53 protein-coding genes, 2 rRNA genes and 1 pseudogene (1 of these 56 cut by a window edge) are annotated in these 55,402 nt (G+C 66.1%); 21 read left to right on the top strand and 35 right to left on the bottom strand.

The genetic code is table 11. The features are described from left to right. Positions 1–424, bottom strand: the start of a protein-coding gene (gene glf, locus MHY23_RS01620; RefSeq protein ID WP_239306134.1) for a UDP-galactopyranose mutase. Its footprint begins 767 nt before the window's first position; 424 of the gene's 1,191 nt are visible here — the first part of the coding sequence; its start codon is at positions 422–424; its stop codon lies off the left edge, out of view. 159 nt (positions 425–583) lie between these two features. Here glf and MHY23_RS01615 point away from each other — a divergent pair, with 159 nt between their 5' ends. Beyond that, on the top strand, positions 584–2,512 hold the full coding sequence (locus MHY23_RS01615; protein WP_239306133.1) for an N-acetylmuramoyl-L-alanine amidase: 1,929 nt from the start codon (positions 584–586) through the stop codon (positions 2,510–2,512). 18 nt (positions 2,513–2,530) lie between these two features. On the opposite strand, the gene glpK is transcribed toward MHY23_RS01615, so the two are convergent. Further along, entirely contained in the window at positions 2,531–3,991 is a 1,461-nt protein-coding gene (gene glpK, locus MHY23_RS01610; RefSeq protein ID WP_239306132.1) for a glycerol kinase GlpK, read from the bottom strand. A 313-nt stretch (positions 3,992–4,304) separates the two neighbouring features. Between glpK and MHY23_RS01605 the strand changes: the two genes are divergently transcribed. Next, positions 4,305–5,186: a hypothetical protein gene (locus MHY23_RS01605; RefSeq protein WP_239306131.1), complete on the top strand. Its 882-nt coding sequence runs from the start codon at positions 4,305–4,307 to the stop codon at positions 5,184–5,186. Here MHY23_RS01605 and MHY23_RS01600 read toward each other — a convergent pair. From MHY23_RS01600 to serS, 3 genes are read right to left on the bottom strand one after another with little or no spacing between them, the layout of a single operon-like run. Continuing rightward, positions 5,183–6,022, bottom strand: coding sequence for an HAD family hydrolase (locus MHY23_RS01600; protein WP_239306130.1), 840 nt, complete (start codon positions 6,020–6,022; stop codon positions 5,183–5,185). The two genes, MHY23_RS01605 and MHY23_RS01600, sit on opposite strands and share 4 nt — an antisense overlap. A gap of 6 nt (positions 6,023–6,028) precedes the next feature. Beyond that, complete coding sequence (locus MHY23_RS01595; RefSeq protein WP_239306129.1) at positions 6,029–6,862, bottom strand: 1-acyl-sn-glycerol-3-phosphate acyltransferase; 834 nt, start codon at positions 6,860–6,862, stop codon at positions 6,029–6,031. Beyond that, positions 6,862–8,115, bottom strand: a complete 1,254-nt coding sequence (gene serS, locus MHY23_RS01590) for a serine--tRNA ligase (protein WP_239306128.1) — start codon at positions 8,113–8,115, stop codon at positions 6,862–6,864. The genes MHY23_RS01595 and serS overlap by 1 nt, the downstream gene beginning before the upstream one ends. Positions 8,116–8,219: 104 nt before the next feature. Here serS and MHY23_RS01585 point away from each other — a divergent pair, with 104 nt between their 5' ends. The 3 genes from MHY23_RS01585 to MHY23_RS01575 are packed head-to-tail and all read left to right on the top strand — an operon-like array spanning position 8,220 to position 10,438. Beyond that, positions 8,220–8,948: a GntR family transcriptional regulator gene (locus tag MHY23_RS01585; RefSeq protein ID WP_239306127.1), complete on the top strand. Its 729-nt coding sequence runs from the start codon at positions 8,220–8,222 to the stop codon at positions 8,946–8,948. Between the two features lie 9 nt (positions 8,949–8,957). Beyond that, positions 8,958–10,088 carry a septum formation family protein gene (locus MHY23_RS01580; protein ID WP_239306126.1) on the top strand — a complete coding sequence of 377 codons (1,131 nt, stop codon included), beginning with the start codon at positions 8,958–8,960 and terminating at the stop codon, positions 10,086–10,088. 2 nt (positions 10,089–10,090) lie between these two features. After that, positions 10,091–10,438, top strand: coding sequence for a metallopeptidase family protein (locus MHY23_RS01575; protein WP_239306125.1), 348 nt, complete (start codon positions 10,091–10,093; stop codon positions 10,436–10,438). Here the strand turns inward: MHY23_RS01575 and MHY23_RS01570 are convergent. From MHY23_RS01570 to MHY23_RS01555, 4 genes are read right to left on the bottom strand one after another with little or no spacing between them, the layout of a single operon-like run. Beyond that, positions 10,435–10,851, bottom strand: coding sequence for a hypothetical protein (locus tag MHY23_RS01570; protein ID WP_181889249.1), 417 nt, complete (start codon positions 10,849–10,851; stop codon positions 10,435–10,437). The two genes, MHY23_RS01575 and MHY23_RS01570, sit on opposite strands and share 4 nt — an antisense overlap. Before the next feature lie 2 nt (positions 10,852–10,853). Then, on the bottom strand, positions 10,854–11,681 hold the full coding sequence (pheA, locus tag MHY23_RS01565; RefSeq protein ID WP_181889250.1) for a prephenate dehydratase: 828 nt from the start codon (positions 11,679–11,681) through the stop codon (positions 10,854–10,856). After that, complete coding sequence (locus tag MHY23_RS01560) at positions 11,678–12,568, bottom strand: hypothetical protein (RefSeq protein ID WP_239306124.1); 891 nt, start codon at positions 12,566–12,568, stop codon at positions 11,678–11,680. The genes pheA and MHY23_RS01560 overlap by 4 nt, the downstream gene beginning before the upstream one ends. 21 nt (positions 12,569–12,589) lie before the next feature. Beyond that, complete coding sequence (locus MHY23_RS01555) at positions 12,590–13,492, bottom strand: DUF2891 family protein (protein WP_239306123.1); 903 nt, start codon at positions 13,490–13,492, stop codon at positions 12,590–12,592. Between the two features lie 17 nt (positions 13,493–13,509). Here MHY23_RS01555 and MHY23_RS01550 point away from each other — a divergent pair, with 17 nt between their 5' ends. Beyond that, the gene (locus MHY23_RS01550) at positions 13,510–14,208 is read left to right on the top strand and encodes a CPBP family intramembrane glutamic endopeptidase (RefSeq protein ID WP_239306122.1); all 699 of its coding nucleotides are present in this window, start codon (positions 13,510–13,512) and stop codon (positions 14,206–14,208) included. 31 nt (positions 14,209–14,239) lie between these two features. Next, positions 14,240–15,490, top strand: coding sequence for an LCP family protein (locus tag MHY23_RS01545; protein WP_239306121.1), 1,251 nt, complete (start codon positions 14,240–14,242; stop codon positions 15,488–15,490). Positions 15,491–15,804: 314 nt separating this feature from the next. On the opposite strand, the gene MHY23_RS01540 is transcribed toward MHY23_RS01545, so the two are convergent. From MHY23_RS01540 to MHY23_RS01530, 3 genes are all read right to left on the bottom strand, one after another. Continuing rightward, entirely contained in the window at positions 15,805–16,146 is a 342-nt protein-coding gene (locus tag MHY23_RS01540) for a metal-sensitive transcriptional regulator (protein ID WP_269511641.1), read from the bottom strand. Between the two features lie 290 nt (positions 16,147–16,436). Further along, entirely contained in the window at positions 16,437–18,773 is a 2,337-nt protein-coding gene (locus MHY23_RS01535) for a cation-translocating P-type ATPase (RefSeq protein WP_070471924.1), read from the bottom strand. 170 nt (positions 18,774–18,943) lie between these two features. After that, positions 18,944–19,153, bottom strand: coding sequence for a heavy-metal-associated domain-containing protein (locus MHY23_RS01530; RefSeq protein ID WP_034997583.1), 210 nt, complete (start codon positions 19,151–19,153; stop codon positions 18,944–18,946). A 283-nt stretch (positions 19,154–19,436) separates the two neighbouring features. On the opposite strand from MHY23_RS01530, the gene MHY23_RS01525 reads away from it, so the two are divergent. Next, positions 19,437–19,763: a heavy-metal-associated domain-containing protein gene (locus tag MHY23_RS01525; RefSeq protein ID WP_063936943.1), complete on the top strand. Its 327-nt coding sequence runs from the start codon at positions 19,437–19,439 to the stop codon at positions 19,761–19,763. 145 nt (positions 19,764–19,908) lie between these two features. Here the strand turns inward: MHY23_RS01525 and MHY23_RS01520 are convergent, their stop codons facing one another. Further along, positions 19,909–21,462: an alanine/glycine:cation symporter family protein gene (locus MHY23_RS01520; RefSeq protein ID WP_239306120.1), complete on the bottom strand. Its 1,554-nt coding sequence runs from the start codon at positions 21,460–21,462 to the stop codon at positions 19,909–19,911. A 190-nt stretch (positions 21,463–21,652) separates the two neighbouring features. On the opposite strand from MHY23_RS01520, the gene MHY23_RS01515 reads away from it, so the two are divergent. Continuing rightward, positions 21,653–23,161, top strand: a complete 1,509-nt coding sequence (locus tag MHY23_RS01515) for a YjiH family protein (RefSeq protein ID WP_239306119.1) — start codon at positions 21,653–21,655, stop codon at positions 23,159–23,161. Positions 23,162–23,172: 11 nt separating this feature from the next. Here the strand turns inward: MHY23_RS01515 and hutG are convergent, their stop codons facing one another. Beyond that, positions 23,173–24,123, bottom strand: a complete 951-nt coding sequence (hutG, locus tag MHY23_RS01510; protein WP_239306118.1) for a formimidoylglutamase — start codon at positions 24,121–24,123, stop codon at positions 23,173–23,175. Between the two features lie 37 nt (positions 24,124–24,160). On the opposite strand from hutG, the gene MHY23_RS01505 reads away from it, so the two are divergent. Next, the gene (locus tag MHY23_RS01505; RefSeq protein WP_239306117.1) at positions 24,161–24,895 is read left to right on the top strand and encodes an IclR family transcriptional regulator; all 735 of its coding nucleotides are present in this window, start codon (positions 24,161–24,163) and stop codon (positions 24,893–24,895) included. A gap of 32 nt (positions 24,896–24,927) precedes the next feature. Beyond that, complete coding sequence (gene hutH, locus MHY23_RS01500; RefSeq protein ID WP_239306116.1) at positions 24,928–26,469, top strand: histidine ammonia-lyase; 1,542 nt, start codon at positions 24,928–24,930, stop codon at positions 26,467–26,469. A gap of 218 nt (positions 26,470–26,687) precedes the next feature. On the opposite strand, the gene MHY23_RS01495 is transcribed toward hutH, so the two are convergent. Together MHY23_RS01495 and MHY23_RS01490 are read right to left on the bottom strand one after the other, a co-directional pair. Next, the gene (locus tag MHY23_RS01495; protein ID WP_239306193.1) at positions 26,688–27,800 is read right to left on the bottom strand and encodes an IS30 family transposase; all 1,113 of its coding nucleotides are present in this window, start codon (positions 27,798–27,800) and stop codon (positions 26,688–26,690) included. A 108-nt stretch (positions 27,801–27,908) separates the two neighbouring features. Continuing rightward, a pseudogene (locus MHY23_RS01490) lies at positions 27,909–28,136 on the bottom strand (transposase); the annotation flags it as partial. Positions 28,137–28,595: 459 nt separating this feature from the next. Here MHY23_RS01490 and hutU point away from each other — a divergent pair. The 3 genes from hutU (at position 28,596) to MHY23_RS01475 (ending at position 32,343) form a co-directional block, all read left to right on the top strand. Further along, positions 28,596–30,287 carry a urocanate hydratase gene (gene hutU / locus MHY23_RS01485; protein ID WP_239306115.1) on the top strand — a complete coding sequence of 564 codons (1,692 nt, stop codon included), beginning with the start codon at positions 28,596–28,598 and terminating at the stop codon, positions 30,285–30,287. 91 nt (positions 30,288–30,378) lie between these two features. After that, a complete protein-coding gene (hutI, locus tag MHY23_RS01480; RefSeq protein WP_181889269.1) occupies positions 30,379–31,572 on the top strand; it encodes an imidazolonepropionase in 1,194 nt (397 codons plus the stop codon). Then, on the top strand, positions 31,573–32,343 hold the full coding sequence (locus tag MHY23_RS01475; protein WP_181889270.1) for an amidohydrolase family protein: 771 nt from the start codon (positions 31,573–31,575) through the stop codon (positions 32,341–32,343). A 93-nt stretch (positions 32,344–32,436) separates the two neighbouring features. Here MHY23_RS01475 and MHY23_RS01470 read toward each other — a convergent pair whose 3' ends face one another. The 7 genes from MHY23_RS01470 to MHY23_RS01440 form a co-directional block, all read right to left on the bottom strand. After that, positions 32,437–33,567 carry an ABC transporter ATP-binding protein gene (locus MHY23_RS01470; protein WP_239306114.1) on the bottom strand — a complete coding sequence of 377 codons (1,131 nt, stop codon included), beginning with the start codon at positions 33,565–33,567 and terminating at the stop codon, positions 32,437–32,439. A gap of 34 nt (positions 33,568–33,601) precedes the next feature. Then, the gene (locus MHY23_RS01465; RefSeq protein ID WP_181889272.1) at positions 33,602–34,924 is read right to left on the bottom strand and encodes an ABC transporter substrate-binding protein; all 1,323 of its coding nucleotides are present in this window, start codon (positions 34,922–34,924) and stop codon (positions 33,602–33,604) included. Positions 34,925–34,967: 43 nt separating this feature from the next. Further along, complete coding sequence (locus MHY23_RS01460; RefSeq protein ID WP_239306192.1) at positions 34,968–35,777, bottom strand: carbohydrate ABC transporter permease; 810 nt, start codon at positions 35,775–35,777, stop codon at positions 34,968–34,970. Positions 35,778–35,963: 186 nt separating this feature from the next. After that, positions 35,964–36,917 (bottom strand): carbohydrate ABC transporter permease, encoded by a 954-nt coding sequence (locus tag MHY23_RS01455; protein ID WP_181889274.1) that lies wholly within the window; start codon positions 36,915–36,917, stop codon positions 35,964–35,966. A 202-nt stretch (positions 36,918–37,119) separates the two neighbouring features. Then, the gene (locus MHY23_RS01450; protein WP_239306113.1) at positions 37,120–38,043 is read right to left on the bottom strand and encodes a DUF5926 family protein; all 924 of its coding nucleotides are present in this window, start codon (positions 38,041–38,043) and stop codon (positions 37,120–37,122) included. A gap of 37 nt (positions 38,044–38,080) precedes the next feature. Continuing rightward, the gene (locus tag MHY23_RS01445; RefSeq protein WP_239306112.1) at positions 38,081–38,770 is read right to left on the bottom strand and encodes a glycerophosphodiester phosphodiesterase family protein; all 690 of its coding nucleotides are present in this window, start codon (positions 38,768–38,770) and stop codon (positions 38,081–38,083) included. Positions 38,771–38,779: 9 nt separating this feature from the next. Next, entirely contained in the window at positions 38,780–39,535 is a 756-nt protein-coding gene (locus MHY23_RS01440) for a glycerophosphodiester phosphodiesterase family protein (RefSeq protein ID WP_338025182.1), read from the bottom strand. A gap of 64 nt (positions 39,536–39,599) precedes the next feature. On the opposite strand from MHY23_RS01440, the gene MHY23_RS01435 reads away from it, so the two are divergent. After that, entirely contained in the window at positions 39,600–41,516 is a 1,917-nt protein-coding gene (locus MHY23_RS01435; protein ID WP_239306111.1) for an alpha/beta-hydrolase family protein, read from the top strand. On the opposite strand, the gene msrA is transcribed toward MHY23_RS01435, so the two are convergent. Then, complete coding sequence (msrA, locus tag MHY23_RS01430) at positions 41,517–42,170, bottom strand: peptide-methionine (S)-S-oxide reductase MsrA (RefSeq protein ID WP_239306110.1); 654 nt, start codon at positions 42,168–42,170, stop codon at positions 41,517–41,519. 90 nt (positions 42,171–42,260) lie between these two features. Between msrA and MHY23_RS01425 the strand changes: the two genes are divergently transcribed. Continuing rightward, positions 42,261–42,863, top strand: coding sequence for a superoxide dismutase (locus MHY23_RS01425; protein WP_070475864.1), 603 nt, complete (start codon positions 42,261–42,263; stop codon positions 42,861–42,863). Positions 42,864–43,043: 180 nt separating this feature from the next. Beyond that, positions 43,044–44,216 (top strand): MFS transporter, encoded by a 1,173-nt coding sequence (locus MHY23_RS01420; protein WP_239306109.1) that lies wholly within the window; start codon positions 43,044–43,046, stop codon positions 44,214–44,216. 4 nt (positions 44,217–44,220) lie between these two features. On the opposite strand, the gene MHY23_RS01415 is transcribed toward MHY23_RS01420, so the two are convergent. Next, on the bottom strand, positions 44,221–45,696 hold the full coding sequence (locus MHY23_RS01415; RefSeq protein WP_239306108.1) for a TM0106 family RecB-like putative nuclease: 1,476 nt from the start codon (positions 45,694–45,696) through the stop codon (positions 44,221–44,223). 88 nt (positions 45,697–45,784) lie between these two features. Here MHY23_RS01415 and MHY23_RS01410 point away from each other — a divergent pair, with 88 nt between their 5' ends. Further along, a complete protein-coding gene (locus MHY23_RS01410) occupies positions 45,785–46,420 on the top strand; it encodes a DUF6474 family protein (RefSeq protein ID WP_239306107.1) in 636 nt (211 codons plus the stop codon). Between the two features lie 4 nt (positions 46,421–46,424). On the opposite strand, the gene MHY23_RS01405 is transcribed toward MHY23_RS01410, so the two are convergent. Next, the gene (locus MHY23_RS01405) at positions 46,425–47,063 is read right to left on the bottom strand and encodes a response regulator transcription factor (RefSeq protein WP_181889282.1); all 639 of its coding nucleotides are present in this window, start codon (positions 47,061–47,063) and stop codon (positions 46,425–46,427) included. Next, entirely contained in the window at positions 47,041–48,318 is a 1,278-nt protein-coding gene (locus MHY23_RS01400) for a sensor histidine kinase (protein ID WP_239306106.1), read from the bottom strand. Before MHY23_RS01400 ends, MHY23_RS01405 begins: the two co-directional genes overlap by 23 nt. Here MHY23_RS01400 and MHY23_RS01395 point away from each other — a divergent pair. Next, a complete protein-coding gene (locus MHY23_RS01395) occupies positions 48,317–48,862 on the top strand; it encodes a DUF2020 domain-containing protein (protein ID WP_239306105.1) in 546 nt (181 codons plus the stop codon). The two genes, MHY23_RS01400 and MHY23_RS01395, sit on opposite strands and share 2 nt — an antisense overlap. Further along, complete coding sequence (locus MHY23_RS11955; RefSeq protein ID WP_239306104.1) at positions 48,859–49,812, top strand: TIGR00730 family Rossman fold protein; 954 nt, start codon at positions 48,859–48,861, stop codon at positions 49,810–49,812. Before MHY23_RS01395 ends, MHY23_RS11955 begins: the two co-directional genes overlap by 4 nt. Positions 49,813–49,816: 4 nt before the next feature. On the opposite strand, the gene MHY23_RS01385 is transcribed toward MHY23_RS11955, so the two are convergent. The 6 genes from MHY23_RS01385 to MHY23_RS01360 form a co-directional block, all read right to left on the bottom strand. Next, positions 49,817–49,969: a hypothetical protein gene (locus MHY23_RS01385; protein ID WP_239306103.1), complete on the bottom strand. Its 153-nt coding sequence runs from the start codon at positions 49,967–49,969 to the stop codon at positions 49,817–49,819. 2 nt (positions 49,970–49,971) lie between these two features. Beyond that, a complete protein-coding gene (locus MHY23_RS01380) occupies positions 49,972–50,793 on the bottom strand; it encodes a class E sortase (RefSeq protein WP_239306102.1) in 822 nt (273 codons plus the stop codon). Positions 50,794–50,817: 24 nt separating this feature from the next. Further along, the gene (locus tag MHY23_RS01375; protein ID WP_239306101.1) at positions 50,818–51,444 is read right to left on the bottom strand and encodes a TetR/AcrR family transcriptional regulator; all 627 of its coding nucleotides are present in this window, start codon (positions 51,442–51,444) and stop codon (positions 50,818–50,820) included. A gap of 112 nt (positions 51,445–51,556) precedes the next feature. Then, entirely contained in the window at positions 51,557–51,826 is a 270-nt protein-coding gene (locus MHY23_RS01370; protein WP_239306100.1) for a GlsB/YeaQ/YmgE family stress response membrane protein, read from the bottom strand. Between the two features lie 104 nt (positions 51,827–51,930). Beyond that, complete coding sequence (locus MHY23_RS01365; protein WP_239306099.1) at positions 51,931–52,827, bottom strand: universal stress protein; 897 nt, start codon at positions 52,825–52,827, stop codon at positions 51,931–51,933. Positions 52,828–52,885: 58 nt separating this feature from the next. Further along, positions 52,886–53,032 (bottom strand): hypothetical protein, encoded by a 147-nt coding sequence (locus tag MHY23_RS01360; protein ID WP_239306098.1) that lies wholly within the window; start codon positions 53,030–53,032, stop codon positions 52,886–52,888. Between the two features lie 21 nt (positions 53,033–53,053). Here MHY23_RS01360 and MHY23_RS01355 point away from each other — a divergent pair, with 21 nt between their 5' ends. Beyond that, positions 53,054–54,034: a pseudouridine synthase gene (locus MHY23_RS01355; protein ID WP_239306097.1), complete on the top strand. Its 981-nt coding sequence runs from the start codon at positions 53,054–53,056 to the stop codon at positions 54,032–54,034. A gap of 956 nt (positions 54,035–54,990) precedes the next feature. Here MHY23_RS01355 and rrf read toward each other — a convergent pair. Together rrf and MHY23_RS01345 are read right to left on the bottom strand one after the other, a co-directional pair. Further along, positions 54,991–55,108: ribosomal RNA gene (rrf, locus tag MHY23_RS01350) — 5S ribosomal RNA — on the bottom strand. Between the two features lie 169 nt (positions 55,109–55,277). Next, positions 55,278–55,402 (bottom strand): 23S ribosomal RNA (locus tag MHY23_RS01345); the annotation flags it as partial.

Genomic DNA, 55,402 nt, shown 5'->3' with positions numbered 1-55,402 from the left:
CGATGCCGCGCTCCTCCAAGTTCGTCGCGGCCGCGGGGTCGAGGCCTTCACGCTGCTCCTCGATGAGCTTCTTCGCCTCTTCCGGCGAGTAGTAGCGGCCGAAGAACTGGTTGATCAGGCCGAGCCCCATCGGGAACTGGTAGGCGGTGCCGTCGTGCATCGCGAAGACGCGGTGCTGGTAGTCCGTGAAGTCCGTGAAGCGGTTGACGTACTCCCACACCCGCTCGTTGGAGGTGTGGAACAGGTGCGCACCGTATTTGTGCACCTCAATGCCGGTTTCCGGCTCGTTTTCGCTGTACGCGTTGCCGCCGATGTGGCTGCGCTTTTCCACCACCAGCACGCGTTTGCCCAGCTCGCTCGCCGCCTGCTCGGCCACGGTGAGGCCGAAGAAACCCGATCCAACAACAATGAGGTCGTATGCCATGAGGCCTATTTTCGCACAGTTGCCTATCGACGGAGCTCCGCCACGACACGCCACAGAAGTCTCAAGTCTTTCTTGAGACTTGAACTTGCACTACACTTCGTTTCTGTCACATTTGCCACTGCTCTCGCAGCGAACCTCAAAAACCCCAGGAGTATTACTGTGCAGCAACGTCGCAGCATTCAGGGCGGCGCGGCCCACCCCGCCCGGGCCGCGATCATGCCCGTGATCGTGTCCGTCCTCCTCGTCACGGCACTTGTTGCCGCCAACGCGTTCAGCGGCAACCGCATCCTGCAGGTGCAGTCCCTCGGCGCAGGTGCCCCGGAGGTCTACACCACCACCTCGTCGTTCGCGGCCGGCGACAACATCACCGTCGACGACGCCGCCATCCGCACCCAGGGCGGCGAAGAAGAGCAGGTGCGCCGCGTGGTCAAGGAATTTTCCAACGACCGCGAGTTCTCCATCGTGGGCCTGACCTGGACCGGCGAGCGCGACATCGCCGCGTACGTGCGCTCCCAGAAGGCCGACGGCGCCTGGTCCGAGTGGTTCGAGATGGACCCGGTAGACCCGCAGGCGGGCTCCGACAAGTTCGGCACCGAGCCGATCTACGTCGGCCGCACCACACGCATCCAGGTCTCCACCGGCAACGTGGACCTGCTTGAAGGCGGCCGGGCCGTCTCCGACGCCCCCACCACCGCCAACGACATCGAAGCCGTGTTCCTGGACGGCGGCACCGGCACCGCCGAAGGCGGCATCCAGCCGGTTGCCGACTCCTACACCCAGGGCATGCCCAAGGTTGTCACCCGCGCGCAGTGGGGCGCCGGCCGCAGCAGCGCCCCCTACTACAGCGAGCCCACCACCGCCGCCACCGTGCACCACACGGCCGGCTCCAACAACTACTCCGAGGCCGAGGCACCGGGAATCGTGCGCGGCATCTGGAACTACCACACCAACAACCTGGGTTGGGGCGATATCGGCTACCACGCGCTCGTGGACAAGTACGGCAACATCTACGAAGGCCGCGCCGGCGGCATGGACCGCGGCCCGCAAGGCGCCCACGTCGGCTCCTTCAACCAGAACACCTGGGGCGTGTCCATGCTGGGCGACTACCAGCAGGCCGAGCCCACCCCGGCCGCGCTGCGCGCCATGGGCGAAATCATCGGCTGGAAGGCCGCCGTCGCGGGCTTCGACCCAACCGGCTCCAGCTACCACTACGCCGAGGGCAACTTCCGCGGCTCGAAGTACGCAGCCGGCCAGGGCGCGATGTTTAACAACATCAACGCCCACCGCGACTTCCACTACAACACCTGCCCGGGCGACAACCTGTACTCCAAGCTGCCCGTGATCCGCGCAACCGCAGCCACGAAATACCGCTCCCTGGGCGGCGGCCGCTCCGGCATCGGCTCCGTCTTGGACCGCTTGGGCAGCAACAACAACACGACTACCCCGGCGACCACCACAGATGCTGCCCCGGCAAACCCGAACCCCCGCGGCACCGAGACAGCGCCAACACCGAAGCACGAGGGCAGCCCGAGCAACGGCACCCCCGACGGCACCCTGGCCGCGCTGTCCTCCGGCGACCCGAACACCATCGCCACCGTGGCAGGCACCGCCATCGGTTTGGTGCTGCTGTTCCTGGCCGCTCAGGACCAGCTGCCCACCGTCTCCAACGACGGCGACACCCAGGTCTTCGAGGGCTTGACGCTGGCGCAGGCAGCCAACCTGGCAAAGCAGATCAGCCCGGCCGTCGCGCCCACCCTCAACGCGTTCGGCTCCAGTGAGGCAGCCCAGGTCTGGACCACGCTCGAGCCCACCCTGGGCAAGCTCGTCGCCGGCGTCGGCGGCCCGACCGGCCCGGCCGTGGCGCTGTACTCCAACGGCATCGGCGCCCGCAACAACGAAGGCGAGATCATCGCACTGGTGGGCAAGATCGCGGAGGCCTGGCTGCAGCAGGGCTTGGACGCCGGCCCGCTGGGCATGCCGGTGACGCAGCAGTTCAACCCCACCGCCGACACCGTGCGCGTGGACTTCGAAGGCGGCTTCATCACCTACAACCCGTCCACCAACGCGGTGGACATCAACACGAACTAGGCCCTCGCAAGCTCGGGCCTAGGCAAGATCCAAACAGCGCGACACCGCGTCCTCCCACGCGGCGACAAGCCGGTCCCTTTCGGGGCCGGCCATTTCGTTTTCCCAGGTGGTTGCGGGGCCGAGCGTGAGCGGTTCGTCGATAAGCGAAATGCCCATGCCCGCCGCCGACGCCGCGCCCATCACCGTGGTCTCCGTATTCGCAGGGCGCTCGACGGTCAGGCCAAGGATGTCGGCCTGCATCTGCATGAGCAGGTCGTTCGTGGTCATCCCGCCGTCGACCTTCAGCGCCTTCGGCTCCCCGCCCATCGCGCACACCACCTCGCGCGCCTGCAAACAGGTCGCCTCGAGCGCGGCCCGGGCAATATGCCGCCTATCGACGAACCGGGTCAACCCCACGATCACCCCACGCGCATCAGGGCGCCACCTCGGCGCGAACAGGCCCGAAAACGCCGGGACGATCACCACTCCCCCGCTGTCCTCGACCTGGCTGGCCAGCGTTTCCGACTCCGCGGCGGTGCTCAGGATTCCCAGCTGGTCGCGCAGCCACTGAATCAGCGAGCCACCCACCGCCACCGAGCCCTCCTGCGCGTACACCGGCGGCTGGCCCTGGATCTGGTACGCCACGGTGGTGAGCAGGCCACGGTCGCTGAACTTCGGCGTGCCACCCGTGTTGAGCAGCATAAACAGCCCCGTGCCGTAGGTCATCTTCGCGTCGTTTTCGCGGATGCCGCCCTGGCCGAACAGCGCGGCCTGCTGGTCGCCGAGCACGCCGGTGATGGGCACCCCCGCCAGCGGGCCGCGGGGGCGGATCTTGCCGAAGTTGCCCACCGACGGGCGGATCTCCGGGAGGATTTGCGGTGGGATGCGGAGCTCGTCGCAAAGCTGCATGTCCCACTGCAGCGTCTCCAAATCCATGAGCAAGGTGCGCGACGCGTTGGTCACGTCCGTCAAATGCAGCGCGCGGTCCAAGTCCTTCGCGCCGCCGGTGAGGTTCCAGATCAGCCAGGTGTCGATCGTACCCGCGAGCAGCTCGCCGTTTTCCGCGCGCTCGCGAGCGTTTGGCACGTTGTCCAGGATCCACGCCCACTTCGGCGCCGCCGGGTACGAGTTGTGCAACAGCCCCGTCTTGCGCAGGTACTTCGCGGCGTCGCCGTCGTGGTTCGTGCGGGTGTCCTGCCACACGATGGCGTTGTAGATCGGCTTGCCGGTCTCCTTTTCCCAGATCACGGCGGTTTCGCGCTGGTTGGTCACCCCGAGCGCGTCGATGTCCTGCTCGCTGATGTCCTCGTCCGCGAGCGCCTCACTCAACGCCCGGCGCGTGTTGCGCCAGATCTCCATCGGGTCGTGCTCCACCCAGCCCTTTTGCGGCATGTGCTGGGTGTGCTCGAACTGCGACTGGGCAACAACCTTGCCGTCGGTGCGTGTGATGCACACGCGCGTCGACGTCGTGCCCTGGTCAATCGCCGCAATCAAAGCCATGCGCGCGATTTTACGGGTGGGGGCGGGGTGCGCTGGCTGTGGTGGGTGCTTGAGGGCAGGTTTCGCACCAAAACGCCTGCTCGGATCGTCTAGCAGCACGGATCGTCTAGCAACAGCCGCGGCCTGCTAGACGATCAGCGTACTACTGGCACTGATCTTCATTACGAACTGGGGAAACGCGTGCGTCAGAAGCGGATCGTCTAGCAGCAGCTTTCGTCGTGCTAGACGATCCGTACATCACCACCCCAGACACCCCACTCGACCCACAGCGCTCGCGTGGACGAGCAGCACAGACCGTGCAATACTCCCTGTCATGGGGGGAGTTCAAGAGAAACGTCAGGCTGAGCTGGATCTGATCAAGAAGGTCGCAGCACAGTGCAAAACCGCAGCAATCACGGGCCCGGCCGCTGCACGGTGGCTCGACCTTTCCACATACAAATGGGTGACCACGGTAGATCTTGCGATGCCTGGGTCGTCCCGGGCCTGGGGCAAGAAGTACCCGGACAGGATCTACCGCAGCGGCCTCCTCCGCGACGCGGAGTTCGTCGAGCACAACGGCATCCGCACCGCGACAGCGATCCGTGCCATGTTTGACTCGTTCCGCTACTACGGCCCGCTCGAGGCGCTGGTGCAGATCGAGTCCGCGCGCTTCAAGCACGAGCACCTCACCACGGATTACCTGCTGGAAAAGACCGAAACCCTCACCCGCGCCCGCGGCATGAAGGCCTTCCGCGAGCTCATCTGCCACTCCGCCGACACGTCCGCGAGTGCGTTGGAGACCATCGTGCGCGATGCGATTCTGCGCGCGATCGCCGACGGCCGCCTCACGGGCGTGGAGGCCATCGAGTTCCAGGTCGGCTTCAGCATCACCGAGGCGGATGGATGGCCCACGGTCGCGTGGGCGGACGTGCTCATCAACGGCTTCCTCGTGCTCGAGGCGGACGGGCTGGAGAAGAACAGCGGGGTGTTCGGGGATGCAGCAGAAGCTTTACGACGTGAACGCCACCGCGAAACCCAACTCCAGAATCAAGGCGCCGTGGTGCGCAGGGTGGGGTGGGATAACGCGCGCACCGACGGGTTCATCGCGCAGATCCAGAACGCCATTGACCAGCGCCCGGGGGTGCACCAGCTGCCCAACCGGATTGCCACGCCGTACCGCACCTGGCTCGCGGGCCTGGAGCAGCAGGCGAGCTAGAACCAGCGCTCGAGCACGCGCGCGACACCGTATTCGTTGTTGGTGGCGGTGACGTGGTCGGCGGCGTCGTGAAGCATGGGTGCCGCGTTGCCCATCGCCACGCCAACACCGGCCCAGCGCAGAAGCTCCAGGTCGTTGGGCATGTCGCCGAACGCAACGGCGTCGGCGGCGGTGACGCCGTAGCGCTCGGCCAGGTAGCGCGCGCCGGCGGCCTTGTTCACGCCGGGGCAGGACACCTCGATCAGCCCCTCGTCCATGGAGTAGGTCACGTGCGCGAGCTCGGGGTCTACCTCTGGCGCGATGAGCTCGTACATCTGCGCCGAAGTCATGGAGGGGCAGCGCACCAGCAGCTTCGCGGCCGGCTGGCTGATCAGGGTTTGGGTGTCGGTGACGCCGAATTGGCTGTCCCAGGCGTCCCGGTTGTACTCAGGCGTGATGATGAAGCACTCCTCTTCCGGGTCGAGCGCGGACGAGCCGACGCGCTCCACGCCGTAGCCGTGCGGCACATCGGCGAGGACGCGCTCCGCCGCCTCGACGACCTCGGCCATCGCGGACGGGGAGAGCTCAAAGGCGTGCAGCACCCGGTCTGTGGCTGGGTCGTAGACCACGGCCCCGTTGGCGCACACGCACACCGGTGCGAGCGGAAGTTGCTCCAGCACGGGGATGAGCCAGCGGTGCGGACGCCCCGTGGCCAGGCCGAAGTGGGCGCCGGTTTCGACGGCGCGCACGATCACTGCGCGCAGCCTGTCGGTGACGCGGCCGGCGGAGGTGATGAAGGTGCCGTCGATGTCGGAGATGATCAGGCGCGGGGCGTCACCGGTGGCGTCGACAGGCATGAAGCATCAACCTTTCCTACGCAGCTTCTTCGCTTCGCGCTCGGCGCGCTCCTTCGCGTAGAGCTCCTCGGCTTCCTCCGGCGTGGGCGCGGTGCCGCCGAGCGCGACCGGCATCCATGCCTCGCCCGCGCCGTCGGTGTAGAGGGAGGCGTATTCGGACCGTGAGGCGTCGAGAAGCAATTGCATCTGTCGCTTCAGCTCGGCGGTGTCCGCCTCGGCGTCGCCGGTGAGGGCGACGGGCTCGCCGTAGCGCACGATGACTGGCACGTCACGGAAGTGTTTGGGCAGGTCCTTGGTCCAGATGCGCTGCGAGCCCCACATCACGCACGGCACGAGCGGCACCCCAGCCTGGTGGGCGATGCGCGCGGCGCCAGTTTTGAAGTCGGCCAGCTCAAACGACCGCGAAATGGTGGCCTCGGGGAAGATGCCGACGAGGTTGCCTTCGCGCAGCATCTCAACCGCTGGGGCGATGGAGGCGCCGCCGTGGGCGCGGTCCACCGGCACGTGCTTCATCAGCTTGAGCAGCCGGCCCAGCACGGGCACGTCGAAGACGGACTTTTTAGCCATGAACCGCACGAGCCGCTCGCCGTGCAGGTAGGGCCCGGTGCCCATCAGGATAAAGTCGGCGTAGCCGGTGTGGTTGCCGGCGAGCATCGCGCCGCTTTCCGCCGGGAGGTTTTCGGCGCCGATGACCGTGACCTCGATGTTCGCCGCGCGCATGAGGCGGCGGGCGAAGCCGACGAGGCCCTGGTAGAACTTCTCCACGGCCTCGTCGCGGTTGGCGGAGATGCCTTCGTAGAGCCGCGGGACGGTGAAGCCGCGGTATCGGCGCGTATCCATTACGGCGTGAGCACTTCCTTGCCCACCCACGGGCGCAGCGCCTCGGGCACGCGCACGGAGCCGTCGGCCTGCTGGTTGTTCTCCAGGATGGCTACCAGCCAGCGGGTGGTGGCCAGGGTGCCGTTGAGGGTGGCGGCGGTCTGGGTCTTGCCGTCGGCGTCGCGGTAGCGGGTGTGTAGGCGGCGGGCCTGGAAGGTGGTGCAGTTGGAGGTGGAGGTCAGCTCGCGGTACGTGCCTTGCGACGGCACCCATGCCTCCGTGTCGAACTTGCGGGCGGCAGAGGAGCCGAGGTCGCCGGCCGCGACGTCGATGATGCGGTAGGGCACCTCCACGGTGCCGAGCATCTCGCGCTCCAGACCGAGCAGCTTCTGGTGCATCTCCTCGGCGTCCTCGGGCTTGCAGTAGGCGAACATCTCCAGTTTGTCGAACTGGTGGACGCGCAGGATGCCCTTGGTGTCCTTGCCGTAGGAGCCGGCCTCGCGGCGGAAGCAGGAGGACCAGCCGGCGTAGAGCAGCGGGCCGTCGGACAGGTCGATGATCTCGTCCTGGTGCAGGCCGGCTAGCGCCACCTCGGAGGTGCCCACCAGGTACATGTCGTCACGCTCGAGGTAGTAGATCTCCTCGTCGTGCTCGTCCAGGAAGCCGGTGCCCTGCATGACGTCCGGGCGCACCAGCACCGGCGGGATCATCACCTTGAAGCCGGCTTCGCGCGCCTTCTGGGCGGCGAGCATGAGCATGCCCAGCTGCAGCCAGGCGCCGTCGCCCGCCAGGTAGTAAAAGCGCGCGCCGCCGACCTTGGTGCCACGCTTCATGTCGATGATGCCGAGCGCCTCGCCGAGATCCAGGTGGTCTTTGACCTCGAAGTCGAACTCGGGCACTTCGCCGACGTGCTCGATTAAGACGAAGTCCTCCTCGCCGCCGGCCGGCGCACCCTCGATGATGTTGGCGATGGAGTACTGCAGCTTCTCCAGCTTCTCCTGCGCGGCGGCCTCCTCCGCCTCGGCCTCCTTCACGCGGGCCTTGAGCTCGTTGGAGCCTTCCAGCAGCGCCGGGCGGTCCTCGGGGGCGGCCTGGCCGATCTTCTTGCCAAACGCCTTCTGCTCGGAGCGCAGCTCGTCCGCCTTTTGGATGGCGGAGCGGCGGGCCTCGTCGGCGGCCAGCAGCTCGTCCACAAGCGCAGGGTCTTCGCCGCGGGCCCTTTGGGACTCGCGGACAGCCTCGGGGTTTTCGCGCACACGCTTCAGATCAATCACGCTTGTTCACCTTACATTGTCTGCCGACCCTGCAACCGACCCTGAAACCGACGCTGCAATGGCATAACGGCGTCCGGTCATAACCAGTGCGCTATGGTGGGCGTATGACCCTCCCGATCGCAGACGGCCCTGTGCCCAAGCACGAGCAGCTCCGCTCGCTTCTGGAGTCCCGCATTGCCGCGGAGTTCTCCCCCGGCGACCCGCTGCCGGGTGAACGCGCGCTGGAGGAGGAGTACGGAGTCTCCCGCATCACGGTGCGCCGCGCGATCGGGGACTTGGTGGCGGCGGGCCGGCTGCGCCGCGTGCGCGGCAAGGGCACGTTCGTCGCCCCGGCGCCGTTGGTGTCGCGCCTGCACCTGGCAAGTTTCTCGGATGAGATGCGGGCGCAGCGCGTGGAGGCGTCGTCACGCATCTTGCTGTGCGAGCGCACCACCCCGCCGGAGGAGGTCGCGCAGTTTTTCGGCACCGCCCCCACCGCCACGCACATCCGTTTGCGCAGGCTGAGGCTTGGCGACGGCGAACCGTACGCCGTGGACGACGCCTGGTACAACGCCACCCTGGTGCCGGACCTTCTGGAAAACGACGTCTACCACTCCGTCTACACCCTGCTGGACAAGCATTACGGCCTGGGCGTCACGGAGGCGGAGCAGACCGTCACCGCGGTCACCGCCGGGCCGGACAACGCCCCGCTGCTAGACGTCGAACCGGACACAGCCCTGCTGCACATCGTGCGTTTCGCCCGGTCAGGAACGCACAACGTGGAGTTTTGCTCCTCGGTGTACCGCACGGACCGCTACCGGCTGACTACTCGGGTAGCGCGAGAAGTGGAATAATAGGCCGCCATGGCTTCGAAACAGAGCGCGCTGCGTTCCTTCCTCATCGCCGCACTGGCGGGTGCCGTCGGCGCGGGCACGTACACGCTCGCCGCCGACACCTCGGAGACTGACACTGGGGACCAGGCTTCCTCCACCACCGCCAGCTCCACCGTCTCGCCCGACCAAGCGGCGACGTTCACCACCGCCGACGCCGGGGCCTGCCTGACCTGGCAGGTGGCCGAAGACGGCACGATCACCGGCTTCGAACAGGCGGACTGCGAGGGCGAGCACCGCTTCGAGGTGTCCCTGCGCCAGAACCTGGCCACCTACCCCACCTCCGAGTTCGGCCCGGAGGCGCCGATGCCGAACCCGACGCGCCAGGCCCAGCTGCGCGAGGAGCTGTGCGGCGCCGGCACGCTGCGTTATCTGGAAGGCAAGTACGACCCGAACGGCCGCTACTCCATCGCACCGATCCTGCCGCCGGCGGACGCGTGGGCCCGCGGCGACCGCACGATGCTGTGCGGGCTGCAGGAGACCGACCGCGCCGGCGAGCCGATCCTGACGTCTGGGCGTGTGGTGGACCAGGACCAGGCCCGCGTGTTCGAGCCCGGCCAGTGCGTGTCCATCGACGCCTCCAACACGCTCACCGCGGTCAAGTGCGCGGACCCGCACCAACTGGAGATCACCAGCACGGTCTCGCTCGATGAGGTTTTCCCGGACCACACCCCGGCCGTTGAGGAGCAGGACAAGCACCTCCAGGACGTGTGCACCCAGGCCGCGCAGGAGTACCTCGGCAGCGAAGAGAACCTCTACCAGATCGCGCTGCGACCGTTCTGGACCACGCAGTCCCCCGCCGCCTGGGAGGGCGGCTCCCGCAGCGTCAACTGCGCGCTGATGTTCTCGCGCCCGGAGGGCGGCTTCGCCAACCTCACCGGGTCTGCGACGCAGGGCCGCGAGCATTTGCTTATCGACGACGCTCCGCCCCCCGAACGCCCCCAGCGCCGCCCCTTGAGGGACCAGCAGACCTCGGCTGCCCCAGCGCCCACCGCCGGCACTGGCGCTGGCGCTGCGCAGGATCCCGCCGCCGGCGCTGCGCAGGACCCAGCAGCAGGTGTGCAGGACCCCGCGCAGGCACCCGCACAGGCTCCGGTGCAGTAGCCATGCTCCCGGTCAGCGACGAGGCGTTCGAGGAGATGATCAACGACGCGTTGGACACCATCCCCGACAACTTCGCCCAGCACATGACAAACATGGTGATCCTGGCGCGGGATTACAACCCGGACAATCCGACCCTGCTCGGCCTGTTCGAGGGGGTGCCGCTAACGCAGCAGCACTCGAACCACTCCGGGTTCTTGCCGGACGCGGTGTTCGTGTACAAAAACGCCCTCGAGGCGATCTGCGCGGATGAGGAGCAGCTGCGCCACGAGGTGAAGGTGACCGTGCTGCACGAGGTGGGCCACTACTTCGGGTTAGAAGAGCACGAGCTCCACGCCCTCGGCTGGGGCTAACTCTCCGAAGCGAGCCCGCCCATCTCCTTGGCCACCCGCTGCACCTCCAGCGCGCGCTCTTCATCTCCCATGGCGCCGAGGCCGTCGAGGCCCCGGTACTGGATCTCGTCCGCGTCCGGGTCGTAGTGCACCGCAAGGCCCCAGCACGGGTCCTCGTCCGGGCGGCGCTGAAGCAGCACCTCGTACATGAGGCGGTGCAGCTGCTCCTCAAAGTCGAGCTCCACCAGCCCCACCTGGCCGTCGCTTTCCCCGAGGACGAAGAAGAACACTTGCCCTCTCGGGTTGCACCCCATGAACAAGCTCAGCGGGAACTTCTCCGACACATAGTGCATCTGGCTGCGCACTTCGTACTCGAAGCGCTCAACCGCGTTACCCGCCCATGGGTACCTGTCCGTCGGCATAGTAAATGCCATAGCTATCGTCCCTCCCGCGGCCAGGTGCCTAGCGGCCGCATCTCGGTAGTGCGTTCGGCGCCGGCCTCAAGCGCCGCCGCCACCGCCGCGTCGCTTGCGTGGCCTGCCAGGTCCACGAAGAAGTCGTAGGTGTTCGGCTCTTCGCGCGTGGGCCGCGACTCGATGCGCGTCATATCCACCCCGCGCGCCGCGAATTCCTGCAGCACGCGCACCAGCGCGCCGGGCTCGTTCTTCGTGCGGAAGACAATCGCGGTGCGGTCGTTGCCGGTGGGTTGCGGCGAAGCAGCCTGCTTTGCGACGAGCACGAACCTGGTCCGCGCCGTCTCCGCGTCAGCGACACCGCGGGCGTGCACCTCCAACCCGTGCAGCTCCGCCGCCCGCTCCGGAGCAACGGCGACGTCGGCGGCGCCGTCAGCCACCATCTTCGCCGCGGCGGCGTTGGACGGCGCCGGGATGAACTCCGCTTTCGGTGCGTGCGCTCCGATCCAGCGCTTAACTTGTTGGTGGGCGACGGGGTGGGTGGCCAGCCGGAGGGCGTCGTCAAGCTTGTGCCCCTGCCTGGTCATTACCGCGAACGCGATCGCGAGCTCGGTCTCGCCCACGATGCGCGCGCTTTCGGTGGCGGCGAGCGCGTCCATGGTGGTGGTCACCGCGCCGTCGATGGAGTTCTCGATTGCGCACACCGCGTACTCCGCCTCGCCCGCGTCCAGGGCGGCGAGAGCCGCGGCCGGCGACTCGACGGGCACGTACTGCGCGCCCTCGATGCCGAAGCGGCGCGCGGCTTCTTCCGTGAACGTGCCCGCAGGGCCCAAATAGGCGACGCGGGTCATGGCTGCCTCTGCATCAGCGGGTGGGTGTCGTTGGCCACGTCCCTCCAGTTCTCCGCGGTCGTGCGGATGCGCTCGGCCCAATCGTCCCAGGACACGCTGCTGGTGAACTCGCCGTTCTGCCTGTTTACGGTGATCTGCACCTGCGCGTGGTGGAACGGTTTTCCGTCCGCCACCGCGTCGATGTAGGCGGTGGCGAAGGGCTCAAGCTCGGCGCGGGAGAACACACCGTAGATGTAGGAGAGGTTCTCCATGTAAAAAATCGCGTCCACCTGCTCGAGCTTCGTGCCGTCTGGGCCGGAGGAAAGCGCGAAGAAGGCGTTCAGCGCGGCCCAGTCTGCGCCGAAGTACTTCGCCTGCTCGTTGACCTCGTAGCCGAGCCGGGTGAACAGCGCCTCGGTGAGGTGGGCGCCCGAGGGGCGGTACGCGGGCTTCATGGCTGAGCGCTCCATGAGGTGGGCGTGCACCATTGTGTTGATGTGCGCCCCGTGAAGTCCCTGGGCGAAGCGCTGGAGCGCCGCCGCATCCGGCACGCCCTGGGCCGGGTCGTACGGGTGGCTGCCGTGGTAGACAAACGAGTTGGACTTGGGCGCGAAGCTGGCGGCGTAGATCTGCGTCGGCCCGCCCTGGCCGGTCTCCGCGACCTCCTGCCAGAACACCTCGTAGAACAGCTCGCGGTGCTCGTTCTCGTAGTCGATCGTCGCGGTCTGCGGCGGTTGGCCCGCAAGCTGGACCATCGCGGCGACGTAGGTTTTGCCCTCGTGGGCGATCACGACGGAGTAGAACGCCTCCACCGGGACGTGGTTGGAAATCTGCTCGACAATGGTGCGCACCAGCTGCTGGTACGGCTCTTTCGGGCTGCCCGCCCGGGGGTTCTCACCGGCTCCCATAGCCACGTTTGTACACGAATGTCACGCTCCCGGCGCGTCTTCGGCGAGCAGCGCGTAGGTGATCAGCCAGTGCGTGGCCATGAAATTCTGGCCGGTCAGGTGGGGCGAAGCTGCGTCGATAAGCTTCTGCGTACCTTGCGGCCTCCCAATTTCGCGCAGCAACCACGCGCGGGTGAGCATGAGCCCGATGAGGTGGGCCTGCTGGCCGTCCTCCGGGTCCGCGACCTCAATCGGCGCGGTGTAGAACGCGAACGCCTCTGGCGCGAGGAAGCCGTCTAGCCAGGCGGCGAACTCGCCGGCCGGCAGCACGCGGCGCATCAGGGCAGCCTCCGCCAGGCCGTTGGAGACAAAGTCGTGGCCCGAAACTTCCCAGGTGTGCGGGTAGGCGCGGTCGGCGCCGAACCAGGCGCGAGCGGTGCGCTCCACCAGCTCGCGCAAGGCCGGCGCGGCGTCGTGGACGAGCAGCAGCGCCAGCGCCGAGTTCGAGTGCACGCCGTGGCGCACCGGCCACTGCTGCGTGTCCAGCCAGGCGGCGATGTTGCGCTCCAGCTGGGCCTCAAGCGGCGCGAGCGCCCCCTCCCACCGGGTGCCGCGGCACACCTTGACTAGCTGCATCGCCCACGCCCAGCCGTACGGCCGCTCGTATAGGGGATGCGCGCGCAGGTACCCGGCCTCGGCGGCGATGTTCTCTGCGGTCAGGCGCTCGTCGAGGAGGTCGGCGAGCCTGTGGTCGTCGATACGCACATGCAGCTTCACCGCGGTACAGAGCATGTGCACGCACGAGTGCCAGTCGTACGAGCCCCAGAACGCCGGATGCAGCGCCCGCGGGTCGGGGTGGCCGGGGCCGGCCTGCTCATGGTGCATGGCGGCGGGATACTCCTGGCCGACAACCTGCGTGATAGTGCGCGCCCACGAATCCTGCATGGCGTTAAAGTTAGCGCATGACTCGGCGCCTGAAGCTCGAAATCGTGCTCGTCCTCGCGGTCACCTTCGGCACCGCGGGGCTGCGCGCGGCGCTGCGGCTTGTGGACTCGCTGTTGCAAGCCCCACTGAACCAGCAGAGCACCACCATCCACGACGCGGCTTCGACGGTTCCCTGGCTGGACCTGGCGCTGCAGGCGACTTCCGCGCTGACGCTGTTCGCGTGGGGCGGGCTGGCGTGGTTCCTTTTGGAGGAACGTTGGCGCTGGCCCCGCTGGGCGGATTTGTGGCGCGGGGCCGGGTTCGCGGCGTTGATCGGGATTCCCGGCCTGGCGTTTTACGTCGCCGCGGTGCACCTGGGTCTGTCCAAGGTGGTGGTGCCGACTACCGCCGCGGTGCAGATTCCCACCTCACTGCTGTGGTCCTTCGCCAATGGCTTCGGCGAAGAGATCGTGGTGGTGATGTACCTGGTCACGCGCCTGAAGCAGCTGGGGTGGAAACCGTGGCAGTTCATCGCGGCCTCGGCGGTGCTGCGCGGGTCCTACCACCTGTACCAGGGGGTCTCCGCGGGTGTCGGCAACATTGTCATGGGCGTAATCTTCGCCTGGTATTTCCACAAAACTGGCCGGGTGTGGCCGCTGATCATGGCGCACTTTCTCATCGATGCCGTGGCGTTTATCGCCTATCCGCTGCTGGACCTGTCGTGGCTCGGAATCTAAACACTTCCGTCACACTGGTTACACTAAGCGCATGTCTACTACGCCCCATTCCAACGACCCCCGCGACAACGCGGGCGAGTTCGTGCTGGGCAAAGACGGCAAGCCCCTCGTGGACCGCTACGGTCGCCCCATTCGCCGTCGCACAACTGCTTCTCGACGCGATCCCGCCACCCGCCACCCCGACGAATTCACGCGCGTAGAACCCCGCGCGCGCAGGGTTTCGCAGCGGGTCGAGCCGGGCCACACCGTCTACGAACCCCCCGCCGCCTACGAGCCGCGCCGCGCGCCGGAGCACCCGCGCAGCCGGACGGCGCAGCAGCGCCCCGCCCCGGAGGAAGTCCCACTGCAGGTGTCGAAGCGGAGGCGGCGGGGGCCGAAGGAACGTCGCAAAGTAAAGCTCCCCGGCTGCGGCGCAGTACTTGCCCTGGTCATCGCCTTGCTCATCGGCTCGGTGCTGATCGCGGACGCGCGCCTCAACCGCACAACCGCCATGCCCGAGCAGCAAATCTCCGGCACCTCCGGGACCAACTGGCTGCTCGTGGGCTCCGATTCGCGCACGGGCTTAAGCGAAAAGGACGTCGAACGCCTCGGCACCGGCGGCGACCTCGGCACCGTACGCACCGACACCATCATGCTGATGCACCTGCCGCTGCGCGGAAAACCGACGCTGGTGTCCATCCCGCGCGACTCCTACGTGCCCGTGCCCGGGTACGGCTACGACAAAATCAACGCGGCATTCTCCATCGGCGGACCGCAGCTGCTGGTGGAAACCGTGGAGCACAACACCGGGCTGCACGTGGACCGCTACGCGGAGATCGGCATGGGCGGCCTCGCCGGCGTGGTCGACGCGGCGGGCGGCGTGGAAATTTGCGTCGCCGAGCCCATCGACGACCCGTTGGCCAACATCAACCTCCAACCCGGCTGCCAGCAAATGGACGGCCCTACCGCGCTGGGTTACGTGCGCACCCGCGCCACCGCCCAGGGCGACCTGGACCGCGTGGCACGCCAGCGCGAGTTCATGACCACCCTGGTCACGCGTGTGCTGTCGCCGTCTGTCTACCTCAACCCGTTCCGCATGGCGCGGCTGCTGTGGGTCACGCCCAGCCTGCTGACGGTCAACTCCGACGACCACGCGTGGAACCTCGCCCGCATCGTCATCGCGCTGCGCGGCGGCCTGGAAACCGAGACCGTGCCCATCGGCGGGTTCACCGACACCGAAGTGGGCAACGTGGTGCTCTGGGACGACACCGCGGCCGAAGCGCTGTTCGCTTCCCTGCGGTAGGGCGCCGAGCGGGGCGGTTGGCGCAACAAGCGTCCACAGGCGGAAAACCGGCTACCTAGATCCGGCTACCAACCGATTTGGGAGCGCGGACAAAAAGTTGGAGTGTTGGGGGCAGCACCGGTTGATGTTGCAGGTGGGGATGTGGTCAAGGTTGTTCAGTGGCGCGATCTTTTCGACCAGCAGCAACAGTGGCCATCAACCCGATCATGTCGCCGCCAGCAGCAGGACTCCGAAGCCTCCAGCCGGCAACAGGGGCGGTCAGAGTGGCCTGGCCGCCGTTCTCGACGGGGGTGTGGTGGCCGGGTCCCGGCCTGTCACCGGGCGAAACGGGCGATAGCGTCGGTGACTTCCTGGAACTTGGCGTCGGCCTCCTCTCCTCCTAACTTGGCGGCGTCACGGACGCAGTGTTTCATGTGGTCATCGAGTAGTCCCAGGGCAACGCTGCGTAGGGCAGCATTGACCGCGGAGATCTGGGTAAGGATGTCGATGCAGTACTGTTCCTCGTCGACCATGCTGTGCAGGCCCCGGGCCTGTCCCTCGATGCGCTTGAGGCGGGCGAGATAGCGATCCTTGTCGTTGATGTAGCCATGGGTGGTGTGACAGGTGTCGGCCCCACCCGAGGAAGAAGCGGCCTGATCAGGGGTGCGAGTATCCACAATGGTCTCCTTGCTGAAAAAAGGGGGCAGGTATGTCCTGAGTCAGTTGCGGGTCGATCAGGATGGAAAGCCCGAGGGCATGGAATGAGGCATGAGGACCTCATGGTCCCCACGCCCTGTGGCGTTATTCGGATAAGTAGTCGGCAGATTGTCGGCCCGGAGGGGCCTGCCGGGTGGGGCCGGGGAGAGGTCAGGAGCAGGTACTTGGGGACGGAGGTCTGAGTGTGATTGGAGGGACTCAGCCACAGGAGGGGGACACGGGGTTCCTTATCGCTAGAAAAGGATGTGGATTAGGCGGTGACCGGCTGCCGCACGGAGGGGCGAGCGGGCTGCGGTGAGGAACTTGTGTTGTCGTGGGAGGACTTGAATCTACGCAGCGTGAGGGAGTTGGAGACCACGAACACCGAGGAGAAGCCCATCGCAATGCCCGCCAACCCCGGGTTGAGGAAACCGATCGCGGCGACCGGGATCAGCACGACGTTATAGGCGAACGCCCAGAACAGGTTGCCCTTGATGGTGCCCAGCGTGCGACGTGACAGACGGATGGCATCGCCCGCGGAGCGCAGGTCGTTGTTCATTAAGGTGATATCGGAGGCCTCGATGGCCACATCCGTGCCCGCCCCCATGGCCAGACCCAGATCGGCCTGGGCCAGGGCGGCCGCGTCATTGACGCCGTCGCCGACCATGGCGACCTTCTTGCCCTCATGTTGTAGCTTCTCGATGACCGCGACCTTGTCCTGCGGCATGACCTCGGCACTCACGTTGGCCGCATCGATGCCCACCTCTTGGGCGACGGCGGCCGCGGCCTTCGCGTTATCGCCGGTGAGCAGGTACGGCCTCAACCCCAGCCTGCGGAACTGGGCGACCGCTTCCGCTGAGGAGTCTTTGATGACATCGCGCACCACGACCACACCGGCGGGCTGGTCATCGACGTAGACGGCCACCGGGGTCGCGCCCTGCGACTGTGCGTGGTCGAAGGCGGTGGTGAGGTCACGGGGCAGCTGGCCGGCGGGACGGCCCACGGTGACGACGTGACCCTTGACGGTGGCCGTGACGCCCCGGCCGGCGGTGCTGTCGAAGTCGGTGGCCTCCTGGATGTTCCCGGAGCGCTCGGCCTCGGTGACAATCGCCTTGGCGATGGGGTGCTCGGAACCTGCTTCGACGGCCGCCGACAAGGCGAGGACCTCGTTGTTGGTGTAGCCGTCGGCGGCGTGGACGCCGGTGACCGACATGACCCCGGAGGTGACGGTGCCGGTCTTGTCCATGACGATGGTGTCGACCTGGCGGGTGGATTCAAGGACCTCCGGGCCCCTGATCAACAAGCCCAGCTGCGCGCCCCGGGAGGTGCCCACCAGCAGGGCGGTCGGGGTGGCCAGTCCCAGGGCGCATGGGCAAGCGATGATCAGCACCGCGACTGCGGCGGAAAAGGCCCAGTTCGCCCCGCTGCCGGCGGCGAGGTGGACGATCAGGGTGATGATGGAGACGACAATGACCGTCGGGACGAAGACCGAGGAAATCTTATCCACCAGGCGCTGGACCGGGGCTTTTTTCGCCTGGGCGTCAGTGACCAGCTTGGCCATCTGGGACAGCGTGGTCTCCGAACCTGTGCGGGTGACTTCGACCAGCAGTCGACCGGAGGTGTTGATCGTCGCGCCCGTGACCGGGGTGCCGGGGGCGGCCTCGACGGGAACGGACTCGCCGGTCAGCATCGACTCGTCGATGGCCGAGGTGCCCTCGATGACACGACCGTCGGTGGCGATCTTCTCACCCGGGCGGACGACGAAGACGTCACCGACTGTCAGCTGGGAGACCGGGACGCGGACTTCCTCACCGTCGCGGATCACCGCGGCGTCTTTCGCACCCATGTCCAGCAGGGACTTCAGCGCCGCGGAGGACTGGCCCTTGGCGCGGACCTCAAACCACCGGCCGAGCAACAGGAAGGTGATGACTACGGCGATGGTCTCGAGGTAGATGTGGTCCATGCCGTCATCGCGGGGCAGCAGGCTCATCTCCATCACCATGCCGGGGTGCCCGGCGTTGCCGAAAAACAAGGCCCACAGCGACCACAGATACGCAGCGGTAGTGCCCAGAGACACGAGTGTGTCCATCGTGGTCGAGCCGTGACGCAGGTTGGTTAAGGTCGCCCGGTGGAACGGGGCGCCACCGTAGAAGTAGATCAGGGTGGACATGACGAGCAGGGCCCACTGCCAATTCATGAACTGCAGGGACGGGATCATCGAGATCGCGACCACCGGAACGGAGAGGATCGTCGACCCGATCAGACGCGTCTTCAGGTCTGTGGCCTCGGCCTCGCGGGCCTGTTCGTGGCGGTCACCGACCACCTCGGTGTCCTCCTCCGGACCGCTGTCCACGGCGGAGGCGTGTTGATCCCCCATGGTGAACGCGTCGTACCCGGCACCCCGCACGGTTTCGATCAGCCGATCGGCGTCGACTTTGGTGGGGTCGTAACTGACGGAGGCGGATTCGGTGGCGAAGTTAACGGTGGCCTCCACGCCATCGAGCTTGTTGAGCTTGCGTTCCACCCGCCCTGAGCACGACGTACAGGTCATGCCGGTGACGCCCAGATCGACCTGGAGTAGGTCAACCGACGGTTGAGTTTGAATCATCAGTGATCAGTCCTTCAGTAAACAGTCGTGAGGTGCATCTCCGAGGTCCCAAAAGGCCCGCCCACAGATGCACCGTCGGGGATATCGAACCGGCATGGCTGGGCCTGATGGGCATATCCAGCAGGGTTGGCCCGGCCGTGTCTACGCGAGGCGGGGACCGGGCCCAGGGATTAGGGCTTGACGGTGTAGCCGGCTGTCGTGACGGCGGCGACAACATCGTCGTCGGTGAAGTTTTCACCCGTGACGGTCACCTGCCCGGTATCCACGGTGGCCTCCACCATGGTCACACCGGCGACCTCGCCGATCTCCTCCTCCACGGAGGACTTGCAGTGTCCGCAGGTCATGCCTTCGATGATGTACTTCTTTGTTACGGCGCTCATCAGATGATCCTTTCCTTGATGTCCTGAAGGGCAGGAGTGGAGATGCCCAACAACCTTCAACCTATACCCATGGGGGGTATCAGTCAAGGAGGTGCCCGGACCCGGTCGCGGAGCGGTGTTTGCCCTCCGCCTCCCGCTGTCCCCTCCCGACAGTGAGGAGGCTGCTCGGTGACCACACCCTGCCCCGCGTGAGGGCCGTGCCCTCCACCCCTTGAAAATATACCCCCGGGGGGTATATGCTAACGAGCGTTACCGCATCCCAACGACCCATAGGAGCTTTCCCATGACCACCTCCCCGCCCCACCTCTTGCCGATGGCCTCCCACGGCTGCAGCTGTTGCGGACCCGCCTCACATGCCGACACCGCCTCCACCCCTGCCGCCAGCGACTCGTCAGCAGGAGGATCCTCCCCTAGCTACCAGGTCACCGGCCTGACCTGCGGGCACTGCGTGAAAAGCGTGACCCAGGCCCTTCAGGCCCTCCCCCAGGTCGACGACGTCCAGATTGATCTCGCCGCTGGTGGTGTTTCCACCGTCACGGTCACCGGTGCCGTACCTCCGGAGATGGTTCGCCGGGCCATCGAAGAAGCCGGCTACACCGTCTTATCCTGATCAGTTTTACCCATCATCTCGACCCCGACCGGGTTGATGCGGAAGGAACCTCATGAGCACTCCCCACCATTCCGGAGATCACCATAGTGATCACCCCGCCCCGGAAAACAGACCACACCCGCCTAGGTAGCCGGTTTGATTACGGCTAGTTGTTGCGGGTCGTAGTGACCACCTTGCCCTCAACGCCCGGCCAGGTACCCGCCTCGATCATGCGGTTCTTGCGCTCCACCCAGAAGTCGGCGTTCTTGATGCCCAGCGCCTCGGGGTCGAAGTGCGGGTCAATGCCAGCCTTCTTCTGGCGGCGGAAGTCCCACAGGCACTTCAGCGCCGGGACCTGCAGGAAGATGATCGCCACAATGTTGAGCCATGCGGTGGCACCCACACCGATGTCGCCGAGCGCCCAGGCGGTGCCCGGGGTGGTGGTCGCGCCGATGAACACGGCCACGAGGATTAGGGCGCGCAGGATCCAGATGATGGCCTTGCGTGTGCCTTCGTTCTTCACCCAGCGGTTCAGGTAGGTGAAGTTGGTCTCTGCCATGTAGTAGTACGCCAGCACGGTGGTGAAGGCGAAGAACATGATTGCCAGGGCGATAAACGACGGGCCGAGGCCGGCGGAGAAGGAGTTCAGGCCTTCTTGGACGTAGCCGGGGCCGACGGGGATGCCGTCGGGCAGGGAGCCGTCGTAAAGCACAGCGCCATCTTCGGACTGGCCCTCGAAGACCTTGTACATGTCGGTGGAGATGATGATGAAGGCAGTGGCGGAGCAGACGAACAGGGTGTCGATGTAGACGGCGAACGCCTGGACGAAGCCCTGCTTCGCCGGGTGGGAGACCTCGGCTGCTGCTGCGGACTGCGGGCCGGTGCCCTGGCCGGCCTCGTTGGAGTAGATGCCGCGCTTGACGCCCCACATGATGGCGGCGCCGAGCATGCCGGAGAACGCGGCCTCCTTGTCAAAGGCGGCGCGGACGATGGTGCCGAAGACCTCGGGGATCTGGGAAGCATTCGCGAACAGCACCACGATGGCAATGATGATGTAGATGCCGGCCATGAACGGCACGACCATGGAGGCGAAGTTCGCGATGCGCTTGACACCGCCGATGATGATGAACGCGAGCAGCACGGTCATGATCGTGGCGGAGACCCAAATGTTGATGCCCCATGCATTATCGACGGCCGCGGCCACGCCGTTGGCCTGAATACCCGGCAGAAAGTAGGACGTGGCCAGCAGCATGCACACCGCGAAGATGATGGCGTAGACCAGCATGAACGGGGCTGCGGAGGTGTGCTTGTACGCCTTCTCGATGTAGTAGGCGGGGCCGCCGCGGTACTCGCCGGTGTCGCGGTCGGTCTCCTTGTAAATCTGGGCGAGGCAGCACTCGATGAACGAGGTGGCGGATCCGAGCAGGGCCACCAGCCACATCCAGAACACCGCGCCCGGGCCGCCGAACGCGATGGCGGTGGCAACGCCGGCGATGTTGCCCACGCCGACACGGCCGGCGAGCGAGATCATCAGAGATTGGAACGAGGAAATGCCCTGCTCGGAGCTTTCGCCGGACTTGAGCTGGCGGATCATGTCCGGCAGGCAACGGATCTGCAGGAACAAGGTGACGAGCGTGAAGTACGCACCCGCGCCGAGGCACAGATACACGAGGGCGTTAGACCAAATCACGCCGTTGAGGGTGTCAATAAAACCTTCCACGGGACCCTCCTAAAGGGGTATGCGCTGGGATTTTTTTGGAAAACCTTGCAGGTAACTAGAGAACATAGGCCATCCAGTTGTGCCTTGCGTCACTTTTGATGTAAAAATTATGCGCCGACACCGAAAAATTCCGTTCTGCGCAATATCCGCAGGGTTTTGCGGTGCTAAACGCACGAGATGGAAGGACACCATGAACGAGACTGCGAAGCCGGTGAACTCCCGGCGCAGGTTTTCCCCCGCCTGGCCGGTGAAGAACCTGCCGGCGGGCGCGGAGGCGCTCATCCCGGAACTGGACAACCCCAGCTTCGAGGGCATCGAGGACCCCACCGACAACACCGAAACCATCACCCGCGCCGAAAACCAGGGCCAACCCGCACCACAGGACACCGCCCCCGAGGCTGACCCGAAGCCGAAGGCCGTGTGGCGCTTCTTCGTCTACAGCGCCATCGGCATCTTCGCGTTCTTCGTGCCGTTTTCCATCGGCGATTCCAAGTCCACGATTCTGTTGGACCACATTGTCAGCTGGATCACCACCACGCTCGGGGAAGGCACCCGCTACCTGGCGCTGTTCGCCATCATCGCGGGCACGATCTACCAGTTCGTCTCCGGGCGCTGGAAAGAGGATTACCCGCGTATGGCGTTCGCGGGGCTGTCGGTGCTGGCGATCGTGCTGTGCGCGATGCTCACGTTCGGCTTCGGCCCGGCGTGGCTGTTCAATCCGGAGATTGGCCCGTTCATCCTGGACAAGCTGGTCATCTCGGTGGGCCTGCTCATCCCGGTGGGTGCGATCTTCCTGGGCCTGCTGGTCGGCTTCGGCCTGATGGAGTTCATCGGCGTGATGGTGCAGCCGATTATGCGCCCGGTGTTCCGCACCCCGGGCAAGTCTGCGGTGGACGCGGTGGCGTCGTTCTTGGGATCGTACTCACTGGGCCTGCTCATCACGGACCGCATGTACAAAAACGGCAGCTACAACGGCCGCGAGGCGGCGATTGTGGCGTCGGGTTTTTCCACCGTGTCCGCGACGTTCATGGTCATCGTGGCGAAGACGCTGGACATGATGGAGCACTGGACGGCGTACTTCTTCATCACGTTCATCATCACTTTCATCGTCACCGCGATCGTGGTGCGCATCCCGCCCATTACCCGCATTCCGGACGATTACTACCCGGGCGCCACCCCGCACCCGGAGAAAGAGATCGAAGGCAACCGTTTCAAGGCCGCGTGGCGCGAGGCGAAGCTGGAGCTCAATCGTGCTGACTCACTGGGCAAGGTGCTGTGGGCGAACTTCCGCGATGGTTTGATCATGGCCGTGCAGGTCACCCCGGGCATCATGGCCGTGGGCACGATCGGCCTGGTGTTGGCCACCTACACCCCGGTGTTCAAGATCCTGGGTGTCGCGTTCTTCCCGCTGGTGTGGGCGCTGCGCCTGCCGGATCCGTGGACGACGTCGGGCGCGCTCGCGTCGGGCCTGGCGGAGATGTTCCTGCCGGCGACGCTCAGCGCAGGCTCGGATGACATGGTGCTGAAGTTCACCATGGCTGTGGTGTGCGTGAGCCAGATCTTCTTCTTCTCGGCAATGGTGCCGGCGGTGCTGGCCACCGACATCCCGCTGAGCATCTGGAAGATGGTGCAGATCTGGTTCATCCGCGTGGTGCTCACCGTGCTGATCACCGTGCCGGTGGCACACCTGCTCTTCTAAGAAGCAGCTGCCTATCGACGCAGCTTCGCCCCCACAACCGCATCGTCAATCAGCCGCGCGGCAGCTTTGGCGGTGCGGTTGTCCACGTCGAAGTCGGGGTTGAGCTCTACGACGTCCAGAAGCGCAACGCGCCCCGTCGCAGCCACCGCGGCGACCATCGCGCGCAGCATCGCGTACTCAACGCCGAACCCGGCCGGGGCGGACACGCCCGGCGCGACCGCCGCCGGCAGCACGTCCAGGTCGATGGAGAGGTGGATGGGCCGGTCGCCTTCCACCGCCGCGACGGCGCGCTCGGCGGCCTCGCGCACGGTCATCTCCGCCAGTTCGGTGTCCAGCACGGTGGTCACGCCGAGCTCGTCGGCGGTGTCGAAGAGCACCTTGGTGTTGTTGGGCTTGGAGATGCCGAAGACGTTGTAGTCGAAGTCCTCGCCCACCAGGCCCGCGATCTGCTTGAACGGGGTGCCGGAGGTGGGGCGGGTTTCGGTGCGCAGGTCGAAGTGGGCGTCGAAGTTGATCACCTGCATCGGTCCGATCGCCTCGTAGGCGCCGCGGTGGGTGGCAAAGGAGGTTTCGTGCCCGCCGCCGAGCACCACCGTCATCCCGTCCGCGCCCTGCGCCGCCACGAGATCACGCACCCGGTCGGACAGCTCGCGTTGGGAGCCTTCGAGGTCGGTGTCTTGGGTGGTCACGGTGCCGGCGTCGACAAGCTTTGTGTCCTCGTGGACCGCGAGTGAGCCGAGGGCCGCGCGCAACGCCTCCGGCCCCTTGGCCGCGCCCTGGCGGCCGCCGTTGCGCTCGACGCCCTCGTCGGACGCGTAGCCGATCAGGTGCACGGCGCCCTCGGTGGGCTCGGCGGCGGTGTCGACGACGCTGTGCCAGCGGGCGTGCTCGGGGCCGGGGCCGTCGTCGCGGCCGGACCAGTTGGAAGCGGGGGTGAAAAGCGGTGCAGTTACGGTATTCATGCCCACCGAGGGTAGCGCCGTGGGCATACTTATTGCGATGACTAAGCCGCAGGTTCCCGCCGCGCACAACGTGTTGCGCATCCTGGCGCTGTTGTCCACCACGGACGCGCCGATTTCCGCCACCCGCATCCAGCGCGAGCTGGACCTGCCACGTTCCACCATCTACCACCTGCTGGGCGAGCTGGAGGATTCCGGGTTTGTGGTGCACTTGCGCAAGCCCGGCACGTACGGGTTGGGGCTGGCGTCCTACCGCATGGCGCAGGCGTACACCACGCAGCAGCCCCTAGTGCGGCTGGCCACGAAGCCGCTGGCACGGATTGCGCAGCTCGCGGGCGGTTCGGCGCACCTGACGCGTCTTGCCGGACCGGAGATTGTGTATCTGCACGAGGTGCGCGCCCCCGGCGCGGTGTCGCTGGTCACGGAGGTGGGCGTGCGCCTGCCGTCGCTGAAGACCGCTTCTGGGCGCATCATGCTGGCGCAGCTGCCGGAGGCGGAGCTGCGCGCCGCGTACAACTCCTCGGGCGAGCGCCGCCGCTACAGCGAGGTCAAAGAGGAGCTTTCTGCCTATCGACGCCAAGGGTTCGCCATCGAGCGCGAAGCCATCTCGCGCGGCCAGGAGTCCGTGGCGGTGGCGGTGCTGGACCACCTTTCGCGCCCGGCGGCGGCGCTCGCGGTGACCTTCGCCGTGGGCAGCGCGGACACGCAACAACTGGTCAGCGCGCTAGAAGGCGCCGCCGACGGGTTGCGCGCACAGTTCTTCGGGAATGTGTGATCAGGCGCACGTTATGGGCTACCATCACGCCCATGACACAGACAGTTTCAGTTGGAATTGGGCCCCTTTCCATCGAGGATGTGGTAGCCGTCGCCCGCCACGGAGCCGAGGTCGCCATCGACCCGGCAGCCCTGGATGAGATTGCCGCGACCCGTCAGCGCGTCGAGGAGCTCGCCGCGGACCCGACCCCGGTCTACGGCGTCTCCACCGGTTTCGGCGCGCTGGCCACCCAACACATCCCGGAGGACATGCGCGCCCAGCTGCAGGTCTCCTTGGTCCGCTCCCACGCTGCGGGTACCGGCCCTGAGGTGGAAGACGAGGTCATCCGCGCGCTGATGCTGCTGCGTCTGTCCACCCTGTGCACGGGCCGCACCGGCGTGCGCCCCGTGGTGGCGCAGACCTACGCCGCCGCGCTCAACGCCGGCATCACCCCGGTGGTGCGCGAGTACGGCTCACTCGGCTGCTCCGGCGACCTTGCCCCACTGGCCCACTGCGCGCTGGCGCTGCTCGGCGAGGGCGACGTCCGCGTCCGCGGCGGCGAGATCGTCCCGGCGGCTGAGGCCCTCTCCGCTGCAGGCATCGAGCCGCTGGTGCTGCGCGAAAAGGAGGGCCTGGCGCTGATCAACGGCACCGACGGCATGCTCGGCATGCTCTGCCTTGCCATCGCGGACCTGCGCGAAGCCGCCAAGGTTTCCGACATCGCCACCGCCATGAGCGTCGAGGGCCTGAACGGCACCCTGTCCGTCTTCGACGAGGACCTGCAGGAGCTGCGCCCCCACCCGGGACAGGCCGATTCCGCCTACAACATCCGCACCGTCGCCGCGGACTCGCCGATCCTCGCCGCCGCCCTGGACAGCTTCAAGGCCAACGACGTGCAGGACGCCTACTCCATCCGCTGCACCCCGCAGGTCGCCGGCGGATTCCGCGACACGCTGGCACACGTGACTACCGTGGCCAATCGGGAGCTCGCCGCCGCCAACGACAACCCCGTGGTGGCCAAGGACGGCCGCGTGGCCTCCAACGGCAACTTCCACGGCGCACCGGTGGCTTACGTGCTGGACTTTTTGGCGATTGTCGTGGCCGACTTGGCGTCGATTAGCGAAAGGCGCACCGACCGCTTCCTGGACCCCGCCCGCAACCGCGGCCTCAACGCCTTCCTCGCCGGCGACCCGGGCGTGGACTCCGGCCACATGATCGCGCAGTACGCGCAGGCCGGCATCGTCGGCGAGCTCAAGCGCAACGCCGCGCCCGCCTCCGCCGACTCGATCCCGTCGTCCGCGATGCAGGAAGACCACGTCTCCCTGGGCTGGTCCGCCGGCCGCAAGCTGCGCCGCAGCATCGACGGCCTGCAGCGCGTGCTCGCCGTGGAGATCCTCACCGCCGCCCGTGCCCTGGACATGCGCCACGGCGAGCCCTCCGCCGGCACCGGCGCCGCCGTGTCCACGCTGCGCAAGCTTGTCGACGGCCCCGGCACCGACCGCTACCTCTCCCCCGAAATCGAGCACTCCGTACAGCTGGTCAAGGGTGGCGACTACGTCGAGGCCGTCGAGGCCGTGGTGGGCCAACTGCGTTAGGCGTTTGGGGGGCTTTGGGCTCCCGGTTGTGTGCCCGCCGCGCCTTGGCGAGTGAACAAATCCTCACATCCCCGACACTTCGCGGCGGAATCTGTCAGGCGGCCCCGATCGCCCCAGGTCGCCACAAACGGCCGCCGCAATGTGTCAGGAACCGCGCCGCGCTCACTCCCCAATTCCCACAGACCCTGGGATCGAAAGCCTGGGATCGCGCGGCGGGATCAAGCGGTTAATGCGCCACGTTTGAATATTTGCTCGAGTATTTCACGTGGTGTTGCTCCGCCGAGGACTTGTCGTGGTGTGTCGTTGAGTTCGTTTTGTACCCAGGCGACGTGCTCGGGGGTTACTTCGGCGAAGTCGGTGCCTTTCTTGTAGAACCGGCGGCGGATCTCACCGTTGGTGTTCTCGTTGGTCGGCCGCTGCCACGGCGAGTGCGGGTCGCAAAAGTACACCTCGCAGCCGTCTTTGATGCACACACGTGCGGTTTCAGCCATTTCCACGCCTTGGTCCCAGGTGATGGTCTTGAGCTGTTCGGCGTTGAGGTCTTTGACCATCTGCTGGATCGTTGCAATCACCGTCATCGATGTGTGTTCGGTGGGCAGATGTCCAAGCAGGGTGTAGCGGCTGGTGCGCTCCACCAGGGTAATCAGCGCGCTTTTGCCGCCCTTGCCGATGACAAGATCGCCTTCCCAGTGCCCGGGGACTGCCCGGTCGTCGGCTTCTGGGCTGCGCTTGGTGATTTCAGCACCTTTGATCCACGGCTTGCCGGTGAGCAGACCCGCGTTGCGGGGCCGGGCTTTTCGGCGTTTCCCGCCGCGGATGAGCACATCTTGGGTCTTCATCACCGCTTCAAGCTCGGCGCGCAAGCTGCCTTTGCCCTGGATGTACAAGGCACTGTAGATCGCTTCGTGGGAAATACGCATGCTTTCATCATCGGCGAAAGCATGCTGAAGCCACACACTGATGCGCCCGGGTGACCACCGGCGGGCAAGACATTCCACCACCACAGCGCGAAGCACCGGGTTGTCATCAAGCTTGCGCACCTTCGGCCGGCACGCACGCGCCTGAGCACCCGCGTGGGCACGCCGGGCGTTGTAGAACACCTTGACCTCACCGCTGTCATCGTCGATGATTTCCCATCCGTTGCGGGCAATCTCCCGGCTGATCACGCTGTGGTGGCGCCCCAGAAGTGTGGCGATCTGTCTGGCTGACAATCCCTGGCTGCACCCATGTTGGATCGTCAGGCGGTCTTCAAACGACAGTTGGACCCCGCGGCCGACGTTCACACGGTCCTCGGCATGGTCGGCAGGCGCGCTACCTGCCTGTGTTTTCATTGGTGCTGGCACGGAATCAACTTTGCTGTGCGCAGGTGGTTTTACCGTGCAAGCCTCCGGCGTGTTGGCCGGCTGCACCCCATCACGGTTTCCGCCCGCCTTCTCCTGGCGTGCTTGCTGCACCCAGCGATACACCGAATTAGTCGACATGCCATATGCATCAGCAACGCGTTTCACCGGCTCACCATCCAACACCCGTGCGACCGCGTCTTCCTTTTGCTGCGGGGTGATGCGCGGCTTTTTCTGCAGTTCGGTCAGCACACCGACTTTCGCCAACCTCGGGTACAACACCCCTGGTGACGTGCCCAACGTCGCAGCCACATCCGGTACCGACATCCCTGACATCACCAACGCCACCGCATCGCCGATAAGTTGGTCGCGTGCACGCGCCAACGCCATCTTCGGCGAAAGCGCGCCAGCTTGCTTGACCCATTCATAAACCGTGGCCTCTGCCACTCCGGCATCACGAGCAATCTCGCCGACATCATCGCCTGCAACAAGCCGCGCCACAGAAGCAGCCTTCACATCCTTCGGAGTCCAACGACCAGCCACAACAACCTCCAAGTCGAGGTGGCGCATTCACCCACTGACAACTCCCGCCGATTTTGGCCGTTCCCAGGCTTTGGCTCCCAGGGTCTGTGCTTTCCCGCGCGACCAGTGCCAAACGCCCCACCCCGCACCACCCAAAAGTCTCATATCCGAGACAAATCGCCCAAAACCGACCAACCCAACCCGTGTGACGGGCGTTACTGTCTATCCGATACCTCGATTGGGCAACAACAGAAAGGAATTCCCATGGCGAAGAACTGGTCCGAAGGCGCACGCGAGGTCCGCTCCCCGCGCGGCACTGAGATCTCGGCGAAGTCCTGGCAGACCGAGGCGCCGCTGCGCATGCTGCAGAACAACCTCGACCCGGAGGTTGCGGAGCGCCCGGACGACTTGGTCGTCTACGGCGGCACCGGTCGCGCTGCTCGCAGCTGGGAGGCCTTCGACGCGATCGTCGATACGCTCAAGGACCTCGAGTCCGACGAGACCCTGCTGGTGCAGTCCGGCAAGCCGGTCGGTGTGTGGAAGACCAACGAGTGGGCGCCGCGCGTGCTCATCGCCAACTCGAACCTGGTGGGCGACTGGGCGAACTGGGAGCATTTCCGCGAGCTCGAGGACGAGGGCCTGATGATGTACGGCCAGATGACGGCCGGCTCCTGGATCTACATCGCCACCCAGGGCATCCTGCAGGGCACCTACGAGACCTTCGCGGCTGTTGCGAAGAAGCGTTTCGACGGCACGCTGGCCGGCACCCTCACCCTGACCGGCGGCTGCGGCGGCATGGGCGGCGCACAGCCGCTGTCCGTCACCCTCAACGGCGGCGCCTGCCTAATCGTGGACGTTGACGAGGGCCGCTTGAAGCGCCGCCAGGGCAAGCGCTACCTCGACGAGGTCACCACCGACCTCGAAGAGGCAATTAAGCTGGTCACCGAGGCGAAGGACGAGAAGCGCGCCCTGTCCGTGGGCCTGGTGGGCAACGCCGCTGAGGTGTTCCCGGAGATGCTGCGCCGCCACCGCGCCGGCGAGTTCACCGTGGACATCGTTACCGACCAGACCTCCGCGCACGACCCGCTGTCCTACCTGCCCACCGAGATCCCGTTCGAGAGCTGGCACAACGAGGCCGACGCGGACCCGACCACCTTCACCAAGAAGGCCCGCGAGGCGATGGCCGCACAGGTCCAGGCGATGGTGGAGTTCCAGGACGAAGGTGCCGAGGTGTTCGACTACGGCAACTCCATCCGCGACGAGGCCCGCAAGGCCGGCTACACCCGCGCCTTCGAGTTCCCGGGCTTCGTCCCGGCCTACATCCGCCCGCTGTTCTGCGAGGGTCTCGGCCCATTCCGCTGGGTTGCGCTGTCCGGCGACCCGGAAGACATCAAGGTCACCGACCAGGCCATCAAGGAGGCCTTCCCGGACAACGAGCACCTGCACCGCTGGCTGGACGCCGCTGAGGAGTACGTCGAGTTCGAGGGCCTGCCGGCGCGCATCTGCTGGCTTGGCTACGGCGAGCGCGCCAAGGCCGGCGTGATCTTCAACAACCTGGTCAAGGAGGGCAAGGTCAAGGCCCCGATCGTCATCGGCCGCGACCACCTGGACTCCGGTTCCGTGGCGTCGCCGTACCGCGAGACCGAGTCCATGCTCGACGGCACCGACGCTGTCGCGGACTGGCCGCTGCTCAACGCCATGACCGCTGTTTCCGGCGGCGCGACCTGGGTGTCCATCCACCACGGCGGCGGCGTGGGCATGGGCCGTTCCATCCACACCGGCCAGGTCACCGTGGCTGACGGCACCGAGCTCGCCGAGGCGAAGCTCAAGGCCGTGCTCACTAACGACCCGGGCATGGGCGTTATCCGCCACGTCGACGCCGGTTACTCCCGCGCCAACGAGGTGGCCAAGGAGCGCGGCGTGCGCATCCCGATGGAGTTCAAGGCGCGCGACTAATCCGCACCTCAAGCGCTGACGTTTCCCCTCGCGGGCGCGTCAGCGCTTTTCATTACCCTGGGCCCTGCAAAACCCCCAAAGAAAGGCACTCATGAGCACCTTCATCACCGGTATTTCCGAGCTGCGCACCGTCTCCGAGCTCGGCACGATCAAAGACGCCGCAATGCTTATCGACGACGGCGTGGTCACCTGGGTCGGCCCCGCCAACGAGGCGCCGGCTGAGGCGGCGAAGGCGGAGGAAACTGTAGACGTCGAGAAGCGAGCTGTGCTCCCCGGCTGGGTGGACTCCCACTCGCACATGGTCTTCGACGGCAACCGCGCCGAGGAATTCGAGGCGCGCATGGCCGGCAAAGGTTACGCCGCCGGCGGCATCGCCGTGACCATGGAAGCCACCCGCTCCGCCGGCGAGGAGCGCCTGGACAAGCTGGTGGCGGAGCGCATCGCCGCGGCGCAGGCGCTCGGCACCACCACGTTTGAGACCAAGACCGGCTACGGCCTGAACGTCGAATCCGAGGCCGAGGCCGCGCGCGTGGCCGCCCGCCACGTCGACGAGGTCACCTTCCTCGGCGCCCACCTCGTGCCGCCGGGGGCGGATGCCGAGGAGTACCTCGACGAGGTCGTCGGCCCGATGCTCGACGCGGTGAAGGACCACGTGCAGTGGATCGACGTGTTCTGCGAGCGTGGCGCGTTCAACGAGGAGCAGTCCCGCCGCGTCCTCGAGGCCGGCAAGGCGGCTGGACTGGGCGTTCGCGTGCACGGCAACCAGCTTGGGCAGGGCCCGGGTGTGAAGCTCGCCGTGGAGATGGGCGCGGCCAGCGTCGACCACGTGAACTACCTGTCCGATGAGGACTTCAAGCTGCTGGCGGAATCGGAAACCGTCGCAACGCTGCTGCCCGCCTGCGACCTGTCCACCCGCGAGGAGCTCGCCCCGGGCCGCAAGCTCATCGACGCCGGCGCCACCGTCGCCATCGCCTCCAACCTGAACCCGGGCACCTCGTTTACGTCCTCGATGAACTTCTGCGTCACCACCGCGGTGCTGCAGCAGCGCCTCACCCTCGACGAGGCCATCGAAGCCGCCACCACCGGCGGCGCCAAAGCCTTGCGACGCCACAACGTCGGCGACGGCAAGGACCCCCAGGGCCGTCCGGCGAAGGGCACGCTGGTGCCGGGCGCGGCCGCCGACCTGCACATCCTCGACGCCGAAAACGCCATCAACCTGGCGTACCGCCCCGGCATGCCGATCACCTGGCAGACCTGGGTCGCCGGCAAGAAGGTCTACGGCTAAATGCCTCGCCCGCTTTTCGACGCGCACTTCCACGTCATCGACCCCACCCACTCGCTGGTGGAAAACAACGGGTTCATGCCGGATGCGTTCACGGCCCAGGACTACGTCGCCCGCGTCGACGGGCTGGGAGTGGGCGGAGGTGCGGTCGTCTCCGGTTCGTTCCAAGGGTTCGACCAGGGCTACCTCACCGAGGCGCTCGCGGTACTGGGCCCCAACTTCGTCGGTGTCACGCAGCTTCCGGCGGACGTTTCGTCGAAAAGCATTTCGGAGCTTGACCGCGCCGGTGTGCGCGCAGTGCGCTTCAACCTCAAACGCGGCGGCTCCGCGGGTGTGGACGACCTTGAGCTGCTGGCTAACCGCGTTTTCGACGTCGCCGGTTGGCACACCGAACTCTACGTCGATGCCCGGGAGCTTCCGGATCTCGAGCGGGTGCTGACCCGCCTCCCGCGGGTGAGCATCGACCACCTGGGCATGCACGAAGACGGGTTGAAGGCGCTGCTGCGCCTGGTGGAACACGGCGCGATGGTCAAGGCAACCGGGTTCGGCCGCGTTGAGCTCGATCCCGCCAGCGCCATGCGGGCGATCCTCCGAACCAACCCTGGTGCGCTTATGGTGGGCACGGATCTCCCGTCCACCCGGGCGCGCCGCCCCTTCGCGGTGGCCGACCTCGCCTTGGCCGAAGAAGTGGCTCTGGAATTGGGCGGCGAGCAACTTGCCGACGACGTGTTCTGGAACAACGCCGCTGGGTTGTACCGCTTGGCAGCGCAGTAACAGCGGAGCGTTCAGAGCGTCCGGAGCGTGAAGCGCGCCGCCAGCGCCCCGGCACCCCGCCTCAGCGCAGGCGCGGGTCCAGCGGTTCAGCTTCTACAGGTAGTCGTAGTTGATCTCGGTCTCCGGGTCGAAGAAGACGACGCCGCCTTCCATCGGGCGCAGGTAGATGGTGTCACCGTGATCGACATCGATGCCGCGGGGCACCTTCACCGTGATTCGGTCGCCGCGGACCGCGATCACTTCGTCGGCCTGCTCCTGACGGTGCCCGTAGACGTATAGGTCAGAGCCGAGATGCTCAACGATGTCTACCTGAACCGGCAGACCGTAGTGTTGGCCGGGCTGGTTCACACCCACGATCTCCCAGTTCTCCGGGCGCACACCGACGATCACGCGCTCGGACTCCACCTTGGCTGCTAGCTCGCGGGGGATGAAGTAGTCCATGGCGTGGCCCTTGCCGCCAACGACGTGGCCATCGATGAAAGGCACGTTCTCAATCAGCGTCATCGCGGGCGAGCCGATGAACGACGCCACAAACGTGTTGCCCGGATTGCTGTACAGGTTCGCCGGAGTGTCCACCTGTTGGAGAATGCCTTTCTTCAGCACACAGACGCGGTCGCCCATGGTCATCGCCTCAGTCTGGTCGTGGGTGACGTAGACCGTGGTTGTACCCAGCTTGCGCTGTAGCTGCAGAATCTGCGCACGGGTGGACACGCGCAGCTTGGCGTCCAGGTTGGACAGCGGCTCGTCCATAAGGAAAACTCTTGGCTCCCGCACGATGGCGCGGCCCATTGCGACGCGCTGACGCTGGCCACCGGACATAGCAGCCGGTTTCTTGTCCATGAGGTCTTCCAGCTCGAGCATCTTCGCCGCGAAGTCCACCCGCTCCTTGATGGTCGCCTTATCCACCTTCGCGTTTTCCAACGCGAAGGCCATATTCTGGCGGGCCGTCATGTTTGGGTAGAGCGCGTAGGACTGGAACACCATGGCAACGTCTCGGTCGCGCGGGCGCGTCTCGGTCACGTCTACGCCGTCGATGAAGATCTGGCCTTCATCCACCGGTTCCAGCCCAGCGAGCATGCGCAGCGTGGTCGACTTGCCGCAGCCGGACGGACCGACGAGAACAAGGAACTCGCCGTCGGCAATGTCGAGGCTGATGCGGCTAACCGCAGGTGGACGTGACGGGTCGTAGATGCGGGACGCTTGACGGAATTCAACTGGTGCCATGTGCGACTCCTTTTCGTGCTCGAGCCAGTCCGGGCTACTTATCCAGCTTCGGGGCGATGTCGCGGTCGATGACCTGCTGGGTTTCGGTGTCCAGGTCAGCGAAGACCTTTTCCACGTCCTGGCCACCAACGGTGATCTTGTCCAGTGCTCCGCCGATACGCTTGCCGCCACCCGGAACGAACACACGCGCGTAGTCCTGCGGCTTCGTGTTTTCGTTCAGCTGCTTGATTGCGGTCTCGGCGTTCGGATTCTCGTCCAGGAACTTGCGCTCCTCCGGGTTCTCCAGCGCGTCCTTACGCACCGGCATGTACCCGGTCTTCTGCGAGAACTTGATCGTGTTCTCGGTGTTGGTGATGAAGTCGATGAACTTCACCGCGTTCTTCTTGCGGGCATCCGAGATCCCGTTCGGCACGGCCAAGCCAGCGCCGCCGGTGGCCGCGGACGGGCCGGGGCCCGGCAGGTAGGTGGTGATGAACGGGATGGTCGCGGAGTCTTTCAGGCCGCCGAGGGAGCCAGTGGACTCCAGCAGCGCCGATGCATTGCCGTTGCCGAAAGCAACAGTTGGGTCGGTGCTGATCTCAATGTGGCCCTTCTGCACCTGGTCCTGGAGGAACTTCGCGGCCTCGATGGTCTTCGGGTCGGAGAACGTCGGCTCCCACTCATTGGAGTATGCGCCACCGAACGCCCACACCATGCCCTGGAAGTACCAGTCAAGGTAGCTGGAGCCATCCGGAATGGTCAGCGCCGGGTGGCCGGTCTTTTCCTTGAGTTTGCCCGCCCACTCATCGAACTCCTGCCAGGTCTCCGGGCCACGATCCGTCGGCAGACCCGCAGCAGCCAGGTCGTCGGTGTTCCAGTACATGAGGTTGGTGGAGCGGGAGTAGGGCACGCCGTAGTGCTTCCCGTCGTAGAGGTAGTCGTCGCGCAGGGTATCCACGTAGGAATCGGAGTCGATGTTTTCGGACTCCCACAGCTCGTCCAGTGGGGTCGTGGCGTCGTTCAGCGCAAAATTGAACCAGGTCACGTCCGAAGCGACGATGACGTCCGGCAGGTCATTGCCAGCAAGCGCGGCGTTGAACTTCTGCGCCAACTCCTCGTAGTTGGCACCACCGTCGACCAGCTCGACGGAAAGGTCCGGGTTTTCCTTCTCAAACGCGTCGATGAGCTCCTGCTCCAAATCACGGGACTTACCCGGGTGGTTGGACCAGAAGACAATCTTGTTCTCGTCGCCTGCAGCGTTTCCGCCTCCGTTGCCGCCATCGCTGGTAGACCCGCCTGCGCAAGCAGTGAGGGAAACAGCGGTCAGAGCAGCAAGAGCTGCGGCGCCGAGACGCTTCGTCAGGGAACTGGTGGACATGGGGTTCTCCATTCTTGAATTGGTACGGGGAGTTTGAAGCGGGTCAGCCCTTGACGGCGCCCGCGGTGAGGCCCTTGATCATCTGCTTCTGCAGGAGGATGAACACGATGATCATGGGAAGCGTGGTCAGCACCGTGCCAGCCATCACCGGCGCCCAGTTGGTCAAGCCTTCCGCGTCCTGCAGCCGGGTCAGGCCGACTGGCAGCGTGGCTGCGGCCGGAGTGTCAGTGATGAGGAACGGCCAGAGGTACTCGTTCCACTCGTTGACGACAGTAATGAGCAGGAACGCCGACAGAGTCGGCCAAGACATCGGCAGGACCACCTTGAACAGCCGGGTGAAAAAGCCGGCGCCGTCCATTTCTGCTGCTTCCATAATCTCGGCTGGCAGGGACTGGAAGTGGTTGCGCATGAGGAAACAGCCGAACGCCACACCAGCCAGAGGGACGATGACACCGGTCCAGGTGTCGCGCCACCCCAGCGAGGCAGCCAGGGCGTAGTTGGAAATGATGGTGATCTGGTTGGGCACCATCAGCGCAGCGATCACCAGAAGGAAGAGCAGATTTCGCCCCGGGAATCGCAGAAACGCGAAAGCGTAAGCCGACAGCACCCCGAGGACGACCTTGATCACGGTAAGGATGAGGGTGATGCCGATGGAGTTGCGCAGATACTGCGGGAACCCAGACGTCTCCCACACACGCGCGTAGTTTTCCGGCACCAGAGGGTTGGGCCAGAACGTGATCGGATCCGAGTAGACATCCTGGTAGGTCTTAAACGAGGTGATCACGATGAAGTACAGCGGCACCAAGATCATGAGCACCGTGAGCACCAAAGCGGCATACCCCAAAAACTTCATGCCTTTTGAGCTAGCTTCGGCTGGCGCGCCTTTACGCTTGCGCTGCGCATCGGTGATCACAGGTTCGCTAGACCCCTGGCTGCCGGGCACCGGCGGCAAGGAATCCTCATCGCGCACTATCGCCGCCGGGCGCTGCTGCGCCGGCTTCGCGGACTTGCTGGATTCAGCTGAGAACTGCGTCGACATCTACTTGTCCAACCTCTCCTGCAGCTTGATTTGGAGCACGGTGATAATCAGGACGACGAGGAACATGATCGTGGCTACCGCAGCGCCGTAACCTGCGCGGCCGTTCACGAAGGTTTCCGTATAGACCTGGAACACCATCGTCGTTGTGCCATAGGTGAATGGACCGCCCCTAGTCATCGCGTTGATGACATCGAAGACCTGGAACGAACTAAGCAGCACTGTGATAAGGAGGAAGAACGTGGTGCCTCGCAGCTGCGGCAGCACAACCCGAAAGAAGTGCCGCGACGCGGACGTGCCGTCAATCTCCGCCGCCTCATCAAGGTCGTGCCGGCGCCCCTGCAGCGCAGCCAAGTAGATGACAAAGACGTAGCCGACGTTCTTCCAGATGTAGGTCACCGTGATCATGAACAGCGCCCAACCGGAGTTCTGGTAGAAATTCGGCACCGGAATGTGAAGAAGGTTGAGGAAGTACTGGATCAATCCGTAGCGGGGATCGAACACAAACTGGAAAGCCACACCGATGGCTGCGCCTGCGATGACATACGGGGCGAACACCATGGAACGCACCGCCGCACGTCCGAACAGCTTCTGGTCCAGCAGCACCGCGAGCGCAAGCCCGATCACCATCGATCCCGCCACTGCGAAGAACGTAAAAATCAGTGTGTTCCAGACGATGGTCTTGGTCTCCGGGGCTTGGAACCAGTCGATGTAGTTCTGCAGCCCGACCCACGTCATCGACGGGGAGGAGATGTTCCAGTTGTAGAAAGAGATGCGGATGTTGTCCACCAAAGGGCGGTAGGTGAACAGAATCAACAACAGGAGGTTTGGGCCGACCAACAGCGTGGCCAGGCCTACCTGGCGCCAGTCAATCTTCCGGCGGCCTTTCCGACGGGATGCCGCGTACTCCGCGGAGACCTCTGGCTCCACGGAGATTGCCGGAATTGTCGTACTCATGGGGAGCACCGTAAGCCCCGTCCATGAACGCACAGTTAACTGAGAGTTGTATTAAAGAGAACGTTGCGCCAACGGATCGTGCGCGTCACAAACACCAATATCGTGCGACAACAGCACAATCCTGGCCGCCCCGGTTAGCATGTCCACTCTCAGCTTTCGCAAAGAAACCAGCCATCCGGGGCGTTCAAGAATCACGCACGCGCTAGATGGTCACCTGACGGGACCTGATGTTGTCCAGCTGCTTGCGCTCGTCGGCGGTCAACGCAGCGTCGTTGGTGTACTCCGCCTCGATCTGCTTGTTCAGCGCGGCCAGCGCCTCGCCGTAGGAGCCTGCCTCCACGGACGGGTCGAGGTCGAATACCGGCACGACCAGGCCGTGGGTGCGGAAGACGCCGGCGAACTTGGTGCCTTCACCCAGGTTCAGCTCGCCGCGCGCGGCGATGCGTGCCAGCGCGGAGAGCATCTGCGCCTCGTTGTCCTCGGTACGCACCCAGCGGATGTGTGCCTTGCCGCCGCCGGGGTTGACCCACCAAACCGCGCCCGGCAGGTCCGCGCCGATCTTCTCGGACGGCAGGACAGCGTCGTTGGCCTGCTGTAGCGCCTGCTGGATCTGCGGCGGCACCGCGGCACCTTCGGGGAACCACCAGGAGAAGTCCTGGTAGGTGGTGATGTCGGGGATAGCGGAGGCGTCGATAAGCGAAGAAAGCTCCGGCTGCGAGCCGTCGGCGACGGTGGACTGCAGCGTCTCACCCGGCGCCGCATCGACGACCCAGTTCAGGGCGTACGCGAGGTCACGCCCCGGGTTCTGGGAGTGGGAGGTGACCTGCAGGGCGACGAAGCGCTCTCCACCCTCGGATTCCTCGCGCACCAGCGCGGCACCGGCGCCCGGCAGCACGGTGACGATGTTCACCGGCGTGCCCTTGACGTCAAACTTCACTACGGCGGACGGCACGAACTCCTGCAGCGCGACCAGGTCGGCCTCTGCGGCCAGGCCGCCGAACGGGCGGGGGTCCTTCTGCAGCTTCTCGCGCTCGGCTGCGCGGGCGGCCAGCTTGGCCTCGCGGCGGGACATGCCCTCGGGCAGGTCCTCGCGGTTCTTCTTCTTTTTCGGCTTGCGTTGCACCATGCGCGCAATCGTACCGGCCGCTCTGCGGCCGCGAACGCTACACCAGGGTCTCCAGCGCGATATGCGGCAGGTCGGTGCCAATCAAGGATGCGCCGTGCTTCTGCAGCCACAGCATGTCCTTTGGGAGGTTCACGGTCCACACATAGGTACGGAACCGGCCGTCGAGCAGCTCGGGGTGGGCCTTCGCCATGCGTACGCTCGGGCCGGCACCGCAGTCCCCCACGGGCGCAAACGAATCGTCTGCCAGCAGGAATGTCTCCAGCTCAGGCAGCAGGCGGTGGAAGCGCTGGATCGCCTCGGGGTTGAAGGAGATCAGGTGCACGCGCTCGTCCGCCTCCATGCCGCGGCCGCGCAGCACGTCTGCCACGGCCTCCTCCAACGCCGCCCCAAACGGCGACGGGTGCTTCGTCTCAATCAGGATGTGCTTGCCCGGGTACTGCTCCAAGAGGTCCAGCAGCTCGTCCAACAGCATGATCTGCTGCGGATCGTCCTCGGTGCCGATGTTGAGTTGGCGGAGCTCGTCGAGAGGCATCTGCGCCACCTCGCCAGAGCCGTCAGAGGTGCGGTCTACGGTCAAGTCGTGGATGACCACCACCTGTCCGTCTGCCGTCAGGTTTACGTCGCACTCGATGCCGGCGATGTCCAGCTTGAGCGCCTCCTCGAAGGAGCGAAGGGTGTTTTCCGGGTACAGGCCGTTGAAGCCGCGGTGCGCGATGATTCCAGTCATATTTCCTCCCTACCCCGCCACCGCCGCGGCCGGCACCTGCCCGTACGCGGCCAAAGCGACGTCCGGCAGGTCGGTGGCGATGACGTCGACGCCGTTGTCGGCGCACCAGCGCATTTGGCGCGGGGTATTCACGGTCCAGGTGTAGGTGCGCAACCCCCGGTAGCCCAGCAGCTCTTGGCGCAGTTGCAGGTGCTGCAGCGCAGGCCCGACGCCGTAGGGGCGGGAGAGCATGCGGCTCTTGCGGTTCCACCGCATCTCTTTCAGGCGGAACAGGTAGAAGGTTTCCAGCTCGGGCGCCATTTCGGTGAAGTAGCGCACGGCGCGGTGGGAAAAGGAGATCACGTGCACGTTTTCGGATTCGTGCAGCCCGGCGTAGCGCAACGTTCGCAAGGTCTGCTCGTCCACCTCGGGCCCGTAGATGGTGGGGTGCTTCGTTTCGATGTAGATGTGCTTGTCCGGGTAGTCCTGCATGAGTTCGAGCAGTTCTTCCAGGCACATGATCTGCTGCGGCTCGTCTTTGGTGCCGCAGTTGAGCTCCCGCAACGCCGAGAAGTCCAGGCAGTCCACGCGGCCGCGGCCGTCGGTGGTGCGGTTGACCGACGCGTCGTGGAAGACCACCACGCGCCCGTCGCGGCTGAGGCGCACGTCGCATTCGATGCCGTGGATGGGCAGCTTCAAAGCTTCTTCGAACGCCCGGCGCGTCAGCTCGGGGTGGTGTCCGGAGAATCCGCGGTGCGCAACAATCTTGGGCATCTTCTCGCTCACGGCTGCGAGGCTACCCGCGCGCAGCAGCCCCCGCGACCGGAACATTTTTGGAACAATCGCTTCCGTGCCTTCCAATTTCCTCGTCAAAGCCCGCACCGCTTTAGATCAGCTGCCGGACGCGCTGCAACGCGCGCGTTCGCGCTATTCCGTCAAGCGCGACGGTGTGCTGGCGTTGCCGATGGGCGTGTTGGAGGTGCTGGCTGACATCTCCCCGGGCGTGCGCATGGGTGGTCTGCGGCGCTTGCCTCCGAGTTTCCGCGCGGGGCTTGCGGGGGCTGAGGTGGCGACGTGGGGTGCGGTGTCGCCGTCGCTGCTGCCTCACAGCTGGTGGGCGACTGCCGCGAACGTCGGTGTGTTGCAGGGCCTGGGCCATGGCTTTGCGACGGTAGCTTCGCAGGCCCTCCGCCCCGTCCGCTCCGACGAACCGCAGAGTTTGCTTCCCGACCCGGTGCGTCTGGCCATGACGGGCGTGACCGCGGGCGTATTCGTCACGTCGCTGCGCCGCCGCGCACACCAGGAAAAGCTGGTGGAAAGCGACGAGAAGTTCAAGGTCAGCCCGCAGATCCTCGGCATCACGGTGGGCACGCTGGGCTACGGCGTGGTGCTGCTTGTCGGCGATGCGATCCAGACGTTCATCGACGCGATCAACGAGCTGCTGGGCAAGAAACTGCCGCCGGTGGCGTCGTGGCCGCTGGCGATCGCGGGCGGCGGCGCGCTGCTGATTCTGGTTGGCGACCAGATGGTGGTGCGCCGCTTCGCGGTGCGCGTGAGCCGCCAGGCGCAGGAGCTGGACCGCGAGTTCATGCGCGGCGCGGACCAGCCGAAGCGGCCTGAGCGTTCCGGCTCGCCGGATTCCGCGGTGGACTGGAACACGATGGGCCGCCAGGGCCGCGCGGTGGTGGCCGGCGGCCCCCGCAAGGAGGACATCGAGCGCCTCGTGGACGGCGGGGCGATGGAGCCGATCCGCATCTTCGTCGGCCTGGACACAGAGCGCGACCAGGCCCCGGACTTCGAGGAAATGGCCGCCGTCGCGGTCGAGGAGATGCACCGCACCGGCGCGTTCGAGCGCAGCCACATCGCGGTGATGTCGGCGGCGGGCACGGGCTGGATCAACGACTTTCACACCTCGGGTTTCGAGTTTGTCACCCGCGGCGACTCGGCCGTGGTGGCCATGCAGTACTCCTACCTGCCCTCGGCGTATTCCTATTTGGCGGACCGCAAGAACCCGGTGAACTCCTCGCGCGTGCTCATCGAGGCAATCCGCAGCGAGCTGGAACAACTCGACCCCGAAACACGCCCGAAGCTCTACGTCGGCGGAGAATCGCTGGGCGCGTACGGCGTGTCGGACGCGTTCGAGACCGTCGAGGAGTTCCTTGAGCAAACCTCAGGCGGCGTGTTCACGGGCACGCCCGGCTTCGCCAGCAACCACAGCTACCTCACCCGTCACCGCGAGAAGGGCTCCCCGCAGCGCCTCCCGCTTATCGACGGCGGCCGCCACGTCCGCTTCACCGCCCACCCCGCGCACCTGCGCCACGACTTCCGCGGCCATTCCTACGCCAACACCTGGGTCGAGCCCCGGTTCGTCTTCGCCCAGCATGCCTCTGACCCGGTGGTGTGGTGGGAGCCGTCCCTGGCGTGGAAGGCCCCGGACTGGCTGCGCGAACCCGGATCGCGTGGCGAGCCCGCCCCGCCCGCCCAGCACTTGGACGCGCTGGACACGATGCGCTGGATGCCGCTGGTGACGTACTGGCAGATCGGCATCGACCAGCTGCCGTCGAAGGACTACCCCTCACCCCACGGGCACAACTACCACGACGAAACCGTCGCCTACTGGAACGCGGTCATCCACGGCGCGGGCGACGACGCCGGCCCGCAGGCGCTTTCCCGCCCCGAGCTGGTGCGGGTGGCGCGCTGGATCCACAACGACGCCACGAAAACCCGCATGCCCAAAAACGGGTTCCCCTCAAAGCACGGCTACTAGCTAGATCCCGCAGGCCACGCCGGTGGAGTGGTGCGGGCAGTATCCGTTGGGCACCTTGTGCAGGTACTGCTGGTGCTCCTCCTCAGCGAGGTAGTACTTCACGCCGTCGGCCTCCACGGATTTCACCTCGGTGGTGATGTCGCCGTACCCGGCGCTTTGCAAGTCCTTTTCGTACTGGCGGATCCACCCGCGGACCTGTTCGGCCTCCTCCTCGGTGTCGGTGTAGAAGGCGGAGCGGTACTGGGTGCCCACGTCGTTGCCCTGGCGGTAGCCCTGGGTCGGGTCGTGCGCCTCCAGCGCGGTCTTCACAATGTCTTTCAGCGTGATCACTTCCGGGTCGTAGACCACCTCCACCGTCTCAACGTGGTTGGTCTGCCCAGAGCACACCTCGCGGTACGTCGGGTTCGGAGTGACGCCGCCGGCGTAGCCCACCGAGGTGGAGTTCACGCCGTCCAGCTGCCAAAACATCTTCTCCGCGCCCCAGAAGCAGCCGATGCCCACGAGCACGCGTTTCTGGCCCTCGCGCCACGGACCCGTGGTGGGCGTGCCCAGCACGGCGTGCTCGCGCGGGTTGGCCAGGACCGGCTCGGGGCGGCCGGGGAGGGCGGAGCTGACATCGACAAGCTTTGGCGAAGGTGCGAAAAGAAATCCCATGCCCTACACAACGACTTCGGCCACAACACTGTTCCCAAATTTTCTCTACCATGGGGTCCGCAACTGATTCGCAGACGAAAGGAATCAATCATGGCTGTTTACGAGCTTCCCGATCTCCCCTACGCATACGACGCGCTGGAGCCGCACATCTCCGAAGAGATTATGACGCTGCACCACGACAAGCACCACGCAACCTACGTTGCTGGCGCGAACGCCGCGCTCGAGGCCCTCGAGGCCGAGCGCAACGGTGAGGCGAACCCAGACCGCCTGCGCGCCCTGTCCAAGAACCTGGCGTTCAACCTGGGTGGCCACACCAACCACTCCATCTTCTGGAAGAACATGGCACCGAACGCCGGCGGCAACCCGACCGGCGAGATCGCTGAGGCCATCGACCGCGACTTCGGTTCCTTCGAGGCCTTCAAGAAGCAGTTCGCTGGCGTCGCCACCGGCCTGCAGGGCTCTGGCTGGGCAGTGCTCGGCTACGACCACATCGCCGGCCGCCTGATCATCCAGCAGCTGACCGACCAGCAGGGCAACATCTCCGTGGACTTCACCCCGGTGCTCATGCTGGATATGTGGGAGCACGCGTTCTACCTGCAGTACAAGAACGTCAAGGCTGACTACGTCGAGGCTTGGTGGAACGTTGTCAACTGGGACGACGTCAACGAGCGCTACGCAAAGGCATCTGCCTAACGACGGCTCCGCCTCCCCTCACACCAGCGCCCGCCACCTCCGTTTTGGAGGCGGCGGGCGCTGGCTTTCCCTGTGATACGTCGAGTCCCTGCGAACTCAGAATTGATACTAGGTTAGGCTTACCTTATCGCGCAAGGGGTTTTGCGAAATTCCTGCTGCGAATTTCCTAGCATGGTGGGCATGCAGAAAGGCAGCCTGGAATATCGCCGCGCAACGTGGGCCATGCTCGCGTTCGGGCTGGCCATCTTCAACGCCTTGTACGCAACGCAGGCGCTGCTACCCACCCTCACCACCGAGCTGGCAGTCAGCCCGTCTACCGCCGCGCTGACCGTCTCCGCCGCCACCGGCGCCCTGGCGCTGTGCGTGGTGCCCGCCTCGATCCTGTCGGAGAAGTACGGGCGCGGGCGCGTGCTGGTGGTCTCGGCGCTCGGCGCGACCGCGCTCGGCCTCGCCCTTCCGCTGGCGCAGACCGCGGGGCAGCTCATCGCCCTTCGCGCAGTGCAGGGCGCGCTCATCGCCGGCACCCCTGCGGTAGCCATGACCTGGCTTTCCGAAGAGCTGGACCCGCGCGACCTGCCCGGCGCGATGGGCCTGTACATCGCCGGCAACTCCATCGGGGGCCTAAGCGGGCGCCTCATCCCGGCCGGGCTTCTGGAGGTCACCTCCTGGCGCTGGGCCATGTTCGGCAGCGCCATGGTTGCCTTCACGCTGGCGGCGCTGGCGGCGTGGGCGTTGCCGGAGCAGCGCAATTTTGTGCCGAAGGCGTCGATACGCCCGAGCGTGGAAGTGCGCGCGATGCTGGGCCACCTGAAAAACCCGCGGCTGGTGGGGCTGTATGCCACCGCGTTCATCGCGATGGGCGTGTTCGTGTCCATGTACAACTTCTTCGGCTTCCGCGCGGTGCTGGACTACGGGCTGCCCGCCGCGCTGTCGGGTCTGGTGTACGTGGTGTACCTGTCCGGCACCTGGTCGAGCGCACGCGCCGGGGCACTTTCACGACGCTACGGGCGCGGCGTGGTGGTGCTGGCCTCTGCGCTGCTGATGCTGGCGGGCGCGCTGGCCGTCGCCGCGCCTTCGCTGTGGATCGCGCTCGCTGGCCTACTGGTGTTCACGGCGAGCTTTTTCGCGCTCCACTCGACGGCCTCCGGTTGGGTCGGCCTCATCGCCGAGCGCGACCGCGCGGAAGCATCCAGCATGTACGTGTTCTGTTACTACATGGGCTCGTCGATCCTGGGGGCCGCGACCGGCTGGGCCTACGAGGGACTGCCGTGGGCCGGGTTCGTTGCGGTGCTGGCGGTGCTGCTCGGTGGTCTGACGCTGGTGGCCGCGGCGCTGTGGAAGGCGGAGCGGTAGGCCGCTACACCGCGCCGAACTCCGGCACGCCCGGCGCGCCGGCGGCGAGGAAGTCGCGCACGGCGCGGGTGGCGCGGCAGTCGTCCTCGTTGTAGCGCAGCAGCATGTCGCGGGCGGCCTGGTCCCCGAACCGGGCGGCGCGGCGCAGCGCGACGGAGCGCTCGCCGTCGACGTCGTCGTCCTCCCACTCAAAGCCCACGACCGGGCCCAGCGCCTTCAGCCCCAGCCCGTCGGTGCCCACGAGCGATCGGCGCACGTGCGCGAACACGTCCACCCACTCGTCGGAGGCGATGAACGCGGCCACCTCGGCCTCGTCCACCGAGCCGAACCGCTTCGCGGAGGAGCGCAGCCAGTGGTTCTCCCCGCCCGCGGCGTAGCAGTAGGCGCGGAAGGTCTTGCCCTCGGCGTGGGCGGCCGCCCGGCGCGCCATCAGCCAGGACCAGAACGCGGCGAAGTTCTCCTCCTCGGCATCGCCGCCGACATCGTCCCAGGTGACAAACGCGCGGTAGTCGGCGCCGTCGAACGTGCCCCACAGGTAGGCCCCCTGGTCCAGGTAGGCCTCCATATCCACGTCGACCTCCACGTCGGCGCGGGGCGCGGGCGCGAATCCGGGGCGCCGCAGCACGGGGATGCCTGCGCGCCAGGCGCGGGCGAGGGCGGCGGGTTCGGGCGGAGCTTCGTCGATAAGCTGCTGCACTGTGTCAATGCCGCGCTCGCGCCACACGTCGCCGCGGCCGCCCGGAAGCAGCAGCGAGATGTCGTCGAGCTCGACCAGGCGCGGCTCGCACAGCGGCCAGAAACGGCAGGTGGCGCACTGTTTCAGGCGCTTCGGTTCGGTCGGCAGCGGCACCAGCAGCGCGCCCACGAGCGGCTCGATGTAGCGCGACGGGTCGCACAGGTACGCGCGCGTGCGGTCCTGGCCGATGACCGCCCCGCGGCCGTCCGCGCGCTCGCCGAGCAGCAGGTGCGCCAGCGTGACGCGGTAGCCGTCGACGGTATGGTGGCGCGCCTTCGCCCCCACCACAAGTGGCTTGCCCAGCCCGAGCCGGCCAGTGGGGATCATCTCCAGCTCGGCGCTCGGGTGCGAGCGGGCGACGCGGTGGTTGGAAATCACCACGGGCAGGTACCCGGCGTCGGTGCGCACGAGGACGTCCACGTCGGCTTCCGCGTCCACGCCCTCCACCGCGCCGGTCAGGGTGGCGTTGGTGATCAGGTGCGCGCGGCGTCGTAAAGCATCCTGCGTTGCTGCCACACAGTCTGAGCCAGGGTCGATGTCCACGCGCACAAAGGTCTTGCCAGCGCCGTCGCCCAGAGCGCGCTTGACGGGCAGCAGGTCGAACACGGCGGCGCGGGCGGCGTCGATCTGCGGCTGGCGCAGCAGCGCCTCCGGCAATTCGGGTACGTCCGGGTGCGCGCGGCGCTGCCGCTGGCGGAAGCGGCAGCCCACAAGGTCCGAGGCGCGCACAGGTTCGTTACTCACAATGCCTCAAACGATACCTGGGCAGGGGTAGTGCCCCGGAAGGTACAGTGTATGGGCGTTAGAGCGAACGATTAGAGGAGATACAACCATGGGTGTTTTCGAGGCCATCCGCAAGTCCCGCGCGAAGACAAAGGCCGAGGTCAAGGCGGCGCAGACGCACGCGCGCCAGCTGGCCAAGCAGGAGGCGAAGGCCGACGAGCGCGTGGCCAAGCTCCTGGACAAGGCGGAAAAGCGTCTGCTCAAGGAAGAGAAGAAGGGTCTGAAGCGCAAGCAGAAGCACGAGAAGGACCTGGCCAAGGCGCACCTGAAGCGCATTGAGGAGTCCGGCATCACCCAGAAGAAGGCGAAGCAGTGGGTCTCCGCCGCGCGCATCCTGGTGCCTGTGCTGCTGCCGCTGGTGTACAAGGCGCTGACCTCGTTCCAGCAGAGCCAGGTGAACAACCGGGCCGCCGGCCTGGGGCTGACGTCGCAGGATCTCGCGCGCCACTCCGGCCGCGGCGCCGAGCTCAAGGCGCGTATCGACGCCGTCCGGCAGAACATCGACCAGACCGACAACCTCGGCGAGGGCTTCAAGGGCGACGCGCGCGTGCGTCTCGACGAGCTGGAGCAGGCCGTGCGCAACGCCGAGCACGCCAACCCGGAGCAGCGCCGCCTGGCGCACAACTCCATCGACGAGGACCTGAACAAGCTGGCGGCAGAGGTGCACGCCAAGCTGTCGAAGTAGCGCGCTACAGCACGCCTTGCTCGCGCGCGGACGCCACGGCGGAGGTGCGCGAGCGCACGCCCAGCTTGTCGTAGATGTGCACGAGGTGGGATTTCACGGTCGCCTCGGAGAGCATGAGCTGGCGGCCGATTTCGCGGTTGGAGGAACCGGCCGCGACTAGCTGGAGCACTTCCAGTTCGCGCGGGGTGAGCGAGGAGCGCGGGGTGCGTTCCCTGGATTCGAGCCGGTTGCGCACGACGGGGGACATGGTGGCGTCGCCGCGGGCAGTGGAGCGCACGGCTGCCACGAGTTCCTCCGGCGGCGCGTCTTTGAGCAGGTAGCCCACGGCGCCGGCTTCGATGGCGCCGAGGATGTCCGCGTCCGTGTCGTAGTTGGTCACCACCAGCACCTTGGGCGGGTTGGTCATGTTGGCCCGAATCGCGGCGGTGGCCTGGGCGCCTGTGGTCACGCGCTGGCCTTCCGCGCCGGCACCGAATCGCAGGTCCATGAGGATGACGTCGATGCCGCCGGCCTGCGCGGTGGCGATCGCCCCTTCGGCGGTGGCTACCTCGGCCACCACTTTGATGTCCTCGGCGGCTTCCAAAACGGAGCGCAGGCCGAGGCGGACAATCTCGTGGTCGTCAGCCAGCAGTACCCGGATCAACGTCGGTCTCCTCGTTAGAGTCAAGGTCAGTCTTTTGGTTGATCCTAACCGGCACGGCCACGGTCAGCGCCGTCGGCCCGCCGGGGGCGGACTCAATCTCCAACTTTCCGCCCAGCTCCGCGGCGCGCGAGCGCATCGCGTCCAGCCCCAGGTGGCCCAGCCCGCTGGGTTTGAGCCCCTGCGCGTCCACGTCGAAGCCGCGGCCGTTGTCCACCACGTCCAGGCGCACTTCCTCCGGCGCGTAGGTCAGGGTGATGCGGGCGGCACTCGCCTCGGCGTGGTTGACCACGTTGGACACCGCGCCCTGGGCGATGCGCAGCAGCCCGGCCTCCACCCGCATGGGCAGCGGGACGGCCTCGCCGTCGACTTCCACCCCGATGTCCAGGCCGCCGGCCTCGCCGAAGTCCCCGGCCACCCGCGCCAGCGCGTCGCGCAGCGAGGACTCGGTCAGCGGCGCCGGCGCGAGCGCGGCGATCATCGCGCGGGTTTCCGCCAGGTTATTCGACGCCGCCCGGCGCGCCGTCTCCATCTTCCTCAGCGGCACTTGCGCAACCCCCTCCGGCAGCCCGCTTGCCCGCACGTCCTGCTCCGCCGAGTGCAGCAGCATCTGGATCGAGGAGAGGTTCTGCGCCACCGTGTCGTGCAGCTCGTGCGCGAGGCGTTCGCGCTCCTGGGCCACGCCGGCGGCGCGTTCGGTGTCGGCGAGGCGGTCGCGTGTGGCCAGCAGTTCGTCGATAAGCTGCTGCCTCTCGCGGCTGACCCGGGTGATGGTGTCGAAGGCGTACGCGATCGCCACCACAACCACCGCGGACAGCGCCGGGCCCATGATCCCGCCGAGGGTGAGCCCCGCCGGGATCTGCATGGCGATCGAAATGGCCAGGCACGCCACCACCCACGCGTAGCCGACCCAGTTGTCGAAGGCGCGCAGCGCCACGAAGAACAGCACGAACACCCAGTACACGGCCACGGGCGAGACGGTCATGTCCGCCACCCACACCGCCGTCGCCCCCAGCATCCAGGCCACCCGCCCCCACGCGCCCCAGCGGTACATCTCCACCATGCCGTAGAACAGCAGAAACGCGAACGCGGCGGTCAGCACAATGTGCAGCAGCGCCTCGTTGAGCGGCATGCGCGCGAGCGCACCGAAGGAGACGAGCATGAGGCACACCGCCAGCACCGTGATGCCCAAATCGAGCGCCCGGTAGTCCGCGGTCTTTCCGGGATGCTGCTCCAACAGCACTAATCTGGAGCTCATGCGTCTGAGAGTACCCACCGCCCTGTTCGTGCTCGCCCTCGCCGGGTGTTCGCAGGAGCCTTCGCCTATCGACGACCCTTCGGCCGCCCCCACACCCGAACCAGCCCTGCCAGTAGAAGCACTCCCCGACACCCCGCGCGACAGCTGGACCGAGTGCCCCTACCTGGACACCGAGTGGGTCGCGCAAACCAACGGCCAGCGCGTCACCGGCGTGGGCACGGACACCCGCTTCGACCCGCCGGCGTGCCAGTTCTGGTCCTACCCCGAGGAGCCGCAGCTGACCGTGGTTGTGCGCCACATGGACTCGGTGGAAGACGCCCGCGCCGTGGTGGACTTCGTCGCCCCGGTGGACCTGACCCAGCCGGCAACGCTGCCCGGCGGGTGGGACGGCGGCCGCCACGGCGGCGGGGACGTGCCCGGCCGCATCGGTGCAGCGTACGCCGTGGCCAAGGGGCCGACCGCGGTGGCGGTGTTCACCAACCAGCACGAGTCCGTGAAGGCCGAATCGGTGGCCAAGGAAGTAATCGCTAACCTGGCCCTGTGAATAGCCCTGTGATTATCTCCGTAGCCGCCATCGTGTTCACCGACGACAAGGGCCGCGTGCTGTGCGTGCGCAAGCACTCGAGCCCGCGCTTCCAGCTCCCGGGCGGCAAACCGGAGCCCGGCGAGACCCTGGTGGACACCGCGCTGCGCGAGACCAGGGAAGAAGTCGGCATCGATGTCGACCCGGAGGATTTAAGCTACCTAGGCCAGTTCAGCGCGCCCGCCTCCAACGAGCCAGGCTGCACCGTCACCTCGACGGTGTTTCTGCACCCCGGCGCCGGCCTGTCCCCCGCGCCGGCCGCGGAGATCGCCGAGGCGCGCTGGATCGACCCCGCCGCCCCCGACGCCGAGATCGCGCCGCTGCTGCGCGGCGAGGTCTTCCCGGCGCTGAAGGCCCGCGAGATCGAGGCCATCGCTGTCTACGCCGGGGCGCGCGAGGGCACCAACCCCGCCAATACAGCGCTGGCCAGGGCGTTCGGCGAGGCGTTGGCGGAGGCCGACATCACCTTGGTCTACGGCGGGTCGAAGGTGGGGCTGATGGGTGAGGTGGCCGGAGGTTCGTCGAGAAGCATTGGCGTCCTCACCGAGCACCTAGTCAACTACGAGCTGCAGTACGAAGGCCTCGAGCGCCTCGAGGTGGTGGCGACGATGTCCGAACGCAAGGCGCGCATGAGCGAGCTTGCCGACGCCATCGTGGCCCTGCCCGGCGGCGCCGGCACCCTTGACGAGCTGTTCGAGGAATGGACCAGCCAGCAACTCGGCCTGCACCACAAACCCATCGGGCTGCTCGGCAGCGAGTTCTGGGCGCCGCTGGTGGCGATGGTCGACCACATGGTGGAACAGGGCTTCATGCGGCGCACAGATCGCGCCCACATGATCGTCGCCGACGACCCGCAGGAGCTCCTTGCCAAACTGCGCGCCTGGGCGCCGCCGGTGCCGCGTTGGCTCTAGGTTTTTACACCGCGACGTCGTTGTACGGCATCAACGACGACACCCACGGGTAGACAATTTCCATGAGCAGGAAAAACACGCCCACCAGAATGATCAGGGTGAGCAGCCACTTCACCGGAGCGGGGCCGGGAAGCTTGCGCCACAGTGCCGCGTACATTGCTATCGCACCTCTTTCTGTGCCGTGCTCTGCGCCGGCTTCATGGCGGGCGGCAGCGCGCCCGACGGGTCCTTCGGCTGCACCTCCGTGCGCACCGCGTGGATGATCATGCGCTCCGCGTTGGAGAACTGCGGGTGGCACGTGGTCAGCGTGATCAGGCCTTCCATGCCCGGCTCCACCTTCGTCGAGCGGTTGCCGGGGATGGGGTTGACCACCTCAATGTCGCCCGGCAGCGTGATCTCGCGACCTTTGACCTGCGCGTAGTCGCCGGCCGCGATGCGCTCGTTCAGCTCGCCGGGCAGGCAGCCGATGCCTTCCCTGCGGCGCTCCCCGGGGTCCTGCGACATCGGCAGCACGCGGTAGGTCACCCACTCGGTCTGCGTTTCCACCACCACGGCGTCGCAGGCCTTCAGCGCGCCGAGGTCGTTGAACGGGGCGCCCTTGCCCACGCGGTGGCCGGCGACGGCGAAGTTGCCGTTCTCGCCCGGGTTCTGGGTGCCCGGGTAGTGGCCGGGGCCGGTGAGCAGCTGGTGCTCCTGCACGCCCTCGACGATGGCGAACTGGTAGTCCTGCCCGAACGCCGGGATGTACATGCGCGCGAACGCGTCGCCAAGCTGCGTGACCTTGGCTTGGCGGGGGTTGACCCACTGCTCCTCCAGGCGGGTCTGCACCTCGTCCTGCATCTTGCCGGAGGCGATGTTGGTCCAGTAGGACTCGTAGAACGCGAACAGCAGCAGCAGCACGCCGACGGTGAGCAGGAGTTCGCCGATCACCTGCGAGGCGGTGACGCGGCGCGGCTGCGTGTGCATGGGGGCCGTGGTCATGCGGCTCAGCGTAGCGTCGGCGCGCTAGATGGAGTAATCCGGCGGCGGCGCGCCCAGCGTGTTCTCCGCCAACGCGCGGGCGGTGCGCAGCGGCTCGACGCTGTGCAGGATCCTGGCTCCGGCAAGCCCGCCGTCGAGGAAGATCAGCAGCTCGTCCGCCAGCGCGGAAGACTCGTAGCCGTTCTTCTCCGTCAGCAGGGCGGTGATGGTCTCGTGCATCCAGGAGCGGTGCGCCATGCACGCCGCAATGATGCGTTCCTCCGACTCCACCTCGGGGCGCGGGTATTCGCCCGCGGCGTTGAGGAAGGGCGAGCCGCGGAAATCCTTGTCCGGCTCTTCGTCGATAGCCATGTCAAAAAATGCGAGGATTTTCGCGTCCGCGTCCGGCGCCTTCGCGGCGCGCTCGCCCCAGCGGGCGCGGAACTGCTCGTCCAGCTGCTCCAGGTAGGCGATGACGAGGTTGTCCTTCGAGCCCAGCAGCGAGTACAGCGAGGCCTTGGCCACGTCTGCCTCGCGCAGGATCCGGTCGATGCCGATGACGCGGATGCCTTCTTCGGTGAACAGTTTTGTTGCAGCGTCCAGCAACCGCTGGCGCGGGCTCGGCCGGTCGCGGCGTCGCTGCGCGGGCTTTTTCTTGCTGGTGGTGGCCAAGGAAAACTCCTTCGTGCGTCGGTCGCATATCAATATAGACAAACCGGTACGTATAGTCCACCGGGCGCGAAAAAATCCCCCGGGTTCAACCCGAGGGATTCCGCCGTATTGCCTATCGACGCTTACTGGTCACCAGATTGATGATCCACAGCAGAATCACCGCACCGAGCAGGCAGGTGAGGAAGCTGAAGAACAGGCCGCCACCGGCGACGTCCACGCCGAACAAGGACAGCAGCCAGCCGCCAAGCAGACCGCCGATGACGCCGACCACGATATTCAAGCCGATGCCCATCTGCGCGTCACGGTTCTGGATCTTGGAACCGATCCAGCCGGCAAGACCGCCGATAACAATCCAGCCGATAAGACCCATTGCAGGTGCCATAGTGTTTCAAACCCTTCTAATTGCTTTAATCAGTACGGGAGCCATTATGCGCCCGATATGAAATGGGCGGGCAACGCATCGCATGCAATTGCGTAACAATTCGCTTACAAATCTTGTGTACGCACGACCATCATGGGGCACGGCGCCTCTTGCAACAGGGCCCGGGAGGTCGAGCCCAGCAGCATGCCCTTGAAGCCGCCGCGGCCGTGGGAACCGGTGACCAGCAGCTGCGCGTCCTGCGCGGCGCTGGCCAGCGCACGCACCGGACGGTCGCGGGTAATGGTCTTTTTCACCACGACTTCCGGGTACTGCTTTGCCAGCTCGTTCAGGTACGTGCCCAGCAGCTCGTCCTTCTCTGCCTGCACAGCCTGCCAGTGGTCCTCAGACACCGCGTAGCCTGCGCCCGGGCCCTGGATCTGGGTGTCCACCCAGGTGTGCACCGCGTGTAGCTCCGCGCCACGCGCGGCCGCCTCCTCGAAGGCCACCTCGGTAGCACGCCGCGACACGTCCGAGCCGTCCACGCCGACCACGACGGGGCCGTACTTGTTCGCCTCCGTCACCGCATTGTCCTCGCGCACGACCACCACCGGGCAGGACGCGTGCGAGACGACGGCACCGGACACGGAGCCGAGCACCATGCCCGAGATCCCACTCAGGCCACGGGAGCCCATGACCACCATGGTCGATTCCTTGGACATCTCCAGCAGCATGTCAATCGGGGAACCCTCCGCCACCGCGTGGCCGATGTGCAGGTCCGGCGCAATCTCGAGCGCAATCTCACGTGCGCGGTCCACGGTCTGCAGGGTCTCGCGCTGCAGCTCGTCAAAGACCTCCTGCGGCGGCACCATGCCCTCCGCGTAGAGGAACTGCGGCATGGAGTACGCCGCCGCGAGGCGCAGCGGGATGTTGCGCTTCATCGCCGTGTTCGCAGCCCAGCGGACTGCATTGTCGGAGGCAGGGCTGCCGTCTACGGCAACAACAACGATATCTTCCTGGGTCATGTGCAAACCTTTCCTCGGATCGGCTGGTTATAACCCCAGTCTACTGCCGTTGGACGGGTTAGCGCGGCAGTTCCTGCGGCGTCGCCGCCGGAGCGTTCGCCGGGAACAACACCTGGTAGATCACGCTCAAGACATCCATGATGGCCTTGCCGATGCCCTCGGAGAAAAATGCCGTCAGCGGTTCAACCAATGCTCCTAAATCCATGGCGGCTAATCTACTACACACATGGCACGGAAAAAGACTCAGAAGACGGGGCCGCTTCCGCCCCGCGACGGCCTCGGCGCCACCCGCGCCCGCGTGCCAGAAGGCCCAGGCATCACGGCCGCCGACTTCATCTGGGAACTGGTGTCCACCCAACGCCACCGCCACCCCGAGGACAACGTGGATGGGGTGCTGGCGAGGTTCACCGAAGGTCTCGTCGTAAAGCGAGATGGCTCCCCCATTGCAGCGGATGACCTGCTGGAACCGGGCACCGACGTGTTCTTCTACCGCCGCCCGGCCCCCGAAAAGCCCGTCCCCCACCAGATCACCACAGTGTTCGAGGACGACGACCTTCTCGTCGTGGACAAACCGCCATTCATCGCCACAATGCCCCGCGGCTCCCACATCACCGAAACCGCGACCGTGCGACTGCGGCGCGCCACCGGGAACGAAGAACTCACGCCCGCGCACCGCCTCGACCGAGCCACCTCAGGGCTCCTTCTCCTAACCAAACGCCGCGAAATCCGCGGCGCCTACCAGGAGCTTTTCGCGCGCCGCGAGGTACGCAAGGAGTACCAAGCAATCGCATTGCTTCACGACGTCGCTCCGGCCACCCCCTGGCACCACCACCTCACCAAACAGTCAGGCGAACCCGCGGCGAGGCTGGTGCCCGGCGCAGAACCGAACGCTGCGACAGTGGTTGACAGCGTTTCCCGCCTCGACCCTGGCCTGGAGGCCTCGTTGCAGAGGCGCTACGGGGTTGCAGGCGCCCTAGGGCGGTATGTTTTGCAGCCAGAAACCGGACGCACACATCAGCTACGCGTGCAAATGATGGCGGAGGCCGCCCCAATTCTTGGCGACCGCATCTACCCCACATTGTTGCCTGCCGACGACGAGGACTTCGCCGTACCGATGCTGCTCAGGTGCACCGGTCTAGAGTTCACCGACCCATTGAGCGGGTGCGTTCGGGACTTCCGACTCAAAGACGAGTGGCCATTGCTGTAGCTCGGCGGGCTGGCGCACCGGAAGCCCCTACTTCGATTGCTGGGTGTAGACCCATTGTTTGTGGGGCCGCGGTTGTCCGCCATGCGGAGTCCGCAGGGCGGAATTCGCAGGGGCGCCGGCAGCCTGGGGGGTGGTCTCCGCTGCTCAGCTAAGGGGCCCCTGCGGCGACGTGCGGCGTACCGGTTGTGCACGAATCGACAGCGCTGCCACGTTTGCCCAGGTGAATTCTGGGGAGGCGGGTTGTCGCTTTGTGTCAAGTGGTTGTGAACGGGTTTAGGTGTTAGATCGTGATGGGTGTGTGCGGGGTTGTCCGCAATGCGTAAGTCCGCATTGGCGCCGGCAGCCTGGGGGTGGTCTCGTAGAAGTTGACGACCGGCCGGTATCCGGCGACCGTTTCCCCAGGTCGCAAATCGGTGTTGTCAGCTTTTGCGAAACCCCATCTACCGGACAGCAAGTTCGTTGGAGTGCACCCATAGTTGGCGGCACCGCCGTTGTCCGCAATGCGGAGTTTGGTGCCAATGATGGGTGCGGGTGTGGTTGTCCGCAATGCGGCGTCCGCAAGGGCGCCGGCAGAGGTGTCTCGCAGAAGTTGACGAGCGGCCGGTTTTCACCCCGTGTTTCTCCAGGTTGCAAAACGCTGTTGTCAGCTTTTACGAAACCCCGCCTACCGGACGGCAGGTCCGTTGGTGTCCACCCATTGTTGGCGGTGTCGCTGGTGTCCGCAATGCGAAGTTTGCTCGGGTACGGAAATTCGTGGGTTCCCGCCAATGATGGGTGCGGGCGGGGTTGTCCGCAATGCGTAAGTCCGCACGACACCGGGTGCTTGTGGGTGCACACCAATTGTTGGTGTCGGTCGTGTTGTCCGCAATGCGCAACCCCGCAAACATGCAACACCAAAAGAAGGCACCCGCCACACAAATGGTTGTGTGGCGGGTGCTTGTTGTGTGAAGTTGTTGGGTCGGCGGTAACCTACTCTCCCACTCCCTCCCGGGGGCAGTACCATCGGCGCGGGCGGGCTTAGCTTCCGGGTTCGGAATGGGACCGGGCGTTTCCCCGCCGCCATCAACCACCGACACACCTGTGGGGGCGTGTACGGCTGATCATGTCAGCAGTATGTAATTGTGTCGGGCAACACCGTGCGGTGGTGTTGGTGTGTTGTGTCAGTGACTGCACAGTGGACGCGGAGCATATGTGCTCTTGGTTGTGTTCGTTTTCGCGGTGTTCACACCCATGATCGGTGTTGCGAAGTGTGTTTATTGGTGTATTAGTACCGGTCGCCTCCACACATTACTGTGCTTCCAGGTCCGGCCTATCAACCCAGTCGTCTTCTGGGAACCTCAAATGAAACCTCATCTTAAAACAGGCTTC

Source organism: Corynebacterium sp. ACRQP (assembly GCF_022345915.1).
GTDB classification, from domain to species: domain Bacteria; phylum Actinomycetota; class Actinomycetes; order Mycobacteriales; family Mycobacteriaceae; genus Corynebacterium; species Corynebacterium lehmanniae.
Note: the sequence above shows the minus strand (reverse complement) of the source record. Positions and strands in the feature narration are given on the sequence as shown.

What these genes read in the sequence shown, in the direction of transcription:
- glpK (WP_239306132.1), bottom strand. Translation starts at nt 3,991, where the DNA reads ATGGCTTTGATTGCGGCGATTGACCAGGGCACGACGTCGACGCGCGTG.
- MHY23_RS01605 (WP_239306131.1), top strand. Translation starts at nt 4,305, where the DNA reads ATGGGGGGAGTTCAAGAGAAACGTCAGGCTGAGCTGGATCTGATCAAG.
- MHY23_RS01600 (WP_239306130.1), bottom strand. Translation starts at nt 6,022, where the DNA reads ATGCCTGTCGACGCCACCGGTGACGCCCCGCGCCTGATCATCTCCGAC.
- MHY23_RS01595 (WP_239306129.1), bottom strand. Translation starts at nt 6,862, where the DNA reads ATGGATACGCGCCGATACCGCGGCTTCACCGTCCCGCGGCTCTACGAA.
- MHY23_RS01585 (WP_239306127.1), top strand. Translation starts at nt 8,220, where the DNA reads ATGACCCTCCCGATCGCAGACGGCCCTGTGCCCAAGCACGAGCAGCTC.
- MHY23_RS01580 (WP_239306126.1), top strand. Translation starts at nt 8,958, where the DNA reads ATGGCTTCGAAACAGAGCGCGCTGCGTTCCTTCCTCATCGCCGCACTG.
- MHY23_RS01575 (WP_239306125.1), top strand. Translation starts at nt 10,091, where the DNA reads ATGCTCCCGGTCAGCGACGAGGCGTTCGAGGAGATGATCAACGACGCG.
- MHY23_RS01570 (WP_181889249.1), bottom strand. Translation starts at nt 10,851, where the DNA reads ATGGCATTTACTATGCCGACGGACAGGTACCCATGGGCGGGTAACGCG.
- pheA (WP_181889250.1), bottom strand. Translation starts at nt 11,681, where the DNA reads ATGACCCGCGTCGCCTATTTGGGCCCTGCGGGCACGTTCACGGAAGAA.
- MHY23_RS01560 (WP_239306124.1), bottom strand. Translation starts at nt 12,568, where the DNA reads ATGGGAGCCGGTGAGAACCCCCGGGCGGGCAGCCCGAAAGAGCCGTAC.
- MHY23_RS01555 (WP_239306123.1), bottom strand. Translation starts at nt 13,492, where the DNA reads ATGCAGGATTCGTGGGCGCGCACTATCACGCAGGTTGTCGGCCAGGAG.
- MHY23_RS01550 (WP_239306122.1), top strand. Translation starts at nt 13,510, where the DNA reads ATGACTCGGCGCCTGAAGCTCGAAATCGTGCTCGTCCTCGCGGTCACC.
- MHY23_RS01545 (WP_239306121.1), top strand. Translation starts at nt 14,240, where the DNA reads ATGTCTACTACGCCCCATTCCAACGACCCCCGCGACAACGCGGGCGAG.
- MHY23_RS01535 (WP_070471924.1), bottom strand. Translation starts at nt 18,773, where the DNA reads ATGATTCAAACTCAACCGTCGGTTGACCTACTCCAGGTCGATCTGGGC.
- MHY23_RS01530 (WP_034997583.1), bottom strand. Translation starts at nt 19,153, where the DNA reads ATGAGCGCCGTAACAAAGAAGTACATCATCGAAGGCATGACCTGCGGA.
- MHY23_RS01525 (WP_063936943.1), top strand. Translation starts at nt 19,437, where the DNA reads ATGACCACCTCCCCGCCCCACCTCTTGCCGATGGCCTCCCACGGCTGC.
- MHY23_RS01515 (WP_239306119.1), top strand. Translation starts at nt 21,653, where the DNA reads ATGAACGAGACTGCGAAGCCGGTGAACTCCCGGCGCAGGTTTTCCCCC.
- hutG (WP_239306118.1), bottom strand. Translation starts at nt 24,123, where the DNA reads ATGAATACCGTAACTGCACCGCTTTTCACCCCCGCTTCCAACTGGTCC.
- MHY23_RS01505 (WP_239306117.1), top strand. Translation starts at nt 24,161, where the DNA reads ATGACTAAGCCGCAGGTTCCCGCCGCGCACAACGTGTTGCGCATCCTG.
- hutH (WP_239306116.1), top strand. Translation starts at nt 24,928, where the DNA reads ATGACACAGACAGTTTCAGTTGGAATTGGGCCCCTTTCCATCGAGGAT.
- MHY23_RS01495 (WP_239306193.1), bottom strand. Translation starts at nt 27,800, where the DNA reads ATGAAAACACAGGCAGGTAGCGCGCCTGCCGACCATGCCGAGGACCGT.
- hutU (WP_239306115.1), top strand. Translation starts at nt 28,596, where the DNA reads ATGGCGAAGAACTGGTCCGAAGGCGCACGCGAGGTCCGCTCCCCGCGC.
- hutI (WP_181889269.1), top strand. Translation starts at nt 30,379, where the DNA reads ATGAGCACCTTCATCACCGGTATTTCCGAGCTGCGCACCGTCTCCGAG.
- MHY23_RS01475 (WP_181889270.1), top strand. Translation starts at nt 31,573, where the DNA reads ATGCCTCGCCCGCTTTTCGACGCGCACTTCCACGTCATCGACCCCACC.
- MHY23_RS01470 (WP_239306114.1), bottom strand. Translation starts at nt 33,567, where the DNA reads ATGGCACCAGTTGAATTCCGTCAAGCGTCCCGCATCTACGACCCGTCA.
- MHY23_RS01465 (WP_181889272.1), bottom strand. Translation starts at nt 34,924, where the DNA reads ATGTCCACCAGTTCCCTGACGAAGCGTCTCGGCGCCGCAGCTCTTGCT.
- MHY23_RS01460 (WP_239306192.1), bottom strand. Translation starts at nt 35,777, where the DNA reads ATGAAGTTTTTGGGGTATGCCGCTTTGGTGCTCACGGTGCTCATGATC.
- MHY23_RS01455 (WP_181889274.1), bottom strand. Translation starts at nt 36,917, where the DNA reads ATGAGTACGACAATTCCGGCAATCTCCGTGGAGCCAGAGGTCTCCGCG.
- MHY23_RS01450 (WP_239306113.1), bottom strand. Translation starts at nt 38,043, where the DNA reads ATGGTGCAACGCAAGCCGAAAAAGAAGAAGAACCGCGAGGACCTGCCC.
- MHY23_RS01445 (WP_239306112.1), bottom strand. Translation starts at nt 38,770, where the DNA reads ATGACTGGAATCATCGCGCACCGCGGCTTCAACGGCCTGTACCCGGAA.
- msrA (WP_239306110.1), bottom strand. Translation starts at nt 42,170, where the DNA reads ATGGGATTTCTTTTCGCACCTTCGCCAAAGCTTGTCGATGTCAGCTCC.
- MHY23_RS01425 (WP_070475864.1), top strand. Translation starts at nt 42,261, where the DNA reads ATGGCTGTTTACGAGCTTCCCGATCTCCCCTACGCATACGACGCGCTG.
- MHY23_RS01420 (WP_239306109.1), top strand. Translation starts at nt 43,044, where the DNA reads ATGCAGAAAGGCAGCCTGGAATATCGCCGCGCAACGTGGGCCATGCTC.
- MHY23_RS01410 (WP_239306107.1), top strand. Translation starts at nt 45,785, where the DNA reads ATGGGTGTTTTCGAGGCCATCCGCAAGTCCCGCGCGAAGACAAAGGCC.
- MHY23_RS01395 (WP_239306105.1), top strand. Translation starts at nt 48,317, where the DNA reads ATGCGTCTGAGAGTACCCACCGCCCTGTTCGTGCTCGCCCTCGCCGGG.
- MHY23_RS01400 (WP_239306106.1), bottom strand. Translation starts at nt 48,318, where the DNA reads ATGAGCTCCAGATTAGTGCTGTTGGAGCAGCATCCCGGAAAGACCGCG.
- MHY23_RS01385 (WP_239306103.1), bottom strand. Translation starts at nt 49,969, where the DNA reads ATGTACGCGGCACTGTGGCGCAAGCTTCCCGGCCCCGCTCCGGTGAAG.
- MHY23_RS01380 (WP_239306102.1), bottom strand. Translation starts at nt 50,793, where the DNA reads ATGACCACGGCCCCCATGCACACGCAGCCGCGCCGCGTCACCGCCTCG.
- MHY23_RS01370 (WP_239306100.1), bottom strand. Translation starts at nt 51,826, where the DNA reads ATGGCACCTGCAATGGGTCTTATCGGCTGGATTGTTATCGGCGGTCTT.
- MHY23_RS01365 (WP_239306099.1), bottom strand. Translation starts at nt 52,827, where the DNA reads ATGACCCAGGAAGATATCGTTGTTGTTGCCGTAGACGGCAGCCCTGCC.
- MHY23_RS01360 (WP_239306098.1), bottom strand. Translation starts at nt 53,032, where the DNA reads ATGGATTTAGGAGCATTGGTTGAACCGCTGACGGCATTTTTCTCCGAG.
- MHY23_RS01355 (WP_239306097.1), top strand. Translation starts at nt 53,054, where the DNA reads ATGGCACGGAAAAAGACTCAGAAGACGGGGCCGCTTCCGCCCCGCGAC.